Source organism: Micromonospora globbae (assembly GCF_036184225.1).
Taxonomy (GTDB): Bacteria; Actinomycetota; Actinomycetes; order Mycobacteriales; family Micromonosporaceae; genus Micromonospora; species Micromonospora globbae.
In genome coordinates this window covers 1891170-1947340 of the sequence record NZ_CP108084.1, presented here as the reverse complement: position 1 = coordinate 1947340, position 56171 = coordinate 1891170, and the positions used below count along the sequence as shown (strand labels likewise).

Below are 56171 nucleotides of genomic sequence, written 5' to 3'. Positions count from 1 at the left end.
TGCTGACCGGTGGGTGGTGACGCAGCGTGGTCGCGTCAGGCGACGAGGGCGTGGCGGGCGGGGCCGCGGTGCGGGGCGATGGACCGGCCGTCGGGGAGCAGTTCGCCGGTGTCCTCGAAGACGATGACCCCGTTGCAGAGCAGGCTCCAGCCCTGCTCAGGGAAGCAGGCGATGACCCGGGCGGCCTCCCGGTCGGTAGCGTCGGCGGAGGGGCAGGTGGGTTGGTGCTGGCACATCGGGTTCTCCGGACTGTGGGGGCACTGTGTCATGGTTCACATGACCAGTGACGCACAGTACCAAGCGAAAGTGGCCCGCATCGAGCAGGTATGCGCGTGCGGGTCGGGAAATCCACTGAACGGATGAGGCAGATAGGGCCAGACGGCGTGGAAACGCTCCCAGAACTGACTTCGGTCGATGCACCGGCGGCGCCCGCCCGCTGCCGCCGTACCCTCGTCGAGCGGGCCCGCTGGGAGTGGCGCCCGGCCGACGGCGGCGACCCCGCCGACGGCGCGCAGGAGTTCCTGGCCGCGCACGGCCTGCCGCTGCACGACCTCGCCCGCCCCGCCACCCACGACCCGGCCGGCGTCTGCGGCGCCGCCCTGTACGTGTCGGCCGCCGCCGGGGCGCTGCTGGCCGGCGCGCCGCCCGGCGCGCCCAACCCGGTGCCCACCCTGCCCGAGGTGGCCGTGGTCGTCTACGGCCACGGCGACCCGCCGTCGCCCCGGCCGGCGGCCGGCCCCTGGCGGCTCGGCGAGTGGGTCGAGAGCTGGACGCCGGCCCGGCACGCCGGCGCCGTCGAGGCGGTCCGCGACGCCATCGGCCGCGGCGACGTCTACCAGGTCAACGTCGTGGGGCACGCCGCCGCCCGGTACGCCGGGGATCCCCTGCCGGCCCTCGCCCGCCTGGGCACGCTGCCCGGCGCCCGCTACGGCGGCGTGCTGGCCGGCGCGGGCTGGGCGGTCGGCTGCGCCTCACCGGAGACGCTGGTCGAGCTGACCGGCGGGCGGCTCGTCACCCGCCCGATCAAGGGCACCCGGCCCGCCACCCCCGCCGGCGCCCGGGAGCTGCTGGCCAGCGCCAAGGAACGCGCCGAACACGTGATGATCGTCGACCTGGAACGCAACGACCTCGCGCGGATCGCCCGCACCGGCAGCGTCCGGGTCGACGAACTGTTCGCGGTGCGCCGCTGGTGCGACCTGTGGCAGGCGGAGTCCACCGTCTCCGCGACGGCCGCCGACGGGCTCGGCCTGGCCGACCTGCTGCGCGCCGTCTGCCCCGGAGGGTCGGTCACCGGGGCGCCGAAACGCGCCGCGCTGGAGCAGATCGCCGCCCTCGAACCGGTCGGCCGCGGCGCCTCCATGGGCGCGCTGGGCTGGGTCGCCCCCGGCCGCGTCGACCTGGGCCTGACCATCCGCACCGCCGCCGTCGACACCGACCGGGTCCACGTGTGGGCCGGCGGCGGCATCACCTGGGGCAGCGACCCGCGGGCGGAGGTCGCCGAGGCCGCCGCCAAGAGCGCCCCCGTGCGGGCCGCCCTCGGCGGCCGCTGACCCCTCCCGCGCGACCACCCCGGCCCGGCCGAGGTCGGCCCGGGCGCGCCGTTCCGCCGGCGCGCCCGCCGGGACGTCACGACCCCGCCGGGCACCCGCCGGGCCGGCTCACCCCCGGTCGGCGAACCCGTCGAGGGCGGCGACCACCCGCTCGCCGATGCCGCCGCGGGCGCCGTGACCGGCGGTCTCGACCAGGTCGAGGCGGGCGTCCGGCCACGCCTGCGCGAGCTGCCACGGGATGTCCGGCGGGCTGCTGACGTCCAGCCGCCCGTGCAGCAGGACCCCGGGGATCCCGGCCAGGCGGCCGGCGTCGCGCAGCAGCTGCCCGTCGGGCAGGAACGCCGCGTTGCTCCAGTAGTGGGTCACCACCCGCGCCGACAGCATGCGGAACCGGGGGTCGGCGAACCGCGGGTCGGGGCCCGCGCCGGGCACGGTGCGCACGTGCGTGTCGTCCCAGGCGCACCAGTCGCGCGCGGCCCGCTCCCGCACCGCCGGGTCCGGGTCGGCCAGCAGGCGGGCGTACGCGGCGGCGAGGTTGCCGTCCCGGTCGGCCGGCGGCACGCCGTTGCGGAAGCGGGCCCACTCGGCCGGGAAGATCCGACCCATGTCCCGGGTGATCCACTCCACCTCGCGGCGGGTCGTGGTGACCACGCTGAACAGCACCAGTGCGCTCACCCGGTCGGGGTGGCGCTGGGCGTACGCGAGGCCGAGGGTGGAGCCCCACGAGGCGCCGAGCACCAGCCAGCGGTCCACGCCGAGGTGCTCGCGCAGCCGTTCGATGTCGGCGACCAGGTGACCTGTCGTGTTGACGGACAGGTCCACGGCCGGGTCGGCGGCGTGGGGGAGGCTGCGCCCGCAGCCGCGCTGGTCGAACAGGACCACCCGGTAGCGGGCCGGGTCGAAGTAGCGCCGCCAGCCCGCCGTGGCGCCGGAGCCGGGGCCGCCGTGCAGCACCACCGCCGGGGTGCCGTCCGGGTTGCCGCAGGTCTCCCAGTACACGAGCTGGCCGTCGCCGACGTCGAGCAGGCCGTGCGCGTACGGCTCGGCGGGTGCGTACATGCGTCCTCCCTCAGTTATGACAGCGCTGTTACATTAGCGGGGTGAGCGAGGTGCCGGACCGGGAGGCCGTGGGGACGCTGCTGCGGCGGGTGCTGGAGGTGCTCGACGGCGACGTGGCCGCCGTGTACGCGCAGCGGGGCCTCCCCGACTTCCGGCCCCGGTTCTCCCCGCCGCTGCGGGTGCTCGTCGCCGACGGGCCGTTGCCAATCCGCGACCTGGCCCGCCGGGTCGGCGTCACCCACTCCGCGGCCAGCCAGACCGTGGCGCAGATGGCGCGGGCCGGTCTGGTCGAGCTGGCCCCGGGGGCGGACGCCCGGCAGCGCGTCGTGCACCTGACCGACCGGGCCCGCGCACTGCTGCCCGTCGTCGAGGCGGAGTGGGCGGCCACCGCGGCGGCCCTGCGGGACCTCGACGGCGAGCTGCCCGCACCCCTGGCCGAGGTGCTGCGGGCGGTGCTCGCCGCCGTGCGCCGCCGGCCGCTGCGCCGGCGCATCGCCGATGCCGGCCTGCCACCGGCGCCCTGAGCCGCCGGCGCCCCGCGCCCGGGGCGCCGGCGGGACGGGTCAGCGGCCCAGCTGCCGGTACCGGCGCACGGACAGGGGCAGGAAGACCGCCACGAGCAGCAGCGGCCAGGCCACCGCGAGGGCGAGGGCGTGCTGTGCGGCGAACGAGTCGCCGCCCCAGCCGGGGTTGCCGAACAGTTCCCGGCACGCCGCGACGGTCGCCGACAGCGGGTTCCACTCGGCGACCGCGCCGAGCCAGCCCGGCATGGTCTCGGGCGGGACGTACGCGTTGGAGGTGAACCCGACCGGCCAGACGAGGATCTGCAGGGCCACGATGGACTCCGGGCGGCGCAGCAGCAGCGCCAGGTAGATGCCGGCCCAGATCAGCGCCACGCGCAGCAGCAGGAGCAGCCCGACGGCCACGAGCGCCGGGGCGAGCCCGTTGTGCCAGCGCCAGCCGACGAGCCACCCGCAGCCGAGCATCACGACGAGCCCGGCCGCGGAGTGCAGCAGGTCGGCGACGGCGCGGCCGCCGACCACCGCGGAGCGGGCCATGGGCAGGGACCGGAACCGGTCGGTGACGCCGCGGGCGGTGTCGGTGGCCACCGCCGCGTAGCTGGCCTCGATGCCGAAGGCCATGGTCATGACGAACATGCCGGGGAGCAGGAACTCGCGGTAGTCGCCGCCGCCGGGCACCGACATGGCGCCGCCGAACAGGTAGCCGAACATGAGTACCAGCAGCACGGGGAAGAGCAGGCCGGCGATCAGCTGCCCGGGCTGGCGGGTCCAGTGCGCCAGCGCCCGGCCGGTCAGGACGAGGGTGTCGGTCACGGCCCACCGCAGCCGGTGCGCGCCGAGGGTCGTCGTGCTCATACGGTCACCGTCCGGGTGTCGGTCAGGCGGAGGAACACCTCGTCGAGGGTGGGGCGGCGCACCGCGACGTCGGCCACGTCGACGGCCTCGTGTCGCAGTGCGTGCAGCACGGCCGCGAGGGCGTTGACCCGGTCGCCGACCGGGACGCTGATCCGCAGCGCCGTGGCGTCCACGCTGGGGGTGGCGGCGGTGGTGGCGGCGACCACGGCCGCGGCCCGGTCGAGGTCGGCGGCGTGGTGCAGCAGCAGGTCGAGCCGGTCACCGCCGATGTCGTCCTTGAGCCGCTCCGGGCTCCCGGCGGCGACGACCCGGCCGGCGTCGACGACGGCCACGGTGTCGGCGAGCTGGTCGGCCTCGTCGAGGTACTGGGTGGTGAGCAGGACGGTGGTGCCGGCGGCGACGAGCGCCCGCACGGCGTCCCACACCTCGCTGCGGGCGCGGGGGTCCAGCCCGGTGGTGGGCTCGTCGAGGAACAGCACCGGCGGGGCGAGGACCAGGCTGGCGGCCAGGTCGAGGCGCCGGCGCATGCCGCCGGAGTAGCCGGACACCGGGCGGGTCGCCGCGTCGGTCAGGCCGAACCGGTCGAGCAGCTCGTCGGCGCGGGCCCGGGCCGCCCGCCGGGGCAGGTGGTGCAGCCGGCCGAACAGTGTGAGGTTCTGCCGCCCGGTGAGCACCTCGTCGACGGCGGCGTGCTGCCCGACCAGGCCGATCGCGGCGCGGACGCGGTCGGGGTGGCGCAGCAGGTCGTGCCCGGCCACGCGGGCGCGCCCCCCGTCGGGGCGCAGCAGCGTGGTGAGGATCCGCACGGCCGTGGTCTTGCCCGCCCCGTTGGGGCCGAGCAGCCCGCACACGGTGCCGGCCGGCACGGCCAGGTCCAGGCCGGCCAGGGCGTGCGTGTCGCCGTATCTCTTGCGCAGTCCTTCGGCCTCGATCGCCGCGGTGTGCATCCGCGCTCCCTCCACTCGTTCGTCGTACGCTGTACGGTACACCGTACGGCGAGGGTGGCGATAGAGTCCGGGACGTGACCACCGAGTACAGCGGCACCGGGGATCCCGCCCGCAGCCTCGCCCTGCTCTGGCGCACGCGGGAGCCGGCCAGCCGCCGGGGGCGCACCGACCTCACCGTGGACCGGATCGTGCGGGCCGCCGTCGAGGTCGCCGACACCGAGGGCCTCGCCGCCCTGTCCATGCGCCGCGTGGCCGAACGCCTCGGCGTGGGCACCATGTCCCTCTACACCCACGTGCCCGGCAAGGGTGAGCTGCTGGACCTCATGCTCGACACCGTCTACGGCGAGACCCTGGCCACCGACCTGCCCGACGGCGGCTGGCGGGCCCGCCTGGAACACCTCGCCCGGGAGAGCTGGACGCTGTACGTGCGCCACCCCTGGCTGTTGCAGGTCGCCACCACCCGGCCGCCGCTGGGGCCCAACCTGATCGCCCGCTACGAGCGGGAACTGCGCGCCGTCGACGGCATCGGCCTCACCGACCTGGAGATGGACGCCGTGGTCACCCTGCTCGGCGGGTTCGTCCACGGCGCGGTACGCGGCGCCGTGGAGCAGGCGCAGGCCGCCGAGCGCACCGGGATGACCGAGGAGCAGTGGTGGCGGGCGCACGCCCCGTACCTGGAGAAGGTCATGGACGCCCGCCGGTTCCCCCTCGCCGCGCGGGTTGGCGCGGCCGCCGGGGAGGAGTACCAGGCCGCCAGCGACCCGGCGCGGGCGTTCGAGTTCGGTCTGGCCCGCATCCTCGACGGCATCGAGGTGCTCATCCGCGGCCGGGACGCCGCCGGATAATCTTGCGGGCATGACGATGCGCCCCATCCGGATCATCGGCGACCCGGTGCTGCGCACCTCGTGCGCGCCGGTGACCAGCTTCGACGCCGAGCTGCGCGCCCTGGTCACCGACCTGATGGACACCCTGCTCGGCGCGCCCGGCCGGGCCGGTGTCGCCGCCCCGCAGATCGGCGTGGACGCGCAGGTGTTCGTCTACGACGCCGACGGCCACCGCGGACACCTGGTCAACCCGACCCTCGAACTGTCCGAGGAGACCCAGGAGGACGACGAGGGCTGCCTGTCCATCCCCGGGCTGTACTTCCCGACGCGGCGTGCCCTGCACGCCACGGCCCGCGGGTTCGACCAGCACGGCGAACCGTTGACGATCTCCGGCAGCGGCTTCCTCGCCCGGGCGCTGCAGCACGAGACCGACCACCTGCACGGCCGGCTCTACGTGGACACGCTGCGCGGGGAGACGCGGCGGCGGGCGCTGCGGGAGATCCGGGCCGGCCGCTTCGACTCGCCCCGCCGCAGCGGCTGACCGCACCCGCCGTCGCCGCCGTCGGGCACGAGCCGCGCCGGCGGGTGTCCGGCCCGCCTCACCGGCGGGCGGTCAGGGCGTACTCGCCGTAGTCGGCGACCCGGGTGAAGCCCAACCGCTCGTACAACCGCAGGGCCGGGGTGTTGTCGGCGCGCACGTTGAGGGTGACGTGGGTGACGTGCGCGCGCAGCCGACGGCACAGCGCCGCCACCACCGCCGTGCCCAGGCCCCGTCCCCGCACCCGCGGATGGGTGGTGACGTTGCCCAGCGCCGCCACCCGGTAGGCCGGGGACCACACGTGCACCCCCGCCACGGCCACCAGTTCACCGCCCTCGCGGACACCCAGGTACTGCCCGGTCTCCAGCATCCGCGGGTCGAACCAGTTGCCCGGGTACGCGGCGTCGTACAGGGCGCGCAGCTGCGGCAGGTCGGCGACGCCCAACGGCTCCCCGGCGCCGGCGACCCGGGAAAGTCGCGCCGGGTCGGTGAGCGCCATCTTGTGGTGCGCGCCCGCGCCGTCGACGTCGAACGCCGGTTCCAGGGCCGACTCCAGGCCGGGGGAGAGGTGCGCGTACAGCCGCGCCGGCAGCACCGGGGCCAGCTCACCGAGCAGCGCCGCCGCGTCGCCCAGCCGCGCCGGGGCGGCGAACGCCAGCAGCGTCGGCGGGTCCGCGCCGTGGTAGAGCAGGGCCACCTGGTCGCCGCGGCGGAACCACGACGTGTACGGCCAGAAGAAGTCGTCGAGGTCGCCGAGCTGGTACGCGTGCAGCACCGGGTCGGCGCCCAGCAGCCCGGCCAGCACCGTCCGGTCGTGTTCGGCGCGGACCGGCATCAGCCGGCCAGCCACTGGTCGTAGCCGAGCTTGCCGATCAGCGCGAGGACCACGACCAGCAGCACGACGCGGACGAACCCGGCGCCGCGGCGCAACGCCATGCGCGCCCCGAGCACCGCGCCGGCGATGTTGCACAGGGCCATGCCGGCGCCCAGCAGCCACCACACGTGCCCGGTCACCCCGAACACCACGAGCGCGCCGAGGTTCGTGCCGGCGTTCACGACCTTCGCCATGGCCGACCCGTGCACGAAGTCCGCGCCGACCAGCGCCGTGAACGCCAGCACCAGGAACGTGCCGGTGCCGGGGCCGATCAGCCCGTCGTACAGGGCGATGCCCACTCCGGCCACGCCCACCGCGGCGGCCACCCGGGCGCGGGTCCGCCGCCGCGGCTCGGCCACCACGCCCAGGCGGGGGCGCAGCAGCACGAACACCGCCACCGCGAGCAGCACCACGAGCACCACCGGCCGGTACGCGCCCGCCGGCACCGCCCCGGCCAGCGCCGCGCCCACCCCCGCGCTGAGCACGGCCACCCCGGCGGCCGGCCCCGCCACCCCCCAGTCGACCTTGGTGCGCCGCGCGTACGTGGCCGCGGCGGTCGCGGTGCCGGCGATCGCGGCGAGCTTGTTCGTGCCCAGCGCCGTGGCCACCGGAACGCCGGGCGCGGCCACCAGCAGCGCCGGCAGCAGGAGCAACCCGCCACCGCCCACCACGGCGTCGACCCAACCGGCCATGGCGGCCGCCGTGAGCAGGGTGATCAGCGATGCGGGCTCCACGGGCGGCCATTCTTCCGACCGGCCCGCCGCCGACGCCCGCCCCTGTGTCCAGGCTCACCAGCCGACCGACCGCGAGGCACCTCGTCCGGTGCGTGACGGTGACCTGCGTGTCGGCGTAGACGTCGCGAAAGAGCGGCCGCCAGGCCGAGCTGCGCAGATCGTTGCGGCTCAGCAGCCCCCGGGATACGGCGGCGGAGCCGCGGAAGATCCGGCCGCGTAGCTGGGGTGGACGGCGAGGGGACTTCGGCATGCCGTACAGGCTGGCGGATGACCGGGTCGCCCCGCTGACCCTGTGGACAACCCCTCAAGATCGCGCTGCAGCACGAAAGTAGTGGCCTCCCGAGCTGCGGGAGGCCACTACTTTCCGCATCGAGCGTGATCTTGCAGGGCGGCGGCGGGCGCGGCCGCCCGGCGGCCAGCGGTCGGAGGCCCGGCCGCCCGCCGGGTCGCCCGCCTGCCGCCGCGCCCACCGGTCACCGGGGCGCCGGGGGCGGGGTGGCCGCCGCCGTCGCCTGAAGCGCCGCGAGCAGAGCACGCAGGGCGGGCGTGTCGGGCGCGGACTCCCGCACCGCCGCCCAGATCACCCGCACCGGACGCGGCCGGCGCACCGGGCGCACCCGCACACCCCGGTGCACGCCGCCCAATCCCGTCTCCGGCAGCAGGCTCACACCCAGCCCGGCCGCCACGAACCCCTGCGCGGTGGCGTAGTCCTCACTCTCCACCACCACCCGGGGCGAGAACCCCGCGGCCGCACACGCGGCGGACACCGCCTCCCGGCACGGGCCGGGCCACTCGCTGCCCACCCACGGCTCGTCGGCCAGGTCGGCCAGGTCGAGCACCCGCCGCCCCGCCAGCGGATGCCCGGCCGGCAGCACCGCCCGGTACGCGTCGTCGCGCAGGTGCACCAACCGGATCCCGTCGACCGGCGGCGCGTCCGCGGCGCGGACCACCAGCGCCAGGTCGACCCGGCCGTCACGGACCTGCGGCAGCGGATCCTCCGGGTCGGCCATCCGCAGGTCCACCCCCACACCGGGCAGCTCCCGGCGCAGCCGCGCCACGGCGGGCGCGACCAGACTCGCGCCGGCCGTGGCGAAGTAGCGCAGCACCACGCGCCCGGCCCGCCCGGCCCGCAGATCCGCCAGCGCCGCCTCGGCCTCGGCGACCTGCTCACCGATCGCCGCCGCGTACCCGGACAGCACCCGCCCCGCCTCCGTGGGCCGTACGCCACGACCCGACCGTTCCAGCAGCTGCACGGCGGCCTCCCGCTCCAGGACCGCCAACTGCTGGCTCACCGCCGACGGGGTGTACCCGAGCTGCCGCGCCGCCGCACTGACCGACCCGCTGGCCACCACGGCACGCAGCACCTGCAGGCGCCGCACATCCAACATGCAGCACAGCTTAACGGTGCGTGCAGATCCTTTCGCTTGTCTAACGAGTCGGGGTGGGGGAGCGTCGACGCAGACGACGAGGAGGACACCGTGCACCACCCCCGTACCGGCGCGCTCGTCCGCGTGACCACCCTCGCCCTGCTGTGGGGCTCCGGCTTCCTGTGGACCCGGCTCGCCCTCGACGGCGGCCTCACACCCGCGTACCTCGCCACACTGCGCTGCGCCCTCGGCGCCGCTGTCCTGCTCGTCCTCGCCCGCGCCGCCCGCCAGACCCTGCCCCGCGACCGCCGCACCTGGCGCCACCTCGCCGTGGCCGCCCTGCTCTGCAACGCCCTGCCGTTCCTGCTGACCAGCATCGGCCAGCAGAGCGTCGACAGCGGCGTCGCCGGCGTCCTGCACGCCACCACACCCCTGTGGTCGCTGCTGCTCGCCCTCACCGTCGGCAGCGAACACCGACCCCACCCGGCCCGCCTCGCCGGCCTGCTCCTCGGCTTCGCCGGCACCCTGCTCATCTTCGCCCCCGGCCCGCACAGCCGCCTCGACCCCGCCGGCGTCACAGCACTGCTCGCCGCCGCCGCCAGCTACGCGCTCGCCTACGCCTACATGGCCCGCCACCTCACCGGACGGGACGCGCCCCTGGCCCACTCCGCGGCGCAACTGCTCGCCGCCACCGGACTCACCGCACTGGCCCTGCCCGCCGCCACCCCGCCCACCGCACCGACCGCCACCGGACTCACCGCCGCGATCATCCTCGGCACCCTCGCCACCGGCGTCACCTTCCACCTCAACGCCCGCCTCATCGCCACCGAGGGCCCCACCACCGCCGCCGCCGTCGGCTACCTCCTACCGGCCGTCGCCGTCACCCTCGGCGCGGCCGTCCTCGACGAACCCCTCACCGGCCGCACCATCACCGGCACGGCCGTCGTCCTCGCCGGCGTGGCCCTGACCCGCCGCCGACCCCGACCGGCCGACCCGCCCACGCCACGACCCGCCGGCGCCCACCCACCCGAGCGCCACCCGGCACGCCGCTGACAACCCCGGCGATCACCGGCCCCGACGCCGCCGCACCCACACCCCCACCGCACCCACCGCCACGAACACCAGCATCGAACACAGCAACGCCCTGACCACCGGGAAAGACTGCCACGGCGTCGTAGGGTGCAGGAGTGCGCCTGGCCACCTTCAACCTGCTGCACGGTCGATCACTCACCGACGGGCTCGTCGACCCCGACCGGCTCGCCGCAGCCGTCACCGCACTCGACGCCGACGTCCTCGCCCTCCAGGAGGTCGACCGCGACCAGAGCCGCAGCGGCAACCTCGACCTCACCGCCATCGCCGCCCGCGCCCTCCACGCACCCCACCACCGCTTCGCCGCCGCCCTCGTCGGCACCCCCGGCCAAGGGTTCCGCCCCCTCACCGGCGACGACGACGGACACGGCGAACCCTGCTACGGCATCGGACTCATCAGCCGCTACCCCGTACGCCACTGGCGCGTCACCCGACTGACCCCCGCACCCGTCCGCTCCCCGGTCTACGTCCCCGGCCCCGGCCGCGGCCTCGTCCTCCTCCACGACGAACCCCGCGTCGTCCTCGCCGCCGTCCTCGACACCCCGCACGGGCCGCTCACCGCCGCCGCCACCCACCTGTCCTTCGTCCCCGGATGGAACCTGCGGCAACTACGCCAGGTCGTCCGCGCGCTGCGCACCCTGCCCCCACCCCGCGTCCTGCTCGGCGACCTCAACCTGCCCGCCGGCGTCGTCCGCCTCGTCTCCGGCTGGCGACCCCTGGGCCGACGCCCCACCTACCCCGCCGGCGAACCCCGCGTGCAACTCGACCACGTCCTCGCCGACCGGCACGCCGCACGCCGGCTCCCGCCCGTCACCGCCGTGGCCACACCCCTGTCCACCATCTCCGACCACCGGCCCCTCCTGGTCGACCTCGGCTGACCCGTCAGCAACGCCGGGGGAGCCGACCCCTTACCCGGCGACCCGCAAGATTCCCTCAAGATCGTTGCGCCGGTCATCCATGCCGATCATGCTGTTCCAAACCGCGTCACGGTCAACCAGTACTCGCCATGGAGGCCATGTGAGACGCCATCGTGCCGTCCTCATCGCACTGTCCACACTCCTAGCGGCCAGCCTCGCCACGATCGCCACCCCGGCGAACGCCCAGGCCGCCGAACCCAACCAGGTCACCAACCTCACGGTCCGCCAGGGCGACGGGTACGCCACCCTCGCCTGGAAGCCGGTCGAGGGCGCCACCGACTACCAGATCGAACGCACCCCCGTCGACGCCGCCGGCAACCCCACCGGCACCCCCACCGTCGTCGGCATCTGGCGACCCAACCGGCAGATCAACCAGGAATCGCCCACCTTCGCCGACGCCGGCTTCAACCCCGGCGACCGCTTCCAGTGGCGCGTACGGGCCCGCATCGGCACCGCCGAGCAGCCCTACTCCGAGCCCGTCGCCGACACCACCACCGCACCCTGGGGCGACCCCAACGTCCCCGGCCAGCAGCTGCGCACCCAGTGGGAGACCACCCACGCCGCGCAGTACACCAGCGACACCAACGAGTACGCCTACACCGCCGCCATCGACGAACTCTCCGACCGCGTCCGCGTCGTCGAGATCGGCCGCACCGTACGCGACCGGCCGATCAACATGTTCGTCATCGGCTACCCCACCCCGCCGGCCACCCCCGAGGCCGTCGCCGCCACCTCACCCGTCGCCGTCAACTGCAACGTCCACGGCAACGAGCCCGGCGACCGCGAAGCCTGCCTCATCATGGCCCGGCAGCTCGCCTTCAGCACCGACCAGCGGGTCATCGACCTGCTCAGCCACACCACCGTGCTGATCATCCCCACCATCAACGGTGACGGCCGCGCCGCCAACACCCGCGGCAACTCCACCGGCCAGGACCTCAACCGCGACTACTCGCTCATCCGCCAGCCGGAGACCGCCGCCTACGTCAAGATGGTCCGCGACTACCGGCCCGTCGCCGGCTACGACGGCCACGAGTACGGCAACTCCCGCGCCGGCGACCTGCCCATGCTGCCCCCGCGCCACCAGAACGTCGCCCAGCCCATCTTCGACGAGTCCATGGACATGATCGAAGGCCACATGTACCGGGAAGGCGCCCAGGACGGCTGGTGGCCCTGCCCGTACGGCTGCGAGGGCGGCGGCAGCGTCGGCCTCGGCGAGGAGACCATCCTCCGCAACACCCTCGGCCTGAAGAACGTCGTCAACTCGCTGCTCGAACTGCGCAGCTCCGGCGGTCAGACCCGCCCCGACGAGGGCAACACGGCCAACAACCGCCGCCGCAAGACCTTCTCCGCCCTCTGGACGTTCCAGCAGTTCCTCGACTACCACCGCGCGAACCTGCCCGACATCACGCAGGCCCGCGCCGAGGGCATCACCCTCCAGGCCTCCAACACCGGCCGGCTCGTCTTCCGCGGCTCCCGGCCCATCCCCGCCCACCCGGCGCCGCACCCCGGCGACAGCCCGCCGCCGGTCGACGCCCCCCGCCCCGAACTGATCCTCGACAACGCGCCCTGCGCCTACCTGCTCACCGAGGAGCAGTACCACGGGGCCCGCACCGACGGACCCGGCGGCGTCGGCGCCACCGTCGCCGAGCGCATCGCCGCACACGGCTGGAAGGTCATCAAGACCGCCAACGGCTACTACGTGCCCCTCAACCAGCCCGAGCGCGGCCTCATCCCGCTCCTGCTCGACGGCCAGGGCGTGGAGAAGCTCACCGACGGCCAGCGGATCTACCCGACCCTCACCGGCCGGCACACCGGCCCGCTGACCATCACCGGCTTCGCCTGCCTCGACGACGCCACCGTCACCGGCCCGGTCACCGTCCGGCCCGGCGCCGCGCTCGTCGCCACCGGCACCACCTTCACCGGCCCCGTCAACGCCAGCGGCGCCGCCGGCGTCATGCTGGCCGACAGCAAGGTCACCGGCCCGGTCCGCGTCACCGGCACCACCGACGCGGTCTCGCTGATCGACCTCACCGTCACCGGCCCCGTCGACCTGTCCGCCAACCGCACCGGCACCGCGCCGCTGCTCGTCGGCAACACGGTCACCGGTCCGCTGGCCTGCGCCGGCAACACCACCGCACCCAGCAACCTCGAGGTCAGCAACCGCGTGTCCGGCCCCCGCGCCGGGCAGTGCGCCACCCTGTGACACCCACCCCATGAGACCGTGCCGGCAGGGCGGCCGCGCCTCCGCCCTGCCGGCACACCCCACCCCCCGAGGAGACGTCGTGACGTACCCCCGCATCCGCAACCCGCGGCGCGCCGGCGCCCTCCTCGCGGCCGCCCTGCTGCTCACCACCACCGCCTGCACCAGCGGGAACCACAACACCGGACCCGACCCCAGCCTCGCCGCCGCCGTCCACGTCACCGGGCCCCTCTGCGACGCGCTACCCACCGGCAGCGAACCCGGCAACCCCACCGCCCTCGCCGGCCTGCCCGCCGGCGAAGCCCTCACCTGGATGCCGACCCTCACCACCTTCGAGGCGGCCGTACGCACCAGCGGCGTCCTCGACGAGCACGGCACCGACGGCCTCACCCTGCTGGCACCCACCGACGACGCCTTCGTCAAGAAGTTCTCCGACGACACCTGGGACACCCTCATGACCCGGGACCACGAGAAACTCCGCACCCTGGTCAAGGCCCACCTCATCGCCGGCACGCACAGCCTCGACCAGCTCGCCGCCGCCGGCACCACCACCACGCTCGACGGCACCACACTCACCGTCACCCGCACCGGCGACACCACCCGCTTCGGCGACACCGCCGACGCCGTCTGCGCCGACTACCAGGCCAAGGGCACCCGCATCCACATCATCAACGCCGTCCTCGGCCCCCTGCCCACCACCGCCGACGGCACCGGCCACCGCGCGCACTGACCCCGCGGCCCACGCCTCTCACGGCTCACCGCCCAGCAGACCAGCCAACGCCCGGTTGGTGCGGTTCGACCGCACCGCCGCCCGCTGCTGACCCGCCGTCACCTCGATGTACGTCTGCGACGCCGCCAACGACGCGTGCCCCAGCAACCGCATGATCTCCGCGGCGCTCGCCCCGTCCTCGGCCAGCCGCGTCGCGAACGTGTGCCGCAACGCGTGCAGCCGCGCCCCCCGCGGCACCCGGTCGGTGATGCCCGCCCGCCGGTAGCAGGACTCCACCAGGTACTGCAACCCACCCCGCCGCAGCGGCTCACCCCGCCGGTCCACCAGCAACGGCGAGTCCGGCCGTACGCTGCGCGCCCCGAACCGGCGCCGGCGGCTGTCCAGGTAGGAGACCAGCACCCGGTCCACGGCGTCCTCGATCGGCACCGTACGCGGCCGCCCACCCTTGCCCGCCACGTCCACCCGCCGCTCGCCGGCACGGCCGCCCAGCGACGCCACCCGCAGCGCCAGCAGCTCCGACAGGCGCAGCCCCGCACACAGCGCCAACGCCAGCACCGCGAGGTCCCGCTCCGGCCACGGGTCCCGCTGCCGGCCCGCCTCCCGGGCCACCGCCGCCAGCAGCTCCTCCGGCGTGTCCTCGCCCCGCAGCGGCTTGGGCTGGGGGAGCGGCGCGCGGGGGCGGCCCACGGCCGGCATCGGATTGCCCGGTACGACCCCTTCGGCGACCAGGAACGTGAAGAACGTGTTCCAGGTGGACCAGGCCCGGTGGACCGACGCGGCGGCGCGGGGAGCGGCGAACCGGGCGAACGCCGCCCGCATGACCTGGGGGGAGAGATCCGCGACGGCCACGGCGTCGAGGGGGAGGGGAGAGGTCAGCGCCTCCCCGGCCAGGCCCGCGATCGTCCGCAGGTCCCGCCGGTACGCCTCGAGGGTGTGCGGGGAGGGCTTACGGGTGGCCCGGGCGGTCAGGAACTCCTCGATCCAGCGCTGCACCGATTCGTCCTTTTTATCATGCATAAGGCATATTATGCAGGATTTTCGCGTTCCCGGGCAAGCGAGGGGAGAGCGTTGGGTGCGCGCGGCCGTGTGGACGGTCAGCGACCGAGCCTTGGCCAACCGGATGCCGCCGTGACTCAGCGGACCCCACGATGGCGGCCGGGGTCGGGCGATCACCATGGAGGGGGGATCGAGGTTCCAGCCCTGCGCGACGTCGGCCTCTGCCACTGAAACCCGGAGCGTCGACGGGTCGGATGGCTGCGTCCTGGCGCACTCCAGGACGCGCGGGCCACAGGGCGCGGCCGCAGCGGGGATCGGGTGCCGCTCGTCGCGTGGCATCGTCCTCGTGGCCGTGGCACCGTTCGTGCCGGCGCGCGGTGCTCACATGGCAGTCTGTCGCGCGTCGCCGCACGGGCGCGCGCCCGTCGACACGTTGTTCGTCGTGTCCGGGGTTGGTCGAGCCCCGACCCCTGCCGAGGGAGGGCCGGATCCGGTCTACTTGACATAATGTACATTATCGAATCAGCGGCCAGCATGGGGCGAGGCCCGAGATCGGACCGCGGGCCGGTCGGGTGTTGGGTGCTTGGAGGTCGGCGCTGACGTGGGCGACGGCCGCCATGGCACGCTCGATCGTGGAGGCTGCCTTGCCCTCGTCGGCCTACCGGGCGAACACCTGGTCGTCGTCGGCGAACGCCTTGAACTCCAGGGCGTTCCCGGCCGGGTCGAGGAGGAACATGGTCCACTGCTCCCCCGGCTGCCCGGCGAAGCGCAGGTACGGCTCGATGACGAACGCCGTACCAGCGGCCCGCAGCCGTTCGGCCAGCTCATGGAACTCCGGAACGGTCAGCAGGAGCCCGAAGTGCGGGACCGGGACGTCATGGCCGTCGACCTGGTTGCGTGCCGACGTCCGGCGGCCGGGGACGAGGTGCGTCACGAACTGGTGACCCCGCAGGTTCCAGTCGATCCACGTCTCCGCGCTCCGGCCCTGCTCGCACCCGATGACCGACCCGTAGAAGCGACGGGCGGCATCGAGGTCGTCAACGGGTACGGCGAGGTGGAACCGGGGGATGTGCGAGTTCAGCGTCGTCACGGGCTGGTCCTCTCTCGGACGATCCTTTCCGGCGTCCTATCACAGGTGCTCGACGACCCGCTGGAGGCGCGGGACGGCGGCGCGCAGCGCCTCGTCAGGCCGGGATCAGCCCGTCGAGCAGGCGGGCGAGGCCGAACTCGAACCAACGGTCCAGTTCCCGGTCCGGGTCCGCGGTCGCGACGGCGGCCAGCCAGGGCCGTTCACGCGTACGCCCGGTCTGTTCCAGCAACGCGAGAGTGCGGGCGGACCAGGTCCCCCAGGCGGCGGCACCGGCGTCGCGCTCGGCGCGCTCGGCCACGTGCAGCAGCGCCATGCCCTGCACGTAGCCGCTCAGGGTGAGATAGCCGGCGAACGCGTCGGGCACGTCGTACCCGGCGCCGGTGAGCACCTCCACGGCGGCGTCGACGAGCGCCAGCACCGCCGGGCCGGTGGGCGGCCGGGTGCGCGCCAGGACGGTCAGCAGCCACGGATGGTTGCGGTACATCGACCACTCCGCACGCGCCAGCCGTCCGAGACGCTCGCGCGGCGGCTGGCGCGTCCGGTCGCGCGGCCGTCCGGCGCGGAGCACGTGCTCGGCCATCGCGGCGAGCAGCTCGTCCCGGTTGCGTGTCCACCGGTAGACCGCGTCGGTGGTGAGACCGGCACGGTGCGCCACGGCACGTACCGTCACGGCGTCGAGGCCGTCGGCGTCGGCCAGTCGCACCGCCGTCCGGATCAGCTCCTCCCGACCGGTGGCGCGGTCCCCGTCCGCAGTGCCCGCACGTCGCCACGACGTCGCGGTGCGGCCCCGGTCCCGGCGGCGGCGGTACGCGCGTGCCTGGCAGCCGCGCGAGCAGTAACGCCGTGGCCGTCCCCGGCCGGAGCCCGCCGGCAGTTCGGTGCCGCACTCGGCACATCGCGGCCCGACCAACCGGCCTCTCCCCTCTTTTCGTCACCGCACCCGCCGTGACGAAAGTACTCCCCGGGCGGTCGGGCGGACGGCCAGCATCGAAGGTGCCAACCCGCCGGACGGACCGAGGAGTGCCGTGTCCCCCACCCTCGCGGTGCGCGCGCGACGTGCCGTACCCGCCGACGTCGACGCTCTCGTGCCCGCCTATCTCGCCGCGTTCGCCGACGAGGCCGTCCTGTCCTGGGTGGTTCCCGACCCGACGGACCGGGCCGCGCGTACGGCGTCGTTGTTCCGCGACCTGCTCCACGCCGCGGTCCACGACGGCCAGGTCATCGTCGCCGAGCTTCCCGGCGGCACCCTCGCCGGGATGTCGGTGTGGCAGCGTCCGATCGACGCCACGTCGCCACCGGCGCCCGCCACGCGACCGACGGCCGCGGCCCTGGACGGCCTCCCAGGGCGGCGGTTGGCAACGGTCACCGACACGGTGGCCGCCCACCGTCCCAAGGAACCCCACCTCTACCTCGCGTCGATCGGCGTACGGCCCGACCTGCGCGGCTGCGGTGCCGGTGGGGTGATCCTCGCCGAGGGACTGCGCACCGCGGACGCTGACGGCCTGCCGACGTACCTCGAGGCCTCGACCGGGCGTAGCCGCCGGCTCTACCTGCGCCAGGGCTTCCACGACCACGGTCGGCCGCTGGCCCTGCCCGACGGCGGGCCCGTGCTGTGGCCGATGTGGCGGCCGGCGCGGCCCGGTGGGGCGTGACATCATCTACCCGAGCGGGGCGAAGGCCACGAGTGGGACGCCTTCGGCGCGCAGCACGACGACGGGGGCCGGGCGCCCACGGCCGGGGCCGACCGCGCGGTCAGGCCCGGCGGCCCGACGCCGGTCGGGGCAGGAGGTGGGCCGGATGCGCCGTTTCGCGCCCGGGCAGTGGGCACGGACCTGCACGGTCCGCGGGGAGGAGTCCGCCCCGGTGTACGCCGTGGAACCGGGGTAGATGGCTCAGGACTAATGAGAAGGGACACGTGGCGCGGGTCACCTCCGCGGGCTGTCACACGGACCGGACCACCGGCACCCCATGGTCGTCCAGTGCAACACCACGAGTGAGGACAGAGCCATGGACGTCCGGTTCGACATGTTCCACAACGAGATCGGCGCGAAGTTCGCCAAGCGGTTCGCCAACAGCGGCCTGGTGATCCACCAGTCGTCGCTGCCCAGGTCCACGCAGGAGCTGGTGTCCCTGCGGGCCAGCCAGATCAACGGCTGCGGCTGGTGCATCGACATGCACACCAAGGAGGCCGCGGCCGCCGGTGAGAGCGCCGTCCGCCTCAACCTGGTCGCCGCCTGGCGGGAGTCCACCGTGTTCACCGAGGCCGAGCGGGCCGCGCTCGCGCTCGCCGAGGAGGGCACCCGGCTCGCCGACGCCCACGAGGGCGTGTCCGACGAGACGTGGGCCCAGGTGCGCAAGCACTACGACGACGACCAGGTCGCCGCGCTGGTGTGCCTGGTCGCGCTCATCAACGCGGCGAACCGGCTCGCCGTGATCGTGCACCAGCGTGGGGGCTCGTACGAGCCGGGCATGTTCGCCGCCGCGGTGGGCTGAGTCGCGTCGCGGCTGTCACGCCCGGGCGGTCGTGGGCGGCCGGTGGTTCCGGCCCGGGCTGACCGGTCCGGGCCGGAACCGGGTCTCCGGCCGGGCCGCGACCGGTGGCCCGCACCGGCCGCTCTCCCCCGGCCCGCACACCTGTTCGGCGGCAGCCCATGCCGCAGTCGCACACGCAGCGCAACGTTGCCGACTCGCAGGGCGAGGTGAGCCCGGCGACGTATGTCGGTGACGGACCGCGGCGGCCGGTCAGGCGCAGGCGGCGGCGCGGTCGAGCAGCAGTGCGCGTTCGCGTTCGTTGCGGGTCATCGTCGCGGCGCGTTCGAACTCGGCCTTCGCCTCCGCCGTCCGGCCCAGCTTCGCCAGCAGGTCGCCGCGTACGGTCGGCAGCAGGTGGTAGGCGGCGAGCGTCGGCTCGTCGCGCAGCGGTTCCAGCACGGCGAGGCCGGCCTGCGGTCCCTCCCCCATCGCGACGGCCACGGCGCGGTTGAGTTCCACGACCGGTGATGGCGCCACCTGGGCGAGCTGGGCGTACAGGTCGGCCATGCGCGCCCAGTCGGTGTCCGCGGCGGTGCGGGCGCGGGCGTGGACGGCGGCGATGGCGGCCTGGAGGGTGTACGGGCCGCCGCCGAGCGCCTCGGCCCGCTCCAGGGCGGCGAGTCCCCGCCGGATGAGCAGGCGGTCCCAGCGGCGGCGGTCCTGTTCGAGGAGGGTGACGGGTTCGCCGGAGGGGCCGGTGCGGGCGGCGGTGCGGGAGGCCTGGATCTCCAGGAGGGCGACGAGGCCGTGCACCTCCGCCTCGTCGGGCATGAGGCCGGCGAGGACGCGGCCGAGGCGCATGGCCTCCTCGCAGAGGGCGGGGCGCATCCAGTCGTCGCCGGCGGTGGCGGAGTATCCCTCGTTGAAGATGAGGTAGATGACCTCCAGGACGGAGGTGAGTCGGGCGGCGCGGTCGGCGCCGGTGGGCAGCTCGAACGGTACGTGGGCGTCGGCGAGGGTCTTCTTGGCGCGGCTGATCCGCTGTCCGACGGTCGGTGAGGGGACGAGGAAGGCCCGGGCGATCTCGTCGGTGGTGAGGCCGCCGAGCAGCCGCAGTGTGAGGGCCACGCGTGCCTCGGGTGAGAGCACGGGGTGGCAGGCGGTGAAGATGAGTCGCAGCAGGTCGTCGTCGATGGGGTCGTCGGTGATGGCGTCGAGGTCGGTGGGTTCGGTCGCGTCGGGGGTGACGAGGTCGGGCAGGCTGCGTTCGAAGCGTTCGCGGCGGCGGATCTGGTCGATGGCGCGGCGTTTGGCGGTGGTGGTGAGCCAGGCGCCGGGGTTTCGGGGTACGCCGTCGGAGGGCCATTGTTCGAGGGCGGCGACGAGGGCGTCCTGTGCCAGTTCCTCGGCCAGGCCGACGTCGCCGACGAGTCGGGCGGCGGCGGCGATGACGCGGGGGGCCTCGATGCGCCAGACGGCCTCGATCGTCCGGTGCGTCTCCGTGGTCGTCACCGGGTCACGATAGCTCCGGGTGGTGACGTGGCGGCCGGGCTCAGGAGGCGCTGCGGCGTACGGCGGTCGTGGCGAGGGTGGTGTAGTGCATCGTGAAGCGTCCGCCCAGGGAGTCGATGGCGTCGCCGACGGCGTCCAGCACGTCGGTGAGCTGTTCGGGGCGGAGGTGGGTGAGGCCGCCGGTGGTGGGGAGCAGGTCGAGCCACTGGTCGCGGGTGTAGGGCTGTTCCCAGTCGAATCGCCACTGTTCGGGCTCGGTGAACTGTCCGGTCTGCCGGATCGTGTCGGCGAACTTCGTGTACGCCGCCTGGTAGAGGTCGAGGGGACGGCGGGCCGGTTGGTGGTGGAGCGGGGAGTCGGGTGCCGCGCGCCGGAAGGCGGCGGCGAACGGTTCGGCGACCTCGGGCGGTGGCTCGTACACGTGGCCGAAGATCGCGAGTCGTCCCCCTGGGCGCAGCACGCGTGCCGCTGTGGCGGCGCCGGCGGCCGGGTCCACCCAGTGCCAGGACTGGGCGGCGACGACGGTGTCGAACGTGCGGCCGGCGGGCTGCCAGGCTTCGAAGGTCGTGACCTCGACCGGTAGGCCGCGGGCTCGTGCGAAGTCGGCCATCCGCGCGTCGGGTTCGATGCCGAGGACGGTGCAGCCGGCCGCCTGGAACTGGCGGGCGGCGATGCCGGTGCCGCAGCCGACGTCGAGCACGTGGGGGCCGGGGCTCCCGTCGACGATGCGGGTGACCAGGGCGTCGGGGTAGGCGGGCCGGGCCCGGTCGTATCGGTGGGGGTCCACGCCGAACGACTCGGCCATCCGGCGGGCCTGGTGCGGTTGCGGCGTGGGTGGTTGGTCACGCGGTAGAGTGGGCATGTGCCCACCCTAGTGGGCGCGTGCCCACTCAACAAGGGCCGCCGGGCGGGTCGATATGCGAGAGGATCTGTGAGTGCCGACTGGGGTGCACCTTCGCGACGCGCGGCAGCAGCTGTTCGACGCCGCCGAGCGCGTCCTTCTGCGGGACGGGCCGAACGGGTTGACCAGCCGGGCCGTCACCGACGAGGCGGGCTGCGCCAAGGGCGTCCTGCACCGGCACTTCCCCGACTTCGACGCCTTCCTCACCGAACTCGTGCTCGACCGGGCGACGCAGCTGGAGGCGCAGGCGGGTGCGCTGCGCGAGTCCGCCGGCACCGGCACGGTGGTCGACAACCTCACCGCCGCGCTGACCGGCCTGTTCGGGCCGGTCCCGGTGGCGATCATCCCGCTCATCACGTTCCGGGACGAGCTGCGCGCGCGGCTGCGGCAGGCCACTCCGGGTGGCGGCATCGCGATCCTCGCCCAGGCGACGACCGCCATCTCCGCCTACCTGGCCGCCGAGCGTGAACTGGGCCGCATCGCGGCCGACGCCGACATCGACTCGCTCACCCTCTCCCTGGTCGGCGGCGGCCATCTCCTGTCCGTGGACCGTGAGCCCGGCCCGCCGACCACGGCGGCCGTCAGGAAGCTGGTGACGGCGATCCTCGCCAACGCGGTGCGGCGACGACCGGCCTGAGCGCGATCTCGCGACCGGCGCCCGCGGCAGGGTCTCCCCTGCCCGCGCGCGGTGGAGAGCGCCTCCTCGTCCTGGCCGCCGCGAAGCGCCATCGGCGCACCACAGCAGCGGGCGGCGGCCAGGACGACGGCGCAGCCGCTAGGCGAAGTCCTCCATCTCCGCGACCCGGCGGACCTCGATCTCGACGTGGTCGAACAGCGCGCCAAAGCGGGTGGCCCATTCGACGGCCTCGGCCTGGTCGCGGACCTGGAGGATGGCGAACCCGGCGATGACCTCCTTGGCCTCGGCGAACGGGCCGTCGACGACGGTCGCCTTGCCGTCCCTGGAGGTGATCTTCGCGGCGCCCTCGGTGGTCGGGCGCAGGCCCTCGCCGTCGAGCAGGACGCCGGCCTTGTTCGCCTCCTCGAGGAAGGCGCCCATCCGGCCGATGAACTCGGGGGTCGGCGCCCAGGCGGCCGGGTCCTTGTCGTCCAGCTTGTGCATCAGCATGTAGCGCATGTCGGTGTCCCTCTGACGTGGTGGCCGACTCCGTGCCGGCCCTCATCAACGCGTCGAACGGTCGGCGCGGTTTTCGACACCGCGTTCCACGATTTTTTGGCGCGTGTCGGCCTGACGGTAGCGGGCGCGTCCGCCCTGGGGCGCGTGCCGCGCGGCGGGGTCAGGCGTTGGGGGCGATCGGGGTGCCCGCGCCGCGGCGGCGGAGCCGGACGAGGTCGCGGCGGTGCGCGGGCAGGGTGGGTTCGCCGGCGCCTTCGACGACGTAGCCGGCGTCGGCGATCATGTCCAGGTCGGCCCGGCCGGCCTGTCCCTCGCTGGTGAGGTAGTCGCCGAGGAACATCGAGTTGGCGATGTGCAGCGCCAGGGGCTGCAGCGACCGCAGGTGGATCTCCCGCCCACCGGCGATCCGTACCTCCACGTCCGGGAAGACGAACCGCACCATGGCGAGAATGCGCAGGCACCGCTGCGGGGTGAGGTCCCACCTGCCGGCCAGCGGGGTGCCGTCGAACGGGATGAGGAAGTTGACCGGCACCGAGTCGGGGTCCAGAGCGCGCAGGGCGAAGGCCACGTCGACCAGCTCGTCGTCGGACTCCCCCATGCCGGCGATGAGGCCGGAGCAGGGTGAGAGGCCGGCGTTCCTCGCCTGGTCGACGGTCTGGACGCGGTCGGTGAAGCCGTGGGTGGTGCAGATGTCGCCGTAGCGGCTCTCGGCGGTGTTGAGGTTGTGGTTGTAGGCGTCGGCGCCGGCGGTGTGGAGGCGTTCGGCCTGACCCTGACGCAGGAGGCCGAGACAGGCGCACACCTCGACGTCGGGGTGCTGGGCGCGGATGGCGCCGATGGTGTCGGCGACCCGGTCGATGTCGCGGTCGGTGGGGCCGCGCCCGCTGGCGACCAGGCAGACCCGCGTGGCTCCGGCGGCGATGCCGGCGGACGCGGCGTCGGCCGCCTGGTCGGGTTTGAGCCACGTGTACGACAGCACGCCGGTGTCGGCGCCGAGCCGCTGGGAGCAGTAGCCGCAGTCCTCGGGGCACCGCCCGCTCTTCAGGTTGACCAGGTAGTTGAGCTTCACCCGTCGGCCGAAGTGGCGGTGCCGTACGCGGGCCGCGGCGGCGACGACGTCGAGCAGGTCGTCGTCGCCGGTGGCGAGGATCGCGCGCGCTTGCGCGGGTGTCGCCGGTTCGGCGCGGAGTCCCTGGTCGACGAGGCTGTCGAGGAGTGCCATGAGGACGATGGTGGCCGGTGCGGATCAGGGAGACGAGGGGGTCGGCCGACGAAGAAGGTCGCGGGTTTTTTGGAGGATTCCGACAAGTCTGCTTGTGAGTTCTCGTCATGTGCCCGTAGGCGAGCGGGTCGGGCGGCGGTGTCGGGGCCGGGCGGGCCCGGCCCCGACACGGTCAGCCGGTCACTGCCAGGGCACCTGGGGTGAGGCGTGGAAGTCGACGTCCTGCAGGCGCCAGCGGGGGGCCTGCGCGCCCAGGCGGGTGCGGAAGGACTCCCAGTCGTGGCTGGTCGCCGGTGACCAGCCGAGTTCGGCGATGGCGGGTAGGCGTGGGAAGGCCATGTACTCGATGTCGTCGAGGGTGCGCAGGGTCTCCGACCACAGGGGCGCCTCGACGCCGAGCACGGCGCTCTCCCCCACGCCGGTGACGCGTTGGGCGGGGTTCCAGTCGTAGGCGTCGCGGACCTCGATGTAGGCGGCCCAGGAGAGGCCGAGCCGGGTGGTGGGGTCGTACTTCATGTCGAGGTACGCCTTGTTGGCCGGCGACATGACGATCTTGTTGCCTCGGGCGGCGGCTTCGGCGACGTCGGCGTTGGTGGTGCCGGTGCCCCAGAACTGGGCGACGGCGTCGGTGGGCGGGTCGACCTTGGTGATCTCGTTCCAGCCGAACGGGCGCTTGCCGTACTTGGTGACCAGCGGCAGGACGCGGTGCATGAACGTGCGGTAGTCCTCGTCGGTGGTGGCGTGGGCCTCGTCGCCGCCGATGTGCAGGTAGGGGCCGGGGGTGATCTCGGCGACCTCGCGGATGACGTCCTCCACGAAGCGGTACGTGAGGTCGTCGTGGATGCACAGGGAGCTGTAGCCCACGGCGATGTCGGTGCGCGGTGGCGGGGCGACGCCGTCGCAGTTGAGTTCGGCGTACGTGGACTGGGCGGCGTTGGTGTGGCCGGGCATGTCGATCTCGGGGACGATCGTGATGTTGCGGGCGGCGGCGTAGCGGACGACGGCCGTGTAGTCGGCCTTGGTGAGGTATCCGGGGCCGACGCCGTCGACGCCGGTGCCGGGGCCGCCGCCGACGGTGGTCAGGCGCGGCCAGGAGTCGATCTGGATGCGCCATCCCTGGTCGTCGGTCAGGTGCAGGTGCAGGTAGTTGATTTTGTACTGGCTGAGCAGGTCGACGTAAGCGGTGATCTCGTCGACGGTGTGGAAGTGCCGGGCGAGGTCGAGCATGGCGCCGCGGTAGGCGAAGCGCGGGTAGTCGACGATGCGTCCGCCGGGGACGGTCCAGCGGGTGCGCTGCCGTTCGGACGCCTCGATCTGGGCGGGGAGCAGTTGGCGCAGCGTCTGGGTGCCGGCGAAGAGGCCGGCGGCTGTGTTGGCGCGGATGGTCACCCGGTGGCGGGTGACGTCGAGCTGGTAGCCCTCCTGGCCGATGCGGGGGTCGGCGCCGCCGAGGAGCAGGGCGATCTCGGGCAGGGGTGTGGCGCGGACGGGCAGCACGGGCAGCGGGTAGCCGGTGGCGGGGCGCAGGGTGTCGGCGAGCTGGCGGCCGACCCGCCAGGCGGCGGTGGAGCCGGGTGCGGTGCGGATGACGGTGAGGGGGCCGAGGGTGAAGGTGGCCCGGTCGTCGGGGTGGGTCTCGACGGGGGCGGGGATGACGTCGTCGAGGTGGCGGGCCGGTGCCGGGGCGGCGGTGGCGGGGGCTGTGGTGAGGGTGATCGGGAGGGCGAGGGCGGTGGTGGCGAGGAGTCGGGTGAGGATGTGGCGGCGACGCACGGATACCTCCAGGCGGTCGTCCTGATCGGTCGTTGTCGATCAGTTCCGCACGCTACCCGGCCCTCGACCGCACTGTAAACAGTCTTTATCGATGTGTGGGGGTGTCGGTGGCGAGGCGGGCGTGCAGGTGCATGTCGTGCCAGCCGTCGGCGTGCCGGCCCTCGCCGCGTTTGGTGCCCTCGGCGGCGAAACCGGCCCGCCGGGCCACACGGCAGGAGGCGGTGTTGGCCGTGGAGTGGGCCAGTTCGATCCGGTGCAGGCCGAGGGTGGTGAAGCACCAGCCGGCGAGCGCGGTGAGGGCGCGGGGGGCGACGCCGCGGCCGCGGGCGGCCGGCAGGACCCAGTACGACACCTCGGCGAGGCCGTCGGCCAGGTGCAGGCGACGCAGGCTGATCTGGCCGAGCACCCCGGTGTCGTCGACGATGGCCCAGCCGGCGCCGCTCTCCTGCCGCCACCGGCGCGGCCAGTCGTCGATCCAGGCGCGGGCCTCGTCGTCGGTCATGGCGCGGCAGTGCCAGTGACGGATGGCGGGGTCGGCGTAGCCGGCGAGCACCGCCGGCCGGTCGTCGGGCCGCCAGGGCCGCAGGTGTACGCCGTCGGCGTCGAGGTCCGGTTGGTGCAGGCGGGCCATCGTGCCGGGCGCCACGGCGGGCGCGACGGTCAGCGGCATGAGGCGATTGTGGCAGCCGAGTGCGGGGTCACGGCCGGCGGGCCAGCACGAGGGTGGTGCGCAGCCGCAGGACGATGGCGCCGCCGAAGCTGTCGACGAGGGAGCCGATGGCGGCGAGGGCGCGGGTCTGTTCGTCGGGGGTGTGCTGGCGGAACGGGCCGAAGGTCCGCACGAGGTCGAGGTAGCGGCCGGTGGTCAGGGTGAGGTCCGCATCGACGGTCTCGGCGTGGACGTCGGTGAACAGGCCGCTGGCGGTGATGTCGAGGTGGAACCAGCCGGCGGGGCGGTCGGTGACGTCGGGGTCGATGGCGCGCAGGGCGGTGTGGATGGCGCGGGACTGGGCGGCGTCGGCGTAGCCGTAGGTGTGGGCGAACACCGCGAGGGTGCCGCCGGGGGTGAGCGCGTCGTGGGCGCGCCGGTTGCGGGTGGCGGGGTCGAGCCAGTGCCAGGCCAGGGCGGCGGCGATCAGGGGTACGCCGCCGGTGGGCGGCTCCCACTGCTCGAACGTCTCGGTGCGTACGGTCACCTGCGGCAGGTTGGCGGCGAGCCGGGCGGCCATGCGGGGGTCCGGTTCCAGACAGGTGACCGGCGCGCCGAGGCGCAGCAGCACGCTCGTGCCCTTGCCGGTGCCGGCGCCGATCTCGACGACCTGCGCCGGGGTGGTGCCGTGGTAGTCGCGGATGGCCTCGGCGACGCCGGCGGGGTAGCCGGGGCGTACGTCGTCGTAGGTGTCGGCGACCTCACCGAAGACCAGGCTCACGCCGCCATCCTGGCACGGTGTGGACCGCCGGTCGACCGGCGCGCGGGTCGACCGTTCGGCTCACCGCAGCGACCGTCCGGCGATGATCGGGTTTCCGACGGACGGCCGGGAGGGGGAAGAAGGGTGGAGGCACCCGTCCCCCTTCCGAAAGGACGCACCGGCATGCTGTCCGCACTCGACCGTCGGCACACCGTCGCGCCGCCGGGGTACAGCCGGTGGCTGATCCCGCCGGCGGCGTTGGCGATCCACCTCTGCATCGGGCAGGTCTACGCGACCAGCGTCTACAAGAACTCCCTGATCGCCCACTTCGACACGAGCCAGACGGCGATCGGTGTCATCTTCAGCATCGCGATCGTGATGCTGGGTCTGTCGGCCGCCGTGGCGGGCACGTGGGTGGAGGCGAACGGGCCGCGGAAGGCCATGTTCGTGTCGGCGTGCTTCTGGGCGGCCGGGTTCCTGGTCGGAGCCGTGGGCATCGCCACCGGCCAGTTGTGGCTGCTGTACCTGGGGTACGGGCTGCTGGGCGGCATCGGCCTGGGGATCGGCTACATCTCCCCCGTCTCCACGCTCATCAAGTGGTTCCCGGACCGGCCGGGGCTGGCCACCGGGCTGGCGATCATGGGCTTCGGGGGCGGGGCGATGGTGGCCTCTCCCCTGTCGCGGCAGTTGCTGTCGCTGTACGACGCGGGGTACGACCCGGCGGACGCCGGCTCGACGGCGTCCGGCGCGGCGCTGGTGTGGTTGTTCGTGACGCTCGGCGTCGGCTACTTCCTCGTCATGATGTTCGGGGTGGTCAACGTGCGGGTGCCGGGGCCGGGGTGGCGGCCGGCCGGGTTCGACCCGGCGCGGGTGGCGGCGAAGCCGCTGGTCACCACGGCGAACGTGTCGGCGTCGAACGCGCTGCGAACCCGGTCGTTCTGGCTGCTGTGGGTGGTGCTGTTCTGCAACGTGACCGCCGGCATCGGGATCCTCGAACAGGCCAGCCCGATGATCCAGGACTTCTTCCGCGACGGCGGCGTGTCGTCGGTGTCGGTGGCGGCCGCGGGCGGGTTCGTGGGCCTGCTGTCGCTGTTCAACATGGCCGGCCGGTTCGCGTGGTCGTCCACATCGGACGTGATCGGGCGTAAGCCGATCTACCTGGTGTACCTGGGCGTGGGCATGGTGCTGTACGCGCTGCTGGCGCTGGTCGGGCACGCGGCCACGGCGTTGTTCGTGCTGCTGGCGTGCGTGATCCTGTCGTTCTACGGTGGCGGGTTCGCGACCGTGCCGGCGTACCTGCGGGACCTGTTCGGCACGTACCAGGTGGGCGCGATCCACGGGCGGCTGCTGACGGCCTGGTCGGCGGCCGGTGTGGCCGGGCCGCTGATCGTCAACGGGTTCCTCGACGCGCAGGGCGAGCCGGGGACGCTGACGGCCGCGGCGTACCGGCCGGCGCTGTTCACGATGGTCGCCGTGCTGGCGGTGGGTTTCGTCGCCAACTTGCTGATCCGCCCGGTGCCGCAGCGCTACCACGAGCCGGCGCGGACCGTGGATCCGGACACGACGGATCTGGACGGGGCGGATCCGGGTGCGACGCGGACGGAAACGGTGGAGAGGAGCGGGACGCGATGAACGACGAGGTGCGACCGCGCGGGCAGCGGGCCCGCCTGTGGGTCTCGTGGCTGGTCGTGTCGGTGCTGCTGGGCTACGGGGTGGCGCAGACGGCGGTCACGGCGGCGAAGCTGTTCACCAGTTGACGCGCGCCGGCCGGCCCCGGCATTCCCCGGGCCGCTACAGGCCGCCGGCGACGCGCAGCACCGCTCCCGTGGTGTACGAGGCGTCGGGGCCGAGCAGCCAGGCAATGGCGCCCGCGACCTCGTCGGGCTCGCCCGCGCGGCCCAGCGGGATGCGGCCGGCGGCCGTGTCGGGGCGGTCGGGCCTGCCGGAGACGGCGTGGATGTCGGTGCGGATGATGCCCGGGGCGACCCCGTTGACGCGGATGCCGCGCGGCGCGAGCTCCTTCGACAGCCCGACGGTGAGGGTGTCGGTGGCGGCCTTCACGGCGGCGTAGTGGATGTACTCACCGGGGCTGCCGAGCGTCGCCGCGGCCGAGGAGACGTTGACGATCGCCCCGCCGGCGTCCATGCGGCGCGCGGCCTGCTGCGCGCAGAGGACGTACCCGATGAGGTTGACGTCGACGACGCGGCGCAGGTCGGCGACGTCGAGGTCGACGAAGGGGCCGATGGGGCTGGTGACGCCGGCGTTGTTGACCAGGCCGGTGATCGGGCCGAGGTCGGCGGCGGCGTCGAACAGGGCGGCGACCTGGTCGGGGTCGGTGGTGTCGGCGGGCACGGCGACGCCGCGGCGGCCGGCGGCGCGGATGTCGGCGAGGACGGCGGCCGCGGCGTCGTGGTCGCGGCGGTAGGCGAAGGCGACGTCGTGGCCGGCCTGGGCGAGCCGGCGGGCGGTGGCGGCGCCGATGCCACGGCTGCCGCCCGTGATGACCGTAAGCGGGTTCAACGCACCTCTCCCCTGCCCTCGCTGCTGGCCGCGACGTTACCGCGACCGCCACGCCCAGTCAGGGAGGCGAAGATCACATGCCCCCGGGGCGGGCTGGGCGGGGCCGGACGGCGAAGGTGGCCGAGGAGGGCGGGGCGGTGTGGGGCTGATCCTCTAGGCTCGCCGCGCGTCGATGTCGAGGGGTGAGGTGCGGTGCTGGGTGTCGGGGACGTGGTGGAGGACTTCGCGCTGCCGGACCAGACGGGCGCGGTGCGGCGGCTGTCGGAGTTCCTGGCGGCGGGGCCGGTCGTGCTGTTCTTCTACCCGGCCGCGATGACACGGGGCTGCACGGCGGAGAGCTGCCACTTCCGGGACCTGGCGGCGGAGTTCGCGGCCGTCGGGGCGCAGCGGGTGGGGATCAGCCGGGATCCGGTGGCGCGGCAGGCCGAGTTCGCCCGGCTGCACGGGTTCGACTATCCGCTGCTTTCGGACCCGGACGGTGCGGTGGCCGACCGGTTCGGGGTGCGGCGGCGACTGCCGTTGGGGCCGTTGAGCACCCGACGGGTGACGTTCGTGATCGGCGCCGACGGGCGGGTGATCGAGGTGGTCCACAGTGAGGTCAGCATGACCGCGCACGCCGACCGCGCGTTGCGGGCGCTGGGTGGGTGATCCCGCCGCGGCGGTGTCGCAGCCGGCTGGTATCAAGGCAGGAATCAAACAGGTGTACGGAAGAGGTTGCTGATGGGTGCCGCTGGCCAGGGGCTGTCCGATGACGACGTCCACACGATCCGGGAGGCGTTGGCGGCGGGCCGCAAGCCGAAGGTCGTGTTCACCGCCGCGGCCGGGCAGATCGCCGGGCAGGTCGGTCAGGTGGTGGAGCTGACCGACCCGGCCGGTTCCGACGAGTTCGTGGTGGTGCGGTTCGGGCGCGACGAGCTGCCCTTCTCCCCCGCCGACGTGGCCATCGCCCCACGCGGCGCGGGACGCCGGGCGGCGGAGCCGCAGCCCGAGCCGCGACCGGAGCCCCCGGCCACGCCGGCGGAGCCGGAGTTCGTACTGGACCGGGTGCCGGCACCGCGCCCGGCGCCCCGGGAGGAGTCGAAGGTGGAGACGGAGGAGACGGCCAAGCCGGCACGCCGGGCGGCGAAGGCGACCAAGCCGAAGGGGCCGGCCGGCCTGACGGTCACGCTGGCGTACGCGGACGGCGAGTGGACGGTCGCCGCGCAGCAGGGCAGCAAGGCTCTCGCCAAGCCGTACGTGGTGAAGCCGGCGGAGGCGTTGAAGATGGTGGCGCTCGTGGACGTGCCCGGAGTGCACGAGGCGGTGGAGCAGATCCTCGCCGCCGAGCGGGCCGAGGCGGAGCGCCAGGCGGAGAAACTGCGCGCCGAGCTGGCCGAGATCGAGGCGCGGCTCGCGGAGCTGCGCGAGGCGAGCTGAGGACGCCGACAACGCGCCCGGGCAGGGAGGGGCGCGACGGGCGACGGTCGGGCCGCGCACCGGGAAGCGGGCGGCGTGACCGTAGCGCGGCACGGGCGGAGCGGCTCCCGGCCCGCGCCGCTCCGGCCGTGGCCGGCCGGGCGCTGCTCGCAACCGTGACCGCTGTGGCGCTGAACCGGGACGGCGGTGTCGGAGGACTCGGCCCGTCCGGGCCTGGTCAGAGTGGCGCGGTCAGTCGGTCGACCACGGCGGACGCCGGGCCGGTGGTGGCCTGCCGGTAGCCGGTGCCCGCCCACAGGTGCACCCGGTCCGGGTGCCCGGCCGCGGCGGCGGCCGCGCGCAGCGGCCGGGTCAGGTGGTGCAGCTCCGGGTAGCCGAGCGGCGCCACCGGCTCGTACCGGTCGATGAAGGCGTTGCGCAGACCCCGCGCGGGACGGCCGGTGAAGGCGCGGGTGAGCACCGTGGCGGTGCGCGCCGGGTCGGCCAGCGCGTCACGGTGGGTGCGGCTCGCGCCGCTCTCGTCGGTGCACAGCAGCAGCGTGCCGACCGCCACCGCGCACGCGCCGGCGGCGAGCAGGTCCCGCACGTCGTCGGGGCCGGCGACCCCGCCCGCGGCCACCACGGGCAGGCCGGTCGCGCCGACCACGTCGCGCACCAGCGTACGGGTGGACACCGGCGGGGCCGGCCGGCGCGGAGTGTGGGTGCCGCTGTGGCCGCCCGCCTCGGTGCCCTGGGCGACCAGCGCGTCGACGCCCAGGTCCTGGGCGGCGCGCGCCTCGTCCACGCAGGTCACGGTGACCAGCACCCGGGAGCCGGCGCGCCGCAACGCGGCCAGGGCCGCCGGGTCGGGCAGCCCGAACGTGAGGCTGACGACCGGCACCGGGTCCCGGACCAGCAGGTCGAGCTTGTCGGCCCAGTGGTCGTCGTCGTGCACGAGCGGCGCCCCGGCCAGGTCGAGCCCGTACGGCTCGCCCTCCGCGGCGATCTGCCGGGCGTAGCGGCGGAAGGCCGCCTCGTCGATCTCCCGCGGGCCGGGGACGAACAGGTTCACCCCGCACGGTGTGCCGGTGGCGCGCAGCGCGGCCAGGTCGGCGGCGAGCGCGTCGGGGGTCCGGTAGCCGGCGGGGACGAACCCGAACCCGCCGGCCGCCGTGACGGCCCGTACGAGGTCGGGGGTGCTGGCGCCGCCGGCCATCGGCGCGCCGACGATCGGCGACGGGCTGCCGAGCAGGTCGCTCCACGGTTGCGCGGTCACCGGTCCACCCTACGGCCGGCGGGTGGCCCGCGCTCCGGCCGCCGGCGGGGCGGGCCCCCCGCCGGCGGCCGGGCGCGGTGGTCAGTGCTGCGGGATGTGCGCCACGCCGATGCGCTTGCGGAACACCCAGTACGTCCAGCCCTGGTAGGCCAGCACGATCGGCGTGAACACCACCGCCACCCAGCTCATGATCTTCAGCGTGTAGGGGGTGGAGGCGGCGTTCGTGGCGGTCAGCGTGCCCGCCGGGTCCAGGGTGGAGGGCAGCACGGCGGGGAACAGCGCCGCGAACAGGGTCGCCACGGCCAGGCCGATGGCCACGGCCGTGCCCGTGAACGCCCAGCCCTCCCGGCGTACGCGGGCGGCGGCGAGACCGGCGAGCAGCGCGACCGCCGCCCCGGCGGCGAGCGCGACGGCGGCCGTGCTGGAGCGGATGCCCAGCGTCCAGGCGAGGAACACCACGGCGAGGACGGCGGCGACGGCGCCCACGCGCACCGCGAGCGCGCCGGCGCGCTCGCGGATCTCGCCGACGGTCTTCAGCGCGATGAACACCGCCCCGTGGGTGAGGAACAGCGCCGCGGTGGTCACGCCGCCGAGCAGGGCGTACGGGTTGAGCAGGTCGAGCAGGCCGCCGGCGTACTCGTGGTCGCCGGTGAGCGGCACACCCCGCAGGATGTTGGCGAACGCGACCCCCCAGAGCACGGCCGGCACCAGCGAACCGAAGAAGATCGCCGCGTCCCAGCGCCGCTTCCAGGACGGTTCGGGGCGCTTGTGCCGGTACTCGAACGCCACCCCGCGGGCGATGAGGGCCAGCAGGATCAGCAGCAGCGGCAGGTAGAAGCCGGAGAAGAGGGTGGCGTACCACTCGGGGAAGGCGGCGAACATGGCGCCGCCGGCGGTGATCAGCCACACCTCGTTGCCGTCCCAGACGGGGCCGATCGTGTTGATGAGGACGCGACGTTCCCGGTCGTCGCGGCCGAGCACGGGCAGCAGCATCCCGACGCCGAAGTCGAAGCCCTCCAGGATGAAGTAGCCGGTGAAGAGGACGGCGACGAGCAGGAACCAGATGGTGGTGAGCTCCACGGTGCGCTCCGGAGGTCAGTAGGCGAACGCGAGCGGGCGCTCGGCGTCGTCGTGGCTGTCGTCGATCTCGGGTTGCTCGGTGACGTCGGGCACGCCGGCCTTCGCGTACCGGATGAGCAGCCGGAACTCGATCACGGCGAGGGTGGCGTAGATCAGGGTGAACGCGGTGAACGAGGTGAGGACCTCGGTCAGCGACACGCTGCGGGAGACGCCGTTGCGGGTGAGCATCTCGCCGAAGACGATCCACGGCTGCCGGCCCATCTCCGTGAAGATCCAGCCGAACGAGTTGGCGACCAGCGGCAGCAGCGGCATGACCAGGCCGGCGCGCAGCAGCCACTTGCTGCGCGGGGCGCGGCCCTTGCGGTGGGTCCAGAGCACGAGCAGGGCGATCGCCGCGGCCGCCAGCCCGAAGGCGATCATGAACCGGAAGCTCCAGTAGGTGACCGGGATGATCGGGGCGTAGTTGCCCGGGCCGTACTGGCTGGCGTACTGGGCCTGCAGGTCGTTGATGCCGTGCACGGTGCCGTTCGGGTCGCCGGTGCCCAGGTAGGACAGCAGGTACGGGATCTTGATGGCGAACAGCTCGCGGGTGCCGTCGAGGCTGCCGACGGTGAGCACGGAGAACGACGCGGGGCTCTCGGTGTTGTAGAGGCCCTCGGCGGCGGCCATCTTCATGGGCTGCACCTGGGTCATGATCTTGCCCTGGATGTCGCCGCTGATGACGACGGCCGCGGCGGCGACCAGGGTGACCCAGGAGCCGAACTTCGCGGCGAACCGGTAGGTGGGGGTCTCGGCGGAGTCGCGGTTGCGGATCAGGTGCCACATGGCGACGGCGACCAGCAGGGACCCGGCCACCAGGAACGCGCCGGCGATCGTGTGCGGGAAGGTGACCAGGGCGACCTTGTTGGTGAGCACGGCCACGAAGTCGGTCAGCTCGGCGCGGCCGGTGTCGGGGTTGACGCGGTAGCCGACCGGGTTCTGCATGAACGAGTTGGCGGCGAGGATGAAGTACGCCGACAGGTTGGTGCCGATGGCGGCGGCCCAGATGCTGGCCAGGTGCAGGCGCTTGGGCAGCCGGTCCCAGCCGAAGATCCACAGCCCGATGAAGGTGGATTCGAGGAAGAACGCGACGAGCGCCTCGATGGCGAGCGGGGCGCCGAAGATGTCGCCGACGAAGCGGGAGTAGTCGCTCCAGTTCATGCCGAACTGGAACTCCTGCACGATGCCGGTGACCACGCCCATCGCGAAGTTGATGAGGAAGAGCTTGCCGTAGAACTTGGTGAGCTTGAGGTAGCGCTCGTTGCCGGTGCGGTGCCACAGGGTCTGGAGGATGGCCACCAGCACCGACAGGCCGATCGTGAGCGGCACGAAGAGGAAGTGGTAGACGGTGGTGACACCGAACTGCCAGCGGGCGACGTCCAAGGCGTCCACCTGTAACCCCCAGCTGTTCATACTACGAGACGTAGTAAATACTACCGCCCGTCGTAGACGGATCGGCAGGGACAGGAGTCCCGAACCGCCCCGGGACCAATGACCTTGATCACCCAGGGCCGGACGGCCTTCCGGGCGCGGCGCGGACCGCCCTCGGCGCCGCGCCGGCCGAGCGCCGTGCGACCATTCACCGCTGATGGACACCGCCCACACCACCTGGCAGCCCCCGGCGATCTGGCGCACCGCCCAGTTGCTCGCCCGGGGCGTCGTGGCCGCCCTGGCCCGGCTGGAGGTCAGCGGGGAGGTGCCCGAGGCGCTGCGCCGCGGACCGCTGGTTCTGGCCGCCAACCACATCAGCCCCTTCGACCCGGTGGTGCTCACCGCCGCCTGCCGGGCCCGGGGCGTCGCCCCCCGGATCATGGCCACCGGCGGGCTGTTCCGCGCCCCGGTGATCGGTGCGCTCATGCGCCGGGCCGGACACATCCGCGTCGACCGGGGCACCGCCGCCGTCGGCCACGCCCTCGACGACGCCGCCGCCGCGGTCGCCGCCGGATCGGTGGTGCTGGTCTACCCCGAGGGCCGGATCGGCCTGGACCCGGGCATGTGGCCGGAACGCGGCAAGACCGGCGCGGCCCGGCTCGCCTTCGCCTGCGGCGCGCCCGTGATCCCCGTGGCGCAGTGGGGCTCACACGAGGTCGTGCCGTACCGCGCCCCGAAGGGGCTGCTCCGCGGGATCGCCCGGGCGCTGGTGCGCCGCCCCGTGATCCGGGTGCACTTCGGCGAGCCCGTCGACCTCACCGGCCTGGCCTCCGGCACACCCGGCGCCGCACGGCAGGCCACCGACCGGATCATCGACGCGATCACCGACGCGCTCGTCCCGCTGCGGCCGGACGAACCGGAACGCCCCCGCCACGTCGACCCCGGCCGCCCCGCGGACACCAGCCGCTCCCACCGCCGCCGGCCACCGCGACGCTGAGCGCGGGCGGCGTCGGCCGCCCGCCGAGAGGCCCTTCCGTCGAGGCGACCCCCGCGTGCCTCTCGCGCGACCTCCGCTCCCGCGCGATCCCCGTTCCCGCGCGATCTTCCTGCTCCCGCGCGATCCCTGCGGTCTCGCGCCTGCGCGACTCCTGCCGTCGAATCGGCTACGACATCACCTCCGAAGGATCCGACCACCACACTCGCGCCCCTTGGCGCACAGTCGAGCGACCAACGCGACAGCCCGGGTAGATCGCCTGCTCGCAGGAGCCACACATGTGCTCGTGTCCTGTCGAGCTGCCCCAGATATGGGGCATGCAGCGAGCGCCCCCGCGCAGAGGGACCTGGGAGCGCCAGATGGCTGGGGGGCGCCCTGCATCGCCGTGGGCGGTACGCGCCAGCGACGCCGCGACGCCGGGAGACACCGCGACGGCGGCGGGCGCCACGACGCCGGGAGACACCACGACGCCGGGAGACACCACGACGCCGGCGGGCGTCGCGACGCCGAGAGACGCCACGACTCCGGCGGGCGTCGCGACGCCGAGAGACACCGCGACGCCGGCGGGCGTCGCGACGCCGGGAGACGCCGCGATGCCGGGAGACGGCGCGTCGATCGGTGGATGTCGACTGCTGTTCGCGCCCGGAGCCTGTTCGCTCGTCACGCCCGTCGGCGTGAGTCGTTCACGGCATCAGCGCTACAGCGTCGTTGTTCCCGGCCCGCAGCCACGCCACTGGCCCGTCGCGGGAGTCCGGGACCGCCGACTTGTGCGACCCGGGGCCGTCAGGCTGTGTTGTGCGACCCCGGCGTCGGGCTCGTGTCGACCCCGGGAGGCCGTGTGCCCCAGATATGGGGCAGCTCGACAGCATCCGCGGGGCCTGTCTGGCCGCGCTGCCGGGTGGTCCGGTCGGGCACGGCCGGGCACCGGTCGGGCACGGCCGGGCACCGGTCGGGCACGGCCGGGCCGGATGGTCGTGGTCGACCCAGTTGCAGCCGCGTCAGTGGACGGCGGCCAGCCGGGCGTCGAGCGCCACCAGGTCGGGCACGAACCAGATGTGGTCGTGGCGGTTCGACTCGGCCACCAGCGCCCGCAACGCGCCGCTCGCCGCCAGGTGGGCGGAGATGTCACCCACGACCGCCAGCCGCAGGCGGTAGTTGACGAACTTCTGCATGATCTCCCCGGCGAAGCGGGTGCCCAGGGAGAAGAAGTCCGGGTCGAACCGTTGCGCCGGCACGGCGACCACCTCGGCGCCCGCGAAGGCCGCGCCGATCAGGTCGAGTGCCGCCTCGGTGGTGGCCAGCGGCGGCCCGGCCGGGTCGCACACGAGCACCGTCACCCCGGCCCGCTCCTGCAGCACGTCAGGCATGGCCGCCCTCCCCGGACAGCAGGCCGTTGCGGCCGGTCAGCACGGCGTCGAGCAGGCGCAGCAGGTCGGCTGTGCCGGCGGCGTCGCCCAGGATCACGAACTTCATGCGGTGGCGTTCCTCGTCGTGGACGGTCTGCACGCGCAGCGGGCGCGTCGGGTCGTGGTGGGTGTTGACGCCGGCCAGCACGAACGTGGCCAGACGGTCGGCCGCGGCCCGGTCGACGCCGTCGACCTGCACGATGCTCGACACCTCCAGCGCCGGCGCGGCGGCGGGCGGGACCGGCGTGGGCCGGCCGGTCAGCGCGTCGAGGTCGGCGCGGGCGATCCGGTACTGCTTGCCGATCCGCACCGCCCGCAGCCGGCCGCTGCGGATGTACCCGCGCACGGTGCGCACGTGCAGGCCGAGCAGCTCCGCCACCTGTTCCACCGAGTACATGTCATTACTCATCATTCCCTACGGTAGACCAGATAGGTAAGGATAGGGAAATTTGCCGGCGCGACGTCGGCCGGACACCACGGTGCCGCCCGCGCCCGGCATACTTCCGGCGTGCACCCCCGCCACCCCTACCTGGACGCGCCCGCGCCCCTGGCGTTCGCCCACCGCGGCGGCGCGGCCGACGGCGACGAGAACACCGCCGAGGCGTTCGCCCGCGCCATCGGGCTCGGCTACCGGTACGTCGAGACCGACGTGCACGCCACCGCCGACGGCGTGCCGGTGATCTTCCACGACCCCACCCTGGAGCGGGTCACCGGCGAACCGGGGCGCATCGCCGCGCTGCGCTGGGCGGACCTGGCGTCGGTACGCGTCGGCGGCGCCGCCGTGGTGCCCCGCCTCGACGAGGTCCTCACCGCCTGGCCCGAGGTCCGCTTCAACGTCGACGTCAAGGCCGACGCCGGCGTCGTCCCCACCGTCGAGACCGTCACCCGCACCGGCGCCGGTGACCGGGTGCTGCTCGCGTCGTTCAGCGACGCCCGGCTGGCCCGGCTTCGCGCCCTGGCCGGGCCGAAGGTCGCGAGCAGCCTCGGCATGCGCGGGGTGGCCCGGCTGCGCATGGCCTCCCTGCACGGGCGGCCGGTGCGGTTGCCGCCGTCGGTGGTCGCCGCCCAGGTCCCCGTGCGCTACGGGCGCATCCCCGTGGTCGACCGGCGGTTCCTCGCGTACTGCCACCGACTCGGCCTGCAGGTGCACGTCTGGACGATCGACGAACCCGCCGAGATGCACGAGTTACTTGATCTTGGGGTGGATGGCATCATGACCGATCACGTCGGCGTGCTGCGCGACGTCTACCGCAGCCGCGGCCACTGGGCCGCCTGACGAGCCGAGAGGACCCGATGGCCGAGACCGTGACCGGCACGGTGCACGACACCCCGCCCCCGGCCAGCACCCGGCGCGAACGCACCGGCTGGTACGTCTACGACTGGGCCAACTCGGCCTTCCAGACCACCGTGATCACGGTCTTCCTCGGGCCGTTCCTCACCTCGGTCACCGAGGTGGCCGCCGGCTGCGAACTCGGCGCGGACACCTGCGACGGCTACGTCCACCCGCTGGGCATCCGGGTGGCCGCCGGCTCGTACTACCCGTACCTGATCTCGCTGTCGGTGCTCCTCACCGTGTTCGTGCTGCCCGTGATGGGCGCCATCGCCGACCGGTCGCTGCACAAGAAGCGCCTGCTCGCGGGCGCCGCGTTCACCGGCGCCGCCGCGACCGTCGCGATGGCGTTCGTCACCGGCGACCGATACCTGCTCGGCGGGGCGCTCTTCCTGGTCGCCAACATCAGCTTCGGCGCCGCCATCGTGGTCTACAACTCCTTCCTGCCGCAGCTCGGCGGGCCGGACGAACGCGACGCCATCTCCAGCCGCGGCTGGGCCCTGGGCTACCTCGGCGGCGGCCTGCTGCTCGCGCTCAACCTGGTCGCCGTCACCCTCCTCAGCGAGGATGGCAACCCTCAGCGCACGCTGGACCTGGCCCGCTGGTCGATCGTCTCCGCCGGCGTCTGGTGGGCCCTGTTCACCCTCGTGCCGCTGCGCTGGCTGCGCGAGCACCCCACCAGGGCGGCCCTCACCGGCGGCGGCAACGTGCTCACCGACGGGTTCCGGCAGCTCGGCCGCACCCTGCGCGAGGTCAAGGCGTACCCGTTGACGCTGTTCTTCCTGCTCGCCTTCCTCGTCTACAACGACGGCATCCAGACCGTCATCACCCTCGCCAGCCAATACGGCACCGAGGAGCTGCGGCTGGAGCAGAGCACCCTCATCACCACGATCCTGCTCGTGCAGTTCCTCGCCTTCGGCGGGGCCCTGCTGCTCGGCGCGCTCGCCCGGCGCATCGGCGCGTGGAAGACCGTGCTGCTCAGCCTCGTGCTGTGGACCGTCGTCATCGTCGCCGCGTTCCGGCTGCCCGCCAAGGCGCCCCTGCCGTTCATGGTCCTCGGCGCCGCCATCGGCCTGGTCCTCGGCGGCAGCCAGGCGCTGAGCCGCTCGCTGTTCAGCCAGCTCATCCCGGCCGGCAAGGAGGGCGAGTACTACGGCTTCTACGAGATCAGCGACAAGGGCACGAGCTGGCTCGGCCCGCTGGCGTTCGGCCTGGTCTTCCAGCTCACCTCCTCCTACCGGGTCGGCCTGGTCTCGCTGCTGATCTTCTTCGTGGTCGGGTTCCTGCTGCTGCTGGCCGTACCGGTGCGCCGGGCCATCGTCGCGGCCGGCAACACCCCGCCGCGGGTGCTCTGAGCCCACCGCCGGGCCGGCCGGCGACCATGATCCGCCGCGGGGATCCGGGCCGGTCGATGCGTTAGGCTGCCCGACCGTGACCGACGACGCCGCTGCCGCACCCACCTGCCTGGCCCGCCCCCTCGCCGGGCCGGACGACGTCGGGTGCGCGGCGGCGCGCGGCGTCGACGGCCGGCCGCTGCACGCCGCCGCGCTGCGGTTCTTCTGGGGTCCGATGGACTGCGGGAAGTCCACGATGGCCCTGCAGATGAACTACAACCACGCCCGGCAGGGCCGCCGGGGCCTGGTCACCACCCGCATCGACCGGTCGCTCGGCCCGCAGGTCACCACCCGCATCGGCCTGTCCCACACGGCCATCGAGGTGACCGACGACCTCGACCTGCGGGCGCTCGTGCGCGGCCGGTGGGACGAGGGCGTCCGCGTCGACTACCTCATCTGCGACGAGGCCAGCTTCTACACCGTCGCCCACGTCGAGCAGATGGCCGAGCTGGTCGACAGCTACGACGTCGACGTGTACGCGTTCGGGCTGGCCACCGACTTCCGCTCCTGCCTGTTCCCCGCCGCGCAGCGGCTGTTCGAACTCGCCGACGAGGTGGCCCGCATCCAGGTCGAGGTGCTCTGCTGGTGTGGCCGGGAGGGCCTGCTCAACGCCCGCGTGGTCGACGGGCGGGTGGCCCGCGAGGGCGCGCAGGTCGTCATCGGCGACACCGTGGACACCGCCGAGGTGCGCTACCAGGTGCTCTGCCGGCGGCACTACCGCAGCGGCGACCTCGGCCCCCGCCGCTGACCGGCCCGCCACCGCGGACGGCGACGGTCGCGGCTCAGAAGGGGTCACCGCAGATCCGCCAGTCGCCGTCCTCCTGCACCACCGGCAGTTCGCGCTGCTCGGTGAGACCGCTGTCGCGGGTCAGCTCGACCGTCACCGTGCCGTGGGGGCGGCCGCCGCGCGTGGTCACCGACACGTCCACGATCTTGTAGTCCCGCACCTCCGGCGGGGTCTGCACCCAACTGGTGAAGCCGCCCTCGCTCCACTTCCGGCGCGCCTCGTCGCAGAGCCGGTCGTACGCGTCGTCGGTGTCGCCGAGGGTCACCTCCCGCAGGAACTCGTCCGCGGTCTCCCGCACCGGGCCGGCGGCCTGCGTGACCACCTGGAGGTTGCGCACGCCGAGCCCGGACACGCCCACGCAGCACAGCAGGACGCCGACACCGGCGAACACCATCCCCGTACGCATCGGACGACGCCGCCGGGCCGGCCGGCTCGACGACCGCCCCACCCCCACGCCCCGACCGTAGAGAACCGGGCCGGTCCGCGGGCGGCAAACGCCTCTGTCGCCGGTGCCGCCGCATCGTCTACCGTCGGGCCACCACCCCCGTACGCGCCAGGAGCGAGACCATGACCCGCTACGTGCAGCCGGTACCCGCCCCCGACGACCCGTACGCCGGCGACACGCTGCTGCGGTCCTGGCTGGAGCGGCAGCTCGGCGCGGCCGGGCACGCCGCCGCCAAGGGCCGGCTCGCGGGCCTGGCCGCCGACGTGGCCGGGCCGCTGCGCGCCGCCCACGCCGACGCCGAGGCCCACCCGCCGGTGCTGGTCCGCTACGACCCGTGGGGGGCCCGCGTCGACCGGATCGACACGTCCGCCGGCTGGCAGGCGCAGCGCGCCGCCGCCGCCCGGCACGCCGTGGTGGCCCTGCCCTACCTGGAGTCGGCCCGCGGCACGTGGGGCGCCGCCGCCCGGGTCGTGCAGCACGCCCTGCTGCACCTGTACGGCCCGGAGTCGGCCACCTTCTCCTGCCCGGTCGCCATGGCCGACGGTGCGGCCGCCCTGCTCAGCCTCCCGGAGGTCGACCCGTCGGTGCGGGACGCCTGGCTGCCGCGGCTGATCTCCACCGACCCGGACACGGCGATCACCAGCGGGCAGTGGATGACCGAGTCGCAGGGCGGCTCCGACCTGGCCCGCTCCACCACCACCGGCCGGCCCGCCGCCGACGGCTCCTGGCGGCTGACCGGCGAGAAGTGGTTCTGCTCGGCCGCCGACTCGGCGATGGCGGTGGCGCTGGCCCGGCCCGAGGGCGCCGGGCGGGGCAGCCGGGTGCTCGCCCCGTTCCTGGTGCCCCGCTACGCCGCTGACTCCCCCCTCGCCGGCGCCGCCGCCCCGTACGCGCCCGCCCCGGGCGTCCGGGTGCACCGCCTCAAGGACAAGCTCGGCACCCGGGCGCTGCCCACCGCCGAGATCGGGCTGCGCGACGCGTACGCCCTGCCGTTGGGCGACCCGGCGCAACCCGGCCTGGTCCGGGCCATGACCCTCGTGGTGGTCACCCGGGTGCACAACGCCGCGGCGGCCGCCGGTGGCATGCGGCGCGGTCTGGCGTACGCGCGGGCGTACGCCTCGGCGCGGCACGTGGCCGGCGGCGTGCTGTCGTCCTCCCCGCTGCACCGGGCCACCCTCGGCGCGCTGGCGGTCGACGCGGCCGGCGCGTTCGTGCTGGCCGGGCACGCCTTCGCGCTGCTCGGCCGGGTGGAGGTGGGTGGCGACCCGGCCGCCGCCGCGGAGCTGCGCATCGTGGCGCCGCTGGCCAAGCTGGCCACCGGCCGGCTCGCGGTCGGCTCCGCCAGCGAGTACGTGGAGAGCTTCGGCGGCGCCGGCTACGTGGAGGACACCGGCGTGCCGCGGCTGCTGCGCGACGCGCAGGTGCTGCCGATCTGGGAGGGCACCACCAACGTGCTCGCCCTCGACGTGCTGCGGGCGGTCAGCCGGGAGGAGGCCGGGCCGCCGCTGCTGCGCCGCCTCGACGCCGCCGCCGACCTGGCCCGGCCGCTGTCCCCCGCGCTCGCCGACACGCTGGCCTCCGCGACCGCCGAGCTGCGGGAACGCCTCGCCGGGGTGGCCGCCGACCCGCAGTCGGTCGCCGTGGTCGCCGGGGCGCGCGACCTGGCGCTGCGGCTGGCGCACACGCTCACCGCGGCGCTGCTCCTGGAGCACGCGGCGTGGGGCGACGAGCAGGCGGAGCTGGCCGCCCGGCTGTGGGCGCGCCGCTGGCTGCGGCACGAGGAGATCGCCGCCGACGCCCACCACCACCTGGAGCTGCTCTGCTGAGCGCCTGCCGCGCCGGGCCGCGGACCAGCGGGACCGGCCGCCGGTCTCCCGGGCCGGCCCCGGCTCACGGCTCGATGAGGCCGGCCCGGATCGCGTAGCGGGTGAGTTCGAGCCGGTCACGCAGGCCGAGCTTCTGCAACAGGTTCGCCCGGTGCCGCTCCACGGTCTTGACGCTGATGAACAGCAGCCGGGCGATCTCCTTGGAGGAGTGCCCCTCGGCGACCAGCTTGAGGATCTCCTCCTCCCGCTCCGTTATGGCGCGGGCCGGCGGCTCGTCACCCTGCGCGCTGCGCTCCAGGTAGTTGCGGATCAGCGCGTTCACCGCGCCCGGGTAGAGGAACGGCTCGTCCCGCATGGCGGCGCGGCACGCCTCCACCAGGTCCCGGTCGGCGACCGACTTGAGCACGTACCCGTTCGCGCCGGCCTTGAGCGCCTCGAAGAAGTACTGCTCGTTGTCGTACATCGTCAGGATCAGGATGCGCAGGTCCGGCTGCTGGCGGGCCAACTCCCGGGCGGCCTGCAGGCCCGTCATGCGGGGCATCGCTATGTCGAGGATGACCAGGTCGGGCTGCTCGGTGGCGGCGAGGCGCAGCGCCTCAGCGCCGTCACCGGCCTCCGCCACCACGTGGAGGTCGGGTTCGCTGTCGAGGATGAGGCGTACGCCCCGGCGGACCAGCGCGTGGTCGTCGGCGAGCAGGATGCGGGTGGTCACCGTCGGGCCCCCTCCTCGACGGGCACGGTGAGCCGCACCTCGGTGCCGCCGGCCGGTCCCGGCCCCACGCTCAGGTGGGCGCCTATGAGCAGGGCCCGCTCCCGCATGCCCCGGATGCCGGCGCCCTCGGGCGCACCCCGGATCCCCCGCCCGTCGTCGCGGACGCGCAGCCGCACCGTGCCCCCGCCGTGCTCCAGCGAGAGCGTGACCGCGGTGGCCTTGCCGTGCCGGACGGTGTTGGTGAGCGCCTCCTGCGCGACCCGGTAGATCACCAGCTCGGCCTCGCCGCCGAGGGCCGGCAGGTCGCTGGCGAGGTGCTGCTCGACGGTCAGGTCGGTGTGCCCGGTGACCTCGGTGAGGAGCGCCTTGAGCGCGCTGACCAGGCCCAACTCCTCCAGCACACCGGGGCGCAGCCGCCGGGCGATACGGCGGATCTCGTCGAGGCTGTCGCGGGTGGTCTCCTGCACCTGGATCAGCTGCGACCGCACCGGCTCCGGAGCGTGCCGGGCGACCTGTTTGAGTTCCAGCAACATCGCCGTGAGCGTCTGTCCCACCTCGTCGTGCAGTTCCTGGGCGACGCGGCGGCGTTCGGCCTCCTGGGCCGACAACGCCGCGGCGGCGCTCGCGGCGCGTTCCGCCTCCAGCCGGTCGATCATGGCGTTGAACGCGTGGATCAGCTCGGCGGTCCCGCCGTGGCCGCCGGCCACCAGGCGCGGCTCGGGCTGGAGCAGGTCGATGGTGGTCATCGCCCGGGCCAGCCGCCGCAGCGGCGCCAGACCGACCCGCAGCAGCGCGGCGTTGGCGACCAGCATCGCCGCGAGGCCGACGGCCAGGACGATCGCCTCGGTGAGCAGCACCGGTGTGGAGACGGTGACCGGGCCGAGCAGCAGCAGCGTGGCGGTGACCAGCACGGCGGCGTTCAGCAGGAAGATCCGCCAGAACAGCGACACCAGATCGACTCCCTCCCCGACCGGCCCCTGCGGCCGGCGGACACGCTCGTGGTCGGCCACCGTGGCCCAGCCTGTCCGGCGCCGGGTGCCGGTGTAAATGCGTGGCCGCACCCATTTGCCCGTGGGGGTGGCCCCACACCCTCGTGGGTGCCCGCCCGCGGGGCCCCGGCCGGATCCGGCCGCACCGGCCGCCGCACGGCGGACCGGGCGCGGACCGGGCGCGGACCGGACACGGCCAGCATGACACGCCCCGTCGGGACGGCCGCCGGGCTCGGCGTCGCCACCTGCGCCGACGCCCGATTTGCGGGCCGGCACCGGCGGCAAATGGGTGTCAGACCCGATGGTCGGACGGCGGTGCGGGCGGATGAACTTGGCACCAGGAGGCCGGTGGTTTCCGGCCCGCCACACCGCCACCTCTCCGACGGCCCTCCCCGGTGGTCCCGAGCCCGCCGGGGAGGGCTCCCCGTGGTGGCCGACCCTCTGGAGGACTCCGATGATCACACGACCTGAACGGCCCGTACCGGCCGCACGACCGCCGGCCGCCGCCCAGGCGCGTCCGGGCGCCGAGCACGGCCCGCCGGGTGGGCGCCCGTGAGCACCTGGCCCGCCATCGCCGCCATCGTGATCTTCTCGGTGGCGTTCCTGCTCATCGCCACCGAGAAGATCAACCGGGTGGCCGTCGTGCTGGGGGCCGCCGGCCTCATGGCGCTGCTCGGCCTCGTGCCCGGCTCGGAGGTGTTCTACGCCCACCACTCCGGCATCGACTGGGACGTCATCTTCCTGCTCCTCGGAATGATGATCATCGTCGGGGTGGTCAAGCAGACCGGTGTGTTCGAGTTCCTCGCGATCTGGGCGGCGCAACGGTCGAAGGGGCGGCCGTACCGGCTCATGGCGCTGCTCGTGGGCATCACGGGGATCGCCTCGCCGTTCCTGGACAACGTCACGACCGTCATGCTGGTCGCGCCGATCACCATCGCCGTGTGCCGCAGGCTGGGCATCTCCGCCGTCCCGTACCTGATCGCCGAGGTGCTCGCCTCGAACATCGGCGGCGCCGCGACCCTCATCGGTGACCCGCCGAACATCATCATCGGCAGCCGCGCGGGGCTGAGCTTCAACGACTTCCTGGTGCACATGGCCCCGGTCACGGTGGTCATGTTCCTGGCGTTCCTGGTGCTGGCGCGGTTCATGTTCCGCCGGTCGTTCGAGTACCACCCGGAGCGGTTCGCGGCCGTACGCGACATGGACGCCCGCGCCGCCATCACCGACCCGGCGATGCTGACCCGCTGCCTCGTCGTGCTCGCCCTGGTCATGGCCGCCTTCGGGCTGCACACCGTGATCGGCGTCGACGTGGCCATCATCGCCCTGCTCGGCGCCGGACTGATGGTGCTGGTCACCCGGGCCGACACCGCGAAGTACCTGGCGGAGGTCGAGTGGCCGACGCTGACCTTCTTCCTCGGCCTGTTCGTGATGGTCGCCGGGCTGAGCGAGACCGGCGTCATCGAGCAGATCGGGCAGTGGGCGACCAGCGCCGTCGGCGACAGCTGGTTCGCCGGCGCGACCAGCCTCATCTTCGGCTCGGCCGTGCTGGGCGCCTTCTTCGACAACATCCCGTACACGGCGACCATGGCGCCGATCGTGGAGAACATCGCGGCCACGGCGGACCCGCACACCGGGCAGGCGCTGTGGTGGTCCTTCGCCCTGGGCGCCGACCTCAGCGGCAACGGCACCGCCGTGGCGGCCAGCGCCAACATCGTCGTGCTGGGCATCGCCGCCCGCGCCGGGGAGCCGATCAGCTTCTGGCGGTTCACCCGCTACGGCATCGTCACCACCGTCATGACCACCCTGATCGCCTGGGGGTACGTGTGGCTGCGCTACTTCGCGTGAGCCGCGCGGAGGCGGGGCGGGGGCCGCGGTGGACCTGACCGGGCTCTACCTGACGCTGGCCGTGGGCACGGGCGTCGTCCTGGTCAGTGTCGCCGCGGCCCGGCTCGCCACCCGGCTGGGCATGCCCGTGCTGCTGGCGTACCTCGGTGTGGGGTTGCTGCTCGGCCAGGACGGGCTCGGCCTGCCCTTCGACGACGCCGCGCTGGCCCAGGCGCTGGGCCTGGCCGCGCTGGCGGTCATCCTCGTGGAGGGCGGGCTCACGACCGCCGTGAGCGACGTGCGGCCGGTGCTGGCGCCCGCGACCGTGCTGGCCACCGTCGGCGTGCTGGTGAGCGTCGCCGTGACCGCGGCGGCGACGCACCTGCTGCTGGACGTCGGGTGGCAGACGGCCCTGCTGCTGGGCGCCATCGTGTCGTCCACCGACGCCGCGGCGGTGTTCTCCGTGCTCCGGTCGGTGCCGCTGCCCAAGCGGCTGACCAGCCTGGTGGAGGCCGAGTCCGGGCTCAACGACGCGCCCACGTTCATCCTGGTGCTGACGTTCAGCGCCGCGACGCTGGAGGCCGTCGAGCCGCTGCCGACGCTCGTCGCGATGATCTTCCAGCTCGTCGCGGGCGGGGTGATCGGGCTGCTCATCGGCGCGGCCGGGGCGTGGCTGCTGCGCCGGATCACGCTGCCCACCTCCGGGCTGCATCCGATAGCGATCGTGGCCTGCGGCGTGCTCGCGTACGCCGTGGCCGGGCTGACGCAGACCAGCGGCTTCCTCGCCGCCTACCTGGCCGGCCTGGTGCTCGGCAACGCGGGCCTGCCGCACCGGCGGGCGACCCGGTCGGTGGCCGAAGGGCTCGGCTGGATCGCGCAGATCGGCCTGTTCGTCATGCTCGGGCTGCTGGTCACGCCCAGCGAGCTGCCGTCGAGCGTGGTGCCCGCGCTCGTGGTCGGCGCCGCCCTGCTCCTGCTGGCCCGGCCCGTGTCGGTGCTGCTGTCGCTGGCCCCGTTCCGGGTGCCGCTACGCGAGCAGGCCTTCCTGTCCTGGGCGGGGCTGCGCGGGGCCGTGCCGATCGTGCTGGCCACCATCCCGGTGGTCACCGGGGCACCCGGCAGCGACCAGGTGTTCAACATCGTGTTCCTGCTCGTCGTCGTGTTCACCGTCATCCAGGCGCCGGCGCTGCCCTGGCTGGCCCGCAAGCTGCGGATCACCCACCACGACGTGGGGCCGGACCTCCAGGTCGAACTCGCCCCGCTGGACGCGATGGACGCCGACCTCATCCACGTCACCGTCGAGCCCGGCTCCCGGCTGCAGGGCGTGTACCTGCCGGAACTGCGGCTGCCACCGCCGGCCGCGACCACCCTCGTGGTGCGCGGCCCGGACACGTTCGTGCCCGACGAGCACACCCGGCTGCGCGTCGGCGACCAGCTCGTCGTGCTCACCACACCGCGCGTGCGGGAGGCCACCGAGCGGCGGCTGCGGGCCGTCGCCCGCGCCGGCCGGCTGGCGCACTGGTTCGGCGAGTCCGGCCACCCCGACCCCGCCACCCGACCCGAGCCCGCCGGACGGCTCCAGACCGCCGGCCCACCCACCAGGAGGCGATGATGCAGATCGAACGTGTTCCGCTGCCCGGCATCGGCGTCAGCTACACCCTGCACACCACGCAGGGTCGCCTCCTCGGGGTGGTGTGCCACCGCAGCGGCCGGCGCGAGCTGGTCCTCTACGCGCCCGACGACCCGGACACCGTGCAGCGGTCGCTGGTGCTCACCGACGTCGAGGCGCGGGAGGTCGCCGAGCTGCTCCACCCGGTCGCGACCATCGAGCACGTGCCCGACCTGGAGCGGCGGGCCGCGTCCCTGACCGTCGCGACCGTGCCGGTCACGGCCGTCTCGCCGTACGCCGGGAGCACGGTGGGCGAGGCCGTGGCGGGCGTACGCGGGGTCACCGTGATCGCCGTGCTGTCCGACGGGCGGTCGACCACGGCGCCGGAGCCCGGGCACCGGATCGCGCACGGCGACGCGCTGGTCGTCGCCGGCACCCCGGACGGTGTGGCCGCGCTCAGCCGCCGGCTCACCCCGGACGACCCGTGACCGTCCGCCTAGGTTCGGCCAGCATGACAGCGCCGCAGGTACCTGCCACAGGATGTCAGGTACCTGCGGCAGGCTGCCGGGCATGACAGCGACAACCGGCGACCTCGCCATGGTCAACCTCGACAGTTCCGATCCCGCCGCGCACGCCGCCTTCTACCACCGGGTGCTCGGCTGGGAGGTCACCCACAGCCAGCCCGAGTACGCGATGATCAGCGGCGGCGGCGCCGCCATCGGCTTCGGGCTGGTCGAGGGGTACCGGCCGCCGTCCTGGCCGGACAGCGGCGGCGGCAAGCGCTACCACCTGGACGTCTACGTCGACGACCTCGCCCTGGCCGAGAAGGAGTTCGTGGCCGCGGGCGCCACGAAGCCGGAGTTCCAGCCCGGCGACGGGCGCTGGGTGGTGCTCATCGACCCGATCGGCCAGCCCTTCTGCATCTGCCCCCGCCCGCAGAGCTGACGCCCACTCCCGGGCCCCGGGCCCCCGGGCCCGGGATCCCGCGATCTTGCACTTCGTGCCCTCGTTACGGGGTTTTCGTCCCGGTTCGTCGGGGCGGAAAGTGCAAGATCGCGGGAGAGGCGTCAGGGGTCAGGGGCGGCGGCGGGAGCGGGCGGCCCAGATGACGTACGCCGGGTCGCGGTCCAGGTTGTGCCGGTCCCGGTCGTAGCGGCGCGTGGTGCGCGGGTCGGCGTGCCCCATGGCGTCCTGCACGTCCTCCAGGGGCACCCCCTCGGCGCGGGCCGTCGTGGCGAAGGCGTGCCGCAGCGAGTGCGGGGACAGCCGCGCCCACGCCGGGATGCCGGCCGCCCGCGCCAACCGGCGCACCAGGCGGAACACCGCGTGCCGGTCGAGGCGGCCACCGGTGGCGGTGACCAGCAGCGGCCCGGTCAGCTCCCCCACCGGCACACCCTCCGCGGCGGCGCGTTGCGCCAGGTACGCGTCGACCGCGTACGCCGTCCCGGGGGTCAGTGCACGGCGGCGCGGCTTGCCGCCCTTGCCGACGAAGCGCACGCTGCGGTGCCCCCGCTCCGCCCCGAGGTCGGTGACGTCGAGCGAGACGAGTTCGCCCACGCGCAGCCCGAGGTCGGCCAGGAGCGCGATGGCCGCCCGGTTGCGCGCCGCCGTCGGGCCGGTCTCCGCCTCCGCCGCGGCCAGCAGCGCGTCCACCTCCTCGGGTGTGAGTCCCACGGTGGCCGAGTGGTCCCGGTCGACGCGGGGACGGTCGGCGCCGGCCACGGGGTTGGCCTCGACCGCCCGAAGCCGGGCGAGGAAGTCGTACCAGCTGGACAGGGCGGAGAGCTTGCGCGCCACGGTGGCCGGGGTGAACGGGCGTCCGGTGTGCCGGCTGCGGGTCGTCTCCAGGGCGCGCGCGTACTCGTTGACGTGCAGGAACGTCACCCGCAGCGGGTCCAGGTCGCGCTCGGCGCACCAGCCGAGCCAGCCGGCGATGTCCCGCCGGTACGCGTCGCGGGTGTGCGCGGACAGCCGGCGGTTGGCGAGCCACGCCTCGGTGACGTCCGTGGGACCGGCGGGCAGGGCCGGCCCGGCCGACGCGCGGGCCACCGCCGGGGCCTCGGGGGAAACCATGTGAAAAAGGTTCTCAGGTTCGGCTGGCCGAGGCGGTGAGGCGCGCCCGGGGAAGATCCGTCGGTCGGGCCGGATACGGTCGGGCCGTGCGCGCGAGTCGACTGGTGTCCCTGCTGCTGCTCCTGCAGACACGCGGACGGATGACCGCGCAGGAGCTCGCCGACGCCCTCGAGGTGTCGGTGCGCACGGTCTACCGGGACGTGGAGGCGCTCGGCGCCTCGGGCGTGCCGGTGTACGCCGAGCGCGGCCCGGCCGGCGGCTACCGGCTGCTGGACGGCTATCGCACGCGGCTGACCGGCATGACGTCGGTCGAGGCGCAGGCGCTCGTCCTGGCGGGTGTCCCCGGTCCCGCGGCCGAACTGGGACTCGGGTCGGCTCTCGCGGCCGCCGAGCTGAAGGTGCGGGCCGCCCTGCCGGCCGAGCTGGCCGACCGGGGTGACCGGATCCGTCACCGGTTCCACCTGGACGCTCCGACGTGGTTCCGGGAACCCGAACCGACCCCGCACCTGGCGGCGCTGGCCGACGCCGTGTGGGCCGACCGGCGGGTGCGGGTTCGCTACCGGCGCTGGCGGGCGCCGCGGGAGGTGACCCGGGACCTGGCCCCGCTGGGGCTCGTGCTCAAGGCCGGGCGGTGGTACCTGGTGGCGGCCGTCGACGGTGACGTGCGCACCTACCGGGTCGGTGCGATCCTCGACCTGAGCGTGCTGGACGAGCCGGCGGAGCGGCCCGACGGGTTCGACCTGGCCCGCTGCTGGCAGGAGCACGCCGACCGGTACGAGCGCGGCGTCTACCGGGCCGAGGCCACGGTCCGCATGACGGCGGCCGCGTTGGAGTACATGCCGTTCGTCTTCCCGTCGGCCATGAGCCGGGCGGCACGGGCGGCGGCCGGCGAACCGGACGCCGACGGGTGGCTGCTCACCACCGTGCCGATCGAATCGATCAAGCATGGGCACACCGAGCTGCTCAAGCTGGGCGCCGAGGTGGAGGTGCTCGCACCGGCCGAGCTGCGGGAGCGGTTCACCGCCACGGCACACCGGCTGGCGACCCTCTACCCCGCCGCGGAGGCGTGACGTGTCCGCGCCGGCCGGGGCGGGGCGGCGCGGCCGGGGGACGGCGCGGCCGGGGGACGGCGCGGCCAGGGCGGGGTGAAACGGCCGGGGCGGGACGGCGCGCGCGCCGTCCCGCCGCCGTGGCGATGTCAGGCGTTGAGCTGCTTGCGGCCGTTGCCGCCCGCGATGACGGGCACCCGCCGCGGCCGGGCGCGCTCGGCCACGGGGATCCGCAGCGTGAGCACGCCGTTCTCGTAACCCGCCTCGAGGTTGTCGGCGTCGAGCGTGTCGCCGAGGAAGAGCTGCCGGGTGAACACGCCCATCGGACGCTCGGCGGCCACCAGTTCGACCTTGTCGTCGGTGGGCCGGCGCCGCTCGGCGCGGACGGTCAGCACGTTGCGCTCCACGGTGCAGTCGATGCTCTCCGGGTCGACACCGGGCAGGTCGAACGCGGCGTAGAAGTAGTCCCCGTCGCGGTAGGCGTCCATGTGCATGACGCCGGGGCGGGAGGTCGTGCCGAAGAACTGCTCGGCGAGCCGGTCGATCTCACGGAACGGGTCGGTGCGCATCAACATGTCGTGTCTCCTCGGATCTCCTCAGATCTCCAAGGTTGAGTCTGGGTGACTCAACTTCCTCTTCTGTGATAGCGCGGTCCGCGGGCATCGTCAACCGCTCAGCCCAGCAGCTTCTCGAACCAGTGATCGGCGTACGGGCCCGGCGAGTACGCCGGATCTCCGCGTACCCGTGCCGGGCGTAGAGGGCCCGGGCCGGTTATCGCGGCGCTCAGGGCCGGCGGTAGACGCCCCGCTCGCGGGTGAGCAGCAGCTCGTCCACGAGGTACCGGCGCAGCGTGACGTGGTCCGACCCGCCGTCGGCGCACCACGGGCGCAGCGCGTCGTCCACCTCGCGCTCGGGGTACGCGGTGTCCGGCGCGAACGACCGCCGAGCGATGTGTTCCAGCACGATCCGGCGCCGGCCGCGTTGGGCCGGCAGCCCCACCAGCACGCCGTCGCGGACGAACGTCCGCAGCACGCTCTCCTCGCGGCTCTCCGAGGGCCGGGCCGGCCGGGGGGTGCGGGCCAGGTCGCGCAGGTGCCCGGCGTCGACCGCGAGCGCCCCGTCGGTGCCCGTGACCAGGCCGGCGTCGGTGAGCCGCCGCAGCGCCGTCGCCACCTCCCGCGCCGGCAGGCCGGCCCGCTCGGCGACCTGGGCCGCGTCCGTGGCACCCAGCACGAGCGCGGCGAAGACCCGTCGGCGTACGTCGTCGGCGAAGGCGCCGGCCAGAGCATGAGCGGTCATGGCGGCCACCCTGCCAGCGGCCGCGCGGGCCGCGCCAACGATTTCCGTACCGGGTCGCCGAGGTCCCCCGCGCCCGCCCGAGGCGGGCTCAGGCGCCGGGTCGCTCGGCGACCAGCAGCACCCGGCGCAGCAGGTCGGACAGGAGACGGCGCTCGTCCGGCGCGAGCACGCCGAGCAGCCGCTGCTCCTCGGCGCCGCAGACGTCCAGCGCGCCCCGCCAGGCGGCGCGGCCCGCATCGGTGAGCGCCACGTCCACCCGCCGGCGGTCGGTGCTGGACGGGATCCGCCGCACGAAGCCGCGTCGCACGAGCGCGTCCACGCGGGCGGTGATCGAGGCGGGCGCCATGCCCAGGTCGGCGGCCAGCTCGGAGGGCGCGGCCCGGCCGCCGCGGCCCGCGAGGGCGTGCAGTGTCTCGTACTCGTGCGCCGGCAGGTCGACGTCCGCCAGCGCCCGCTCCTTCACGGCGCGCAGGTGCCGGGTCAGGTGCGCCATGCGGGTGACGGCGCCCTCCACGTCCGGATCCAGGTCCGGCAGCACGGGCAGCCAGCGCTGCACGTGTTCGTCGGTGCGGTCCATGGTCACCTCGCCATGGTACTACGACAGCGAAATATTCGTTGTCTAAAGGTTCGGTGTCGAAGTATCTTGCCGGGGTGACCCACCCTCTGCGCCTGCGCGCCTTCCGGGTGCTGTTCGTCGGCCGTACCGTCTCCGCCGTCGGCGACGCCGTCGTGCCCGCCGCCCTCGCCCTCGCGGTGCTGCGCGCCACCGGCTCGACCGCCGACCTGGCCCTGGTCCTCGCGGCCGCGATGCTTCCCCGGCTGCTCCTGCTCCCCCTCGGCGGCGTCGCCGCCGACCGGTTCAGCGCCCGCCGGATCGCCGTCCTCGCCGACCTCACCCGCTGCGCCACCCAGCTCGTCGTCGGGGTCGAACTGCTCGGCGGCGGCCCGTCACTGGCCACGATCGCCGTGGCCAGCGCGGTGGGTGGCACCGCGGCCGCGTTCGCCCTGCCCACCACGTCGCCCCTGGTCACCGGCACCGTCGACGAGGCGCAGCGGCAGTCGGCCAACGCGCTGCTCGGCGCCACCGCCAACGCCAGCCGGCTCGCCGGGCCCGCACTGGCCGGCGCCCTCATCTGGGCCGCCGGCCCCGGCTGGGCGTTCGTCCTCGACGCCGCGTCCTTCGCGGTCAGCGCCGCGCTGCTCGCGGTCATCCAGGTGCGGCACCTACCGCGACCTGAGCGGCGGTCGCTGACCGCCGACCTGCTGCTCGGCTGGCGCGAGGTCCGATCCCGTAGCTGGTTCTGGAGCAGCCTGCTCGGCCACGGCACGTGGAACGGCGCGGCCGCCGTGCTGACCACCCTCGGCCCGGCCGTCGCCGTCGAGCGCCTCGGCGGCGAAGGGGTCTGGCTGCTGCTGCTCCAGGCGGGCGCCGTCGGCATGCTCGCCGGATCGCTGCTCGCCAGCCGGATCCGGCCCCGCCGTCCCGTGCTGACGGCCAATCTCGCCCTGGCGAGCTACGCCCTGCCGCTGATCCTGCTCGCCGTCGCCGCCCCCGCCGCGGCCGTCGTCGTCGCGTACGGGCTGGCGCTGACCGCCCTCGGCTACCTCAACCCGATCTGGGAGACCGTCGTACAGGGACAGTTTCCGCCACACGTGCTGGCCCGCGTCACCTCCTACGACTGGCTGGTCTCCCTGGGCGCGATGCCGCTCGGCTACGCCGTGGCGCCCTTGGCAGCGCGGCTGTGGGGCGAGCCCGTGCCCCTCGCCGTGGCCGGAGTCCTGGTCCTCGTGGCGTGCGGCGGCACCGCGCTCGTTCCCGGCGTACGGCGGGTCGGGTGGCAGCAACCGCCGGCGACGGAGCCGGCGCTCGACCGGGTGTCCGCCCGGTGACCGCGCGCACCGACTCGTGGCCGATCCGTTACGCCGCCGACCGCGTTCGGGGCGCCGCCACGGACCGCAGCCCGCCATGATGTCGACGTGGCCGAATCCGTCGCCGACCTCGACCGCCCCCGCCGCGACGAGCCGCACCCGCCCGTCGCGGCGCCGCCGCCCGGCCCCCGCGCTCGCGGGCCGTGGCTGATCGCCGGCGCCGTGACGGCGGTGCTGCTGCTCCTCTCCCCCCGCTACGGCTACCACCGCGACGAGCTCTACTTCCTGCTCTGCGGTCGGCACCTCGACTGGGGCTACGTCGACCAGGGCCCGCTCGTGCCGGCCCTGGCGCGGCTGGCCGACACGGTCGCGCCCGGCAACCTCGTGGTGCTGCGCACCCCGTCCGCGCTGATCGGCGGGGTCTGCGTCCTGCTCGTCGCCGCCATCGCCCGCGAGTTCGGCGCCGGCCGCGGCGCGCAGACGTTCGCGGCGTTCCTCGCCGGCACGTCGGGCCTGGTGCTCGCCACGGCGCACCTGCTCAGCACCACCACCGTCGACATGCTGGTCTGGCTGGTCGTCGCCCTGCTCACCGTGCGGATGCTGCGCACCGGCGACACCCGGTGGGCGCTCGGCATCGGGCTGGCCCTCGGCGTCGGGATGCTCAACAAGCTGCTGCCCGCGCTGCTCGCCGTCGGGCTGCTCGCCGGTGTGACGATCGCCGGGCCCCGCCGGCTGCTGCGCGACCGGTGGGTGCTCGCCGCCGCCGGCATCGCCCTGCTGCTGGCCGCCCCCACGCTGATCTGGCAGGCCGCGCACGGTTTCCCGCAGCTGTCCGTGGCCGCCGCCATCTCCGGTGGCGACAGCTCCTACAGCGGGCGGCTCGACGCGCTCACCCTCCAGTTCGTGATAATCAGTCCGTACGCGGTCCCGATCTGGATCGCCGGGCTGGTGGCCCTGCTGCGCAGGCCGGCCTGGCGGGCGTACCGGGCGCTGGCCTGGGCCTGGCTGGTCGTCGTCGCCATCGTGCTGCTGGCCGGCGGGAAGGGCTACTACGACGCCCCGCTGCTGCTGGTGCTCGCCGCCGCCGGCGCCGTGCTCACCATCGCGTGGGCCAGTCGCGGCGCCACCCTGCCTCGGCGCGGGCTGCTGGTCGTCGGCGCGCTGCTCTTCGTGGCCCCCAACGGGGTGCTGCTGCTTCCCACCCTGCCCGCCGACCGGCTGCCCGGGTTCGTGGTGGACGTGAACTACGACGCGGGCGAGACCATCGGCTGGCCCGAGTTCGCCGACTCGGTCGCCGCCGTGCACCGCGCGTTGCCGGCCGCACAGCGGCAGCGGGCGGTCGTCCTCACGGCCAACTACGGCGAGGCCGGCGCCATCGCGCGCTTCGGCCCGGCCCGCGGGCTGCCGGCGGCGTACTCCGGCCACAACAGCATGGCCGACTTCGGGCAGCCGCCCGCCGACGCCGACGTGGTGATCGCCGTGGGCTGGGAGCGCCCCGACCGGCTGCGCGCCTGGTTCGGCGACGTCACCCTCGCCGGGCGGGTCGACCAGCGCGTCGAGGTCGACAACGACGAGAACGGCGGCCCGATCTGGGTGTGCACGGGGCTGCGGCGACCGTGGGCCGACATCTGGCAGGCCGAGGTACGCCACGCCGGTTGACCGGTGCCGCGCACCGGGCGGAATCCTCGAAGATCCCACCCGCCGTCCCCACGGCGTCGATAATTCCTCCCAGAGGCGACGCCAGGGTCGTACGCCCCGTTGACGCGGCGCCCGCGGACCGCGACGGGATCGGCGGGAGGCCGGCATGACGACCGGAGGCGGCACCGGGCTGGTGCGCCGGCCGGACGCGTCGAACCGCGCCACGCTGCTGGAACTGCTCTTCGACGTGGTCTTCGTGGCGGCTCTCGCGCTGATCTCGATGACCATCGCCCAGCGGGACAGCTGGGGCGCCCTCGGCCAGTCGCTGCTCATGCTCATGGCGATCTGGTGGATCTGGTCGGTCACCTCGGTCACCACCGACTTCTACGACCCGGAGCAACGCCCCATCCAGGCCGTGCTCATGGTGACCATGCTGGGCGCCGTGGGAGCGGCCGCGGCGCTGCCACGGGCCGCCGGCGGCCACGCGCTGGTGTTCGCCGTCGCGTACGTGGCGCCGCACCTGGTGCGGGG

General features: G+C 74.4%; 58 protein-coding genes (1 of these 58 only partly in view). 28 read left to right on the top strand and 30 right to left on the bottom strand.

From position 1 onward, the window contains the following. Positions 1-35: 35 nt before the first annotated feature. Positions 36-236, bottom strand: a complete 201-nt coding sequence (locus OG994_RS08665; protein WP_120330837.1) for a DUF5999 family protein — start codon at positions 234-236, stop codon at positions 36-38. 123 nt (positions 237-359) lie between these two features. Here OG994_RS08665 and OG994_RS08660 point away from each other — a divergent pair, with 123 nt between their 5' ends. Next, entirely contained in the window at positions 360-1550 is a 1191-nt protein-coding gene (locus OG994_RS08660; RefSeq protein ID WP_363662265.1) for a chorismate-binding protein, read from the top strand. 108 nt (positions 1551-1658) lie between these two features. On the opposite strand, the gene pip is transcribed toward OG994_RS08660, so the two are convergent. Further along, positions 1659-2609 carry a prolyl aminopeptidase gene (gene pip / locus OG994_RS08655; RefSeq protein ID WP_328852768.1) on the bottom strand — a complete coding sequence of 317 codons (951 nt, stop codon included), beginning with the start codon at positions 2607-2609 and terminating at the stop codon, positions 1659-1661. A 41-nt stretch (positions 2610-2650) separates the two neighbouring features. Between pip and OG994_RS08650 the strand changes: the two genes are divergently transcribed. Next, on the top strand, positions 2651-3133 hold the full coding sequence (locus tag OG994_RS08650; protein WP_328852767.1) for a MarR family winged helix-turn-helix transcriptional regulator: 483 nt from the start codon (positions 2651-2653) through the stop codon (positions 3131-3133). A 39-nt stretch (positions 3134-3172) separates the two neighbouring features. Here the strand turns inward: OG994_RS08650 and OG994_RS08645 are convergent, their stop codons facing one another. Next, entirely contained in the window at positions 3173-3985 is an 813-nt protein-coding gene (locus OG994_RS08645; RefSeq protein ID WP_328852766.1) for an ABC transporter permease, read from the bottom strand. Next, the gene (locus OG994_RS08640) at positions 3982-4932 is read right to left on the bottom strand and encodes an ATP-binding cassette domain-containing protein (protein ID WP_328852765.1); all 951 of its coding nucleotides are present in this window, start codon (positions 4930-4932) and stop codon (positions 3982-3984) included. The genes OG994_RS08645 and OG994_RS08640 overlap by 4 nt, the downstream gene beginning before the upstream one ends. Positions 4933-5006: 74 nt before the next feature. Between OG994_RS08640 and OG994_RS08635 the strand changes: the two genes are divergently transcribed. Together OG994_RS08635 and def are read left to right on the top strand one after the other, a co-directional pair. Continuing rightward, complete coding sequence (locus OG994_RS08635; RefSeq protein ID WP_240033120.1) at positions 5007-5777, top strand: TetR/AcrR family transcriptional regulator; 771 nt, start codon at positions 5007-5009, stop codon at positions 5775-5777. 10 nt (positions 5778-5787) lie between these two features. Then, a complete protein-coding gene (gene def, locus OG994_RS08630) occupies positions 5788-6297 on the top strand; it encodes a peptide deformylase (protein ID WP_120330831.1) in 510 nt (169 codons plus the stop codon). A gap of 58 nt (positions 6298-6355) precedes the next feature. Here the strand turns inward: def and OG994_RS08625 are convergent, their stop codons facing one another. From OG994_RS08625 to OG994_RS08615, 3 genes are all read right to left on the bottom strand, one after another. Further along, positions 6356-7144 carry a GNAT family N-acetyltransferase gene (locus OG994_RS08625; protein ID WP_240033119.1) on the bottom strand — a complete coding sequence of 263 codons (789 nt, stop codon included), beginning with the start codon at positions 7142-7144 and terminating at the stop codon, positions 6356-6358. Beyond that, positions 7129-7902 carry a sulfite exporter TauE/SafE family protein gene (locus OG994_RS08620; protein WP_275670854.1) on the bottom strand — a complete coding sequence of 258 codons (774 nt, stop codon included), beginning with the start codon at positions 7900-7902 and terminating at the stop codon, positions 7129-7131. The genes OG994_RS08625 and OG994_RS08620 overlap by 16 nt, the downstream gene beginning before the upstream one ends. 473 nt (positions 7903-8375) lie before the next feature. Beyond that, entirely contained in the window at positions 8376-9290 is a 915-nt protein-coding gene (locus OG994_RS08615; RefSeq protein ID WP_328852764.1) for a LysR family transcriptional regulator, read from the bottom strand. Between the two features lie 90 nt (positions 9291-9380). Here OG994_RS08615 and OG994_RS08610 point away from each other — a divergent pair, with 90 nt between their 5' ends. The 4 genes from OG994_RS08610 (at position 9381) to OG994_RS08595 (ending at position 14205) form a co-directional block, all read left to right on the top strand. After that, complete coding sequence (locus OG994_RS08610) at positions 9381-10322, top strand: DMT family transporter (protein WP_328852763.1); 942 nt, start codon at positions 9381-9383, stop codon at positions 10320-10322. A 134-nt stretch (positions 10323-10456) separates the two neighbouring features. Further along, complete coding sequence (locus tag OG994_RS08605) at positions 10457-11236, top strand: endonuclease/exonuclease/phosphatase family protein (protein WP_120330830.1); 780 nt, start codon at positions 10457-10459, stop codon at positions 11234-11236. 139 nt (positions 11237-11375) lie between these two features. Next, positions 11376-13478, top strand: coding sequence for a M14 family zinc carboxypeptidase (locus OG994_RS08600; protein ID WP_328852762.1), 2103 nt, complete (start codon positions 11376-11378; stop codon positions 13476-13478). A gap of 79 nt (positions 13479-13557) precedes the next feature. After that, entirely contained in the window at positions 13558-14205 is a 648-nt protein-coding gene (locus OG994_RS08595; RefSeq protein WP_328852761.1) for a fasciclin domain-containing protein, read from the top strand. Between the two features lie 18 nt (positions 14206-14223). Here the strand turns inward: OG994_RS08595 and OG994_RS08590 are convergent, their stop codons facing one another. From OG994_RS08590 to OG994_RS08580, 3 genes are all read right to left on the bottom strand, one after another. Next, the gene (locus tag OG994_RS08590; RefSeq protein WP_328852760.1) at positions 14224-15222 is read right to left on the bottom strand and encodes a tyrosine-type recombinase/integrase; all 999 of its coding nucleotides are present in this window, start codon (positions 15220-15222) and stop codon (positions 14224-14226) included. A 637-nt stretch (positions 15223-15859) separates the two neighbouring features. Further along, entirely contained in the window at positions 15860-16291 is a 432-nt protein-coding gene (locus OG994_RS08585; protein WP_120330827.1) for a VOC family protein, read from the bottom strand. 94 nt (positions 16292-16385) lie between these two features. Continuing rightward, the gene (locus OG994_RS08580; protein WP_328852759.1) at positions 16386-17201 is read right to left on the bottom strand and encodes a TetR/AcrR family transcriptional regulator; all 816 of its coding nucleotides are present in this window, start codon (positions 17199-17201) and stop codon (positions 16386-16388) included. Between the two features lie 115 nt (positions 17202-17316). On the opposite strand from OG994_RS08580, the gene OG994_RS08575 reads away from it, so the two are divergent. Together OG994_RS08575 and OG994_RS08570 are read left to right on the top strand one after the other, a co-directional pair. Then, a complete protein-coding gene (locus tag OG994_RS08575; protein WP_328852758.1) occupies positions 17317-17943 on the top strand; it encodes a GNAT family N-acetyltransferase in 627 nt (208 codons plus the stop codon). Positions 17944-18298: 355 nt separating this feature from the next. Then, positions 18299-18784, top strand: a complete 486-nt coding sequence (locus OG994_RS08570; protein ID WP_120330823.1) for a carboxymuconolactone decarboxylase family protein — start codon at positions 18299-18301, stop codon at positions 18782-18784. 249 nt (positions 18785-19033) lie between these two features. Here OG994_RS08570 and OG994_RS08565 read toward each other — a convergent pair whose 3' ends face one another. After that, a complete protein-coding gene (locus tag OG994_RS08565; protein WP_328852757.1) occupies positions 19034-20275 on the bottom strand; it encodes an RNA polymerase sigma factor in 1242 nt (413 codons plus the stop codon). A gap of 40 nt (positions 20276-20315) precedes the next feature. Further along, entirely contained in the window at positions 20316-21137 is an 822-nt protein-coding gene (locus tag OG994_RS08560) for a class I SAM-dependent methyltransferase (protein ID WP_328852756.1), read from the bottom strand. Between the two features lie 73 nt (positions 21138-21210). Here OG994_RS08560 and OG994_RS08555 point away from each other — a divergent pair, with 73 nt between their 5' ends. Next, a complete protein-coding gene (locus OG994_RS08555; RefSeq protein ID WP_328852755.1) occupies positions 21211-21813 on the top strand; it encodes a TetR/AcrR family transcriptional regulator in 603 nt (200 codons plus the stop codon). 138 nt (positions 21814-21951) lie between these two features. Here OG994_RS08555 and OG994_RS08550 read toward each other — a convergent pair whose 3' ends face one another. From OG994_RS08550 to OG994_RS08530, 5 genes are all read right to left on the bottom strand, one after another. Then, entirely contained in the window at positions 21952-22311 is a 360-nt protein-coding gene (locus OG994_RS08550; RefSeq protein WP_120330819.1) for a YciI family protein, read from the bottom strand. Between the two features lie 160 nt (positions 22312-22471). Further along, positions 22472-23533, bottom strand: a complete 1062-nt coding sequence (bioB, locus tag OG994_RS08545) for a biotin synthase BioB (RefSeq protein ID WP_120330818.1) — start codon at positions 23531-23533, stop codon at positions 22472-22474. A gap of 180 nt (positions 23534-23713) precedes the next feature. After that, the gene (locus OG994_RS08540; protein ID WP_328852754.1) at positions 23714-25306 is read right to left on the bottom strand and encodes a beta-N-acetylhexosaminidase; all 1593 of its coding nucleotides are present in this window, start codon (positions 25304-25306) and stop codon (positions 23714-23716) included. An 85-nt stretch (positions 25307-25391) separates the two neighbouring features. Beyond that, entirely contained in the window at positions 25392-25976 is a 585-nt protein-coding gene (locus OG994_RS08535; RefSeq protein ID WP_328852753.1) for a GNAT family N-acetyltransferase, read from the bottom strand. A 28-nt stretch (positions 25977-26004) separates the two neighbouring features. Next, positions 26005-26736, bottom strand: coding sequence for a class I SAM-dependent methyltransferase (locus OG994_RS08530; RefSeq protein WP_328852752.1), 732 nt, complete (start codon positions 26734-26736; stop codon positions 26005-26007). Between the two features lie 162 nt (positions 26737-26898). On the opposite strand from OG994_RS08530, the gene OG994_RS08525 reads away from it, so the two are divergent. Then, positions 26899-28347, top strand: a complete 1449-nt coding sequence (locus OG994_RS08525) for an OFA family MFS transporter (protein WP_328852751.1) — start codon at positions 26899-26901, stop codon at positions 28345-28347. Then, positions 28344-28472, top strand: a complete 129-nt coding sequence (locus OG994_RS08520) for an MFS transporter small subunit (RefSeq protein ID WP_275670853.1) — start codon at positions 28344-28346, stop codon at positions 28470-28472. The genes OG994_RS08525 and OG994_RS08520 overlap by 4 nt, the downstream gene beginning before the upstream one ends. A 34-nt stretch (positions 28473-28506) precedes the next feature. Here OG994_RS08520 and OG994_RS08515 read toward each other — a convergent pair whose 3' ends face one another. Next, entirely contained in the window at positions 28507-29235 is a 729-nt protein-coding gene (locus OG994_RS08515) for an SDR family NAD(P)-dependent oxidoreductase (protein WP_120330814.1), read from the bottom strand. A 192-nt stretch (positions 29236-29427) separates the two neighbouring features. Here OG994_RS08515 and OG994_RS08510 point away from each other — a divergent pair, with 192 nt between their 5' ends. Both OG994_RS08510 and OG994_RS08505 read left to right on the top strand, forming a co-directional pair. Continuing rightward, positions 29428-29883, top strand: a complete 456-nt coding sequence (locus OG994_RS08510; RefSeq protein WP_407942573.1) for a peroxiredoxin — start codon at positions 29428-29430, stop codon at positions 29881-29883. 72 nt (positions 29884-29955) lie between these two features. Next, positions 29956-30651, top strand: coding sequence for a hypothetical protein (locus tag OG994_RS08505; RefSeq protein ID WP_120330813.1), 696 nt, complete (start codon positions 29956-29958; stop codon positions 30649-30651). Between the two features lie 217 nt (positions 30652-30868). Here OG994_RS08505 and OG994_RS08500 read toward each other — a convergent pair whose 3' ends face one another. The 3 genes from OG994_RS08500 to OG994_RS08490 all read right to left on the bottom strand — a co-directional run bounded on the left by OG994_RS08500 (position 30869) and on the right by OG994_RS08490 (position 34417). Next, positions 30869-31906: an NAD(P)H-dependent flavin oxidoreductase gene (locus OG994_RS08500; RefSeq protein WP_328852750.1), complete on the bottom strand. Its 1038-nt coding sequence runs from the start codon at positions 31904-31906 to the stop codon at positions 30869-30871. 81 nt (positions 31907-31987) lie between these two features. Further along, on the bottom strand, positions 31988-32986 hold the full coding sequence (gene cydB, locus OG994_RS08495) for a cytochrome d ubiquinol oxidase subunit II (protein ID WP_120330812.1): 999 nt from the start codon (positions 32984-32986) through the stop codon (positions 31988-31990). A 15-nt stretch (positions 32987-33001) separates the two neighbouring features. Beyond that, positions 33002-34417, bottom strand: coding sequence for a cytochrome ubiquinol oxidase subunit I (locus tag OG994_RS08490; protein WP_192902252.1), 1416 nt, complete (start codon positions 34415-34417; stop codon positions 33002-33004). A 196-nt stretch (positions 34418-34613) separates the two neighbouring features. Here OG994_RS08490 and OG994_RS08485 point away from each other — a divergent pair, with 196 nt between their 5' ends. Further along, the gene (locus OG994_RS08485; RefSeq protein ID WP_328852749.1) at positions 34614-35393 is read left to right on the top strand and encodes a lysophospholipid acyltransferase family protein; all 780 of its coding nucleotides are present in this window, start codon (positions 34614-34616) and stop codon (positions 35391-35393) included. 995 nt (positions 35394-36388) lie between these two features. Here OG994_RS08485 and OG994_RS08480 read toward each other — a convergent pair. Then, positions 36389-36757 carry a DUF4180 domain-containing protein gene (locus tag OG994_RS08480; protein WP_328852748.1) on the bottom strand — a complete coding sequence of 123 codons (369 nt, stop codon included), beginning with the start codon at positions 36755-36757 and terminating at the stop codon, positions 36389-36391. Then, positions 36750-37205, bottom strand: a complete 456-nt coding sequence (locus OG994_RS08475) for a helix-turn-helix domain-containing protein (protein WP_328852747.1) — start codon at positions 37203-37205, stop codon at positions 36750-36752. Before OG994_RS08475 ends, OG994_RS08480 begins: the two co-directional genes overlap by 8 nt. Positions 37206-37304: 99 nt before the next feature. Here OG994_RS08475 and OG994_RS08470 point away from each other — a divergent pair, with 99 nt between their 5' ends. The 3 genes from OG994_RS08470 (at position 37305) to OG994_RS08460 (ending at position 40268) form a co-directional block, all read left to right on the top strand. Next, positions 37305-38072: a glycerophosphodiester phosphodiesterase family protein gene (locus tag OG994_RS08470; RefSeq protein WP_328852746.1), complete on the top strand. Its 768-nt coding sequence runs from the start codon at positions 37305-37307 to the stop codon at positions 38070-38072. A gap of 17 nt (positions 38073-38089) precedes the next feature. Continuing rightward, positions 38090-39481 carry an MFS transporter gene (locus tag OG994_RS08465; RefSeq protein WP_328852745.1) on the top strand — a complete coding sequence of 464 codons (1392 nt, stop codon included), beginning with the start codon at positions 38090-38092 and terminating at the stop codon, positions 39479-39481. Positions 39482-39557: 76 nt separating this feature from the next. After that, positions 39558-40268 (top strand): thymidine kinase, encoded by a 711-nt coding sequence (locus tag OG994_RS08460; protein ID WP_406104081.1) that lies wholly within the window; start codon positions 39558-39560, stop codon positions 40266-40268. A 34-nt stretch (positions 40269-40302) separates the two neighbouring features. Here OG994_RS08460 and OG994_RS08455 read toward each other — a convergent pair whose 3' ends face one another. Next, entirely contained in the window at positions 40303-40713 is a 411-nt protein-coding gene (locus OG994_RS08455; protein ID WP_120330804.1) for an Rv0361 family membrane protein, read from the bottom strand. A gap of 161 nt (positions 40714-40874) precedes the next feature. Here OG994_RS08455 and OG994_RS08450 point away from each other — a divergent pair, with 161 nt between their 5' ends. Further along, positions 40875-42578: an acyl-CoA dehydrogenase family protein gene (locus tag OG994_RS08450; protein ID WP_328852744.1), complete on the top strand. Its 1704-nt coding sequence runs from the start codon at positions 40875-40877 to the stop codon at positions 42576-42578. Between the two features lie 64 nt (positions 42579-42642). On the opposite strand, the gene OG994_RS08445 is transcribed toward OG994_RS08450, so the two are convergent. Beyond that, positions 42643-43290, bottom strand: coding sequence for a response regulator (locus OG994_RS08445; RefSeq protein ID WP_120330802.1), 648 nt, complete (start codon positions 43288-43290; stop codon positions 42643-42645). Then, positions 43287-44240 carry a HAMP domain-containing sensor histidine kinase gene (locus OG994_RS08440; protein WP_120330850.1) on the bottom strand — a complete coding sequence of 318 codons (954 nt, stop codon included), beginning with the start codon at positions 44238-44240 and terminating at the stop codon, positions 43287-43289. The genes OG994_RS08445 and OG994_RS08440 overlap by 4 nt, the downstream gene beginning before the upstream one ends. Before the next feature lie 591 nt (positions 44241-44831). Between OG994_RS08440 and OG994_RS08435 the strand changes: the two genes are divergently transcribed. The 4 genes from OG994_RS08435 (at position 44832) to OG994_RS08420 (ending at position 48657) form a co-directional block, all read left to right on the top strand. Beyond that, positions 44832-46124, top strand: a complete 1293-nt coding sequence (locus tag OG994_RS08435) for an ArsB/NhaD family transporter (protein WP_120330801.1) — start codon at positions 44832-44834, stop codon at positions 46122-46124. 28 nt (positions 46125-46152) lie between these two features. Further along, entirely contained in the window at positions 46153-47715 is a 1563-nt protein-coding gene (locus OG994_RS08430; protein WP_120330800.1) for a potassium/proton antiporter, read from the top strand. Continuing rightward, on the top strand, positions 47715-48200 hold the full coding sequence (locus tag OG994_RS08425) for a cation:proton antiporter regulatory subunit (RefSeq protein WP_328852743.1): 486 nt from the start codon (positions 47715-47717) through the stop codon (positions 48198-48200). Before OG994_RS08430 ends, OG994_RS08425 begins: the two co-directional genes overlap by 1 nt. Positions 48201-48282: 82 nt before the next feature. Next, positions 48283-48657 carry a VOC family protein gene (locus OG994_RS08420; RefSeq protein ID WP_120330798.1) on the top strand — a complete coding sequence of 125 codons (375 nt, stop codon included), beginning with the start codon at positions 48283-48285 and terminating at the stop codon, positions 48655-48657. 129 nt (positions 48658-48786) lie between these two features. Here OG994_RS08420 and OG994_RS08415 read toward each other — a convergent pair whose 3' ends face one another. Beyond that, a complete protein-coding gene (locus tag OG994_RS08415; RefSeq protein WP_120330797.1) occupies positions 48787-49785 on the bottom strand; it encodes a tyrosine-type recombinase/integrase in 999 nt (332 codons plus the stop codon). An 86-nt stretch (positions 49786-49871) separates the two neighbouring features. On the opposite strand from OG994_RS08415, the gene OG994_RS08410 reads away from it, so the two are divergent. After that, positions 49872-50855, top strand: a complete 984-nt coding sequence (locus OG994_RS08410; RefSeq protein ID WP_328852742.1) for a helix-turn-helix transcriptional regulator — start codon at positions 49872-49874, stop codon at positions 50853-50855. A 128-nt stretch (positions 50856-50983) separates the two neighbouring features. Here the strand turns inward: OG994_RS08410 and OG994_RS08405 are convergent, their stop codons facing one another. The 3 genes from OG994_RS08405 to OG994_RS08395 all read right to left on the bottom strand — a co-directional run bounded on the left by OG994_RS08405 (position 50984) and on the right by OG994_RS08395 (position 52710). Beyond that, complete coding sequence (locus OG994_RS08405) at positions 50984-51409, bottom strand: Hsp20/alpha crystallin family protein (protein ID WP_120330795.1); 426 nt, start codon at positions 51407-51409, stop codon at positions 50984-50986. Positions 51410-51617: 208 nt separating this feature from the next. Continuing rightward, positions 51618-52133 carry a DUF2087 domain-containing protein gene (locus OG994_RS08400; protein WP_328852741.1) on the bottom strand — a complete coding sequence of 172 codons (516 nt, stop codon included), beginning with the start codon at positions 52131-52133 and terminating at the stop codon, positions 51618-51620. 88 nt (positions 52134-52221) lie between these two features. After that, positions 52222-52710, bottom strand: a complete 489-nt coding sequence (locus OG994_RS08395; protein ID WP_328853689.1) for a MarR family winged helix-turn-helix transcriptional regulator — start codon at positions 52708-52710, stop codon at positions 52222-52224. Between the two features lie 74 nt (positions 52711-52784). Here OG994_RS08395 and OG994_RS08390 point away from each other — a divergent pair, with 74 nt between their 5' ends. The 3 genes from OG994_RS08390 to OG994_RS08380 all read left to right on the top strand — a co-directional run. Beyond that, on the top strand, positions 52785-54023 hold the full coding sequence (locus OG994_RS08390) for an MFS transporter (RefSeq protein WP_328852740.1): 1239 nt from the start codon (positions 52785-52787) through the stop codon (positions 54021-54023). A gap of 87 nt (positions 54024-54110) precedes the next feature. After that, entirely contained in the window at positions 54111-55661 is a 1551-nt protein-coding gene (locus OG994_RS08385) for an ArnT family glycosyltransferase (protein WP_328852739.1), read from the top strand. A 145-nt stretch (positions 55662-55806) separates the two neighbouring features. Next, positions 55807-56171, top strand: partial view of a low temperature requirement protein A gene (locus tag OG994_RS08380; RefSeq protein WP_328852738.1) — the 5' end (the start) only. Its footprint extends 820 nt past the window's final position; 365 of the gene's 1185 nt are visible here — the first part of the coding sequence; it begins with the start codon at positions 55807-55809; its stop codon lies beyond the right edge, outside the window.

What these genes read in the sequence shown, in the direction of transcription:
- OG994_RS08665 (WP_120330837.1), bottom strand. Translation starts at nt 236, where the DNA reads ATGTGCCAGCACCAACCCACCTGCCCCTCCGCCGACGCTACCGACCGG.
- OG994_RS08660 (WP_363662265.1), top strand. Translation starts at nt 360, where the DNA reads ATGAGGCAGATAGGGCCAGACGGCGTGGAAACGCTCCCAGAACTGACT.
- pip (WP_328852768.1), bottom strand. Translation starts at nt 2,609, where the DNA reads ATGTACGCACCCGCCGAGCCGTACGCGCACGGCCTGCTCGACGTCGGC.
- OG994_RS08645 (WP_328852766.1), bottom strand. Translation starts at nt 3,985, where the DNA reads ATGAGCACGACGACCCTCGGCGCGCACCGGCTGCGGTGGGCCGTGACC.
- OG994_RS08640 (WP_328852765.1), bottom strand. Translation starts at nt 4,932, where the DNA reads ATGCACACCGCGGCGATCGAGGCCGAAGGACTGCGCAAGAGATACGGC.
- def (WP_120330831.1), top strand. Translation starts at nt 5,788, where the DNA reads ATGACGATGCGCCCCATCCGGATCATCGGCGACCCGGTGCTGCGCACC.
- OG994_RS08615 (WP_328852764.1), bottom strand. Translation starts at nt 9,290, where the DNA reads ATGTTGGATGTGCGGCGCCTGCAGGTGCTGCGTGCCGTGGTGGCCAGC.
- OG994_RS08590 (WP_328852760.1), bottom strand. Translation starts at nt 15,222, where the DNA reads ATGCATGATAAAAAGGACGAATCGGTGCAGCGCTGGATCGAGGAGTTC.
- OG994_RS08570 (WP_120330823.1), top strand. Translation starts at nt 18,299, where the DNA reads ATGGACGTCCGGTTCGACATGTTCCACAACGAGATCGGCGCGAAGTTC.
- OG994_RS08560 (WP_328852756.1), bottom strand. Translation starts at nt 21,137, where the DNA reads ATGCCCACTCTACCGCGTGACCAACCACCCACGCCGCAACCGCACCAG.
- OG994_RS08550 (WP_120330819.1), bottom strand. Translation starts at nt 22,311, where the DNA reads ATGCGCTACATGCTGATGCACAAGCTGGACGACAAGGACCCGGCCGCC.
- bioB (WP_120330818.1), bottom strand. Translation starts at nt 23,533, where the DNA reads ATGGCACTCCTCGACAGCCTCGTCGACCAGGGACTCCGCGCCGAACCG.
- OG994_RS08535 (WP_328852753.1), bottom strand. Translation starts at nt 25,976, where the DNA reads ATGCCGCTGACCGTCGCGCCCGCCGTGGCGCCCGGCACGATGGCCCGC.
- OG994_RS08525 (WP_328852751.1), top strand. Translation starts at nt 26,899, where the DNA reads ATGCTGTCCGCACTCGACCGTCGGCACACCGTCGCGCCGCCGGGGTAC.
- OG994_RS08520 (WP_275670853.1), top strand. Translation starts at nt 28,344, where the DNA reads ATGAACGACGAGGTGCGACCGCGCGGGCAGCGGGCCCGCCTGTGGGTC.
- OG994_RS08505 (WP_120330813.1), top strand. Translation starts at nt 29,956, where the DNA reads ATGGGTGCCGCTGGCCAGGGGCTGTCCGATGACGACGTCCACACGATC.
- OG994_RS08485 (WP_328852749.1), top strand. Translation starts at nt 34,614, where the DNA reads ATGGACACCGCCCACACCACCTGGCAGCCCCCGGCGATCTGGCGCACC.
- OG994_RS08480 (WP_328852748.1), bottom strand. Translation starts at nt 36,757, where the DNA reads ATGCCTGACGTGCTGCAGGAGCGGGCCGGGGTGACGGTGCTCGTGTGC.
- OG994_RS08475 (WP_328852747.1), bottom strand. Translation starts at nt 37,205, where the DNA reads ATGAGTAATGACATGTACTCGGTGGAACAGGTGGCGGAGCTGCTCGGC.
- OG994_RS08465 (WP_328852745.1), top strand. Translation starts at nt 38,090, where the DNA reads ATGGCCGAGACCGTGACCGGCACGGTGCACGACACCCCGCCCCCGGCC.
- OG994_RS08455 (WP_120330804.1), bottom strand. Translation starts at nt 40,713, where the DNA reads ATGCGTACGGGGATGGTGTTCGCCGGTGTCGGCGTCCTGCTGTGCTGC.
- OG994_RS08450 (WP_328852744.1), top strand. Translation starts at nt 40,875, where the DNA reads ATGACCCGCTACGTGCAGCCGGTACCCGCCCCCGACGACCCGTACGCC.
- OG994_RS08425 (WP_328852743.1), top strand. Translation starts at nt 47,715, where the DNA reads ATGCAGATCGAACGTGTTCCGCTGCCCGGCATCGGCGTCAGCTACACC.
- OG994_RS08420 (WP_120330798.1), top strand. Translation starts at nt 48,283, where the DNA reads ATGACAGCGACAACCGGCGACCTCGCCATGGTCAACCTCGACAGTTCC.
- OG994_RS08415 (WP_120330797.1), bottom strand. Translation starts at nt 49,785, where the DNA reads ATGGTTTCCCCCGAGGCCCCGGCGGTGGCCCGCGCGTCGGCCGGGCCG.
- OG994_RS08405 (WP_120330795.1), bottom strand. Translation starts at nt 51,409, where the DNA reads ATGTTGATGCGCACCGACCCGTTCCGTGAGATCGACCGGCTCGCCGAG.
- OG994_RS08400 (WP_328852741.1), bottom strand. Translation starts at nt 52,133, where the DNA reads ATGACCGCTCATGCTCTGGCCGGCGCCTTCGCCGACGACGTACGCCGA.
- OG994_RS08395 (WP_328853689.1), bottom strand. Translation starts at nt 52,710, where the DNA reads ATGGACCGCACCGACGAACACGTGCAGCGCTGGCTGCCCGTGCTGCCG.